At 38.5% G+C, this 57,671-nt stretch carries 46 protein-coding genes, 1 tRNA gene and 1 pseudogene (1 of these 48 running past the window's edge); 15 read left to right on the top strand and 33 right to left on the bottom strand.

Translation table 11 applies throughout. From position 1 onward, the window contains the following. From sdhA to rimM, 6 genes are all read right to left on the bottom strand, one after another. On the bottom strand, window positions 1-329 hold the beginning of the coding sequence (gene sdhA, locus ACFILT_RS04345; protein ID WP_375678667.1) for a succinate dehydrogenase flavoprotein subunit. Its footprint begins 1,516 nt before the window's first position; the window shows 329 of its 1,845 coding nt (coding positions 1-329); it begins with the start codon at window positions 327-329; its stop codon lies off the left edge, out of view. Window positions 330-335: 6 nt separating this feature from the next. Continuing rightward, a complete protein-coding gene (gene sdhD / locus ACFILT_RS04340; RefSeq protein WP_375612246.1) occupies window positions 336-722 on the bottom strand; it encodes a succinate dehydrogenase, hydrophobic membrane anchor protein in 387 nt (128 codons plus the stop codon). Between the two features lie 18 nt (window positions 723-740). Next, complete coding sequence (sdhC, locus tag ACFILT_RS04335) at window positions 741-1,142, bottom strand: succinate dehydrogenase, cytochrome b556 subunit (protein ID WP_375678668.1); 402 nt, start codon at window positions 1,140-1,142, stop codon at window positions 741-743. 470 nt (window positions 1,143-1,612) lie between these two features. Beyond that, window positions 1,613-2,053 carry a 50S ribosomal protein L19 gene (rplS, locus tag ACFILT_RS04330; RefSeq protein ID WP_375612245.1) on the bottom strand — a complete coding sequence of 147 codons (441 nt, stop codon included), beginning with the start codon at window positions 2,051-2,053 and terminating at the stop codon, window positions 1,613-1,615. A gap of 209 nt (window positions 2,054-2,262) precedes the next feature. Beyond that, the gene (gene trmD, locus ACFILT_RS04325; RefSeq protein ID WP_375612244.1) at window positions 2,263-2,961 is read right to left on the bottom strand and encodes a tRNA (guanosine(37)-N1)-methyltransferase TrmD; all 699 of its coding nucleotides are present in this window, start codon (window positions 2,959-2,961) and stop codon (window positions 2,263-2,265) included. A 284-nt stretch (window positions 2,962-3,245) separates the two neighbouring features. Beyond that, window positions 3,246-3,803 (bottom strand): ribosome maturation factor RimM, encoded by a 558-nt coding sequence (rimM, locus tag ACFILT_RS04320; protein ID WP_375618306.1) that lies wholly within the window; start codon window positions 3,801-3,803, stop codon window positions 3,246-3,248. A gap of 132 nt (window positions 3,804-3,935) precedes the next feature. Here rimM and ACFILT_RS04315 point away from each other — a divergent pair, with 132 nt between their 5' ends. Then, window positions 3,936-4,757, top strand: coding sequence for a SapC family protein (locus ACFILT_RS04315; protein ID WP_375678669.1), 822 nt, complete (start codon window positions 3,936-3,938; stop codon window positions 4,755-4,757). Between the two features lie 3 nt (window positions 4,758-4,760). After that, window positions 4,761-5,729, top strand: coding sequence for a tyrosine recombinase XerC (locus ACFILT_RS04310; RefSeq protein WP_375678670.1), 969 nt, complete (start codon window positions 4,761-4,763; stop codon window positions 5,727-5,729). Window positions 5,730-5,747: 18 nt separating this feature from the next. Here the strand turns inward: ACFILT_RS04310 and ACFILT_RS04305 are convergent, their stop codons facing one another. After that, entirely contained in the window at window positions 5,748-6,020 is a 273-nt protein-coding gene (locus ACFILT_RS04305) for a BolA family protein (RefSeq protein ID WP_375612716.1), read from the bottom strand. Window positions 6,021-6,143: 123 nt separating this feature from the next. Between ACFILT_RS04305 and ACFILT_RS04300 the strand changes: the two genes are divergently transcribed. From ACFILT_RS04300 to cobT, 3 genes are all read left to right on the top strand, one after another. After that, window positions 6,144-6,764, top strand: coding sequence for a J domain-containing protein (locus ACFILT_RS04300; protein WP_375612239.1), 621 nt, complete (start codon window positions 6,144-6,146; stop codon window positions 6,762-6,764). A 202-nt stretch (window positions 6,765-6,966) separates the two neighbouring features. Continuing rightward, complete coding sequence (gene cobS / locus ACFILT_RS04295) at window positions 6,967-7,947, top strand: cobaltochelatase subunit CobS (RefSeq protein WP_375612717.1); 981 nt, start codon at window positions 6,967-6,969, stop codon at window positions 7,945-7,947. 14 nt (window positions 7,948-7,961) lie between these two features. Continuing rightward, window positions 7,962-9,854: a cobaltochelatase subunit CobT gene (cobT, locus tag ACFILT_RS04290; protein ID WP_375678671.1), complete on the top strand. Its 1,893-nt coding sequence runs from the start codon at window positions 7,962-7,964 to the stop codon at window positions 9,852-9,854. Between the two features lie 48 nt (window positions 9,855-9,902). On the opposite strand, the pseudogene ACFILT_RS04285 reads toward cobT, so the two are convergent. The 3 genes and pseudogenes from ACFILT_RS04285 to rpmB form a co-directional block, all read right to left on the bottom strand. Further along, window positions 9,903-10,049 (bottom strand): annotated as a pseudogene (locus ACFILT_RS04285) (HaeIII family restriction endonuclease); the annotation flags it as partial. A 1,186-nt stretch (window positions 10,050-11,235) separates the two neighbouring features. Next, window positions 11,236-11,919, bottom strand: coding sequence for a VUT family protein (locus tag ACFILT_RS04280; RefSeq protein ID WP_375645287.1), 684 nt, complete (start codon window positions 11,917-11,919; stop codon window positions 11,236-11,238). 119 nt (window positions 11,920-12,038) lie between these two features. Next, window positions 12,039-12,356: a 50S ribosomal protein L28 gene (rpmB, locus tag ACFILT_RS04275; protein ID WP_375612235.1), complete on the bottom strand. Its 318-nt coding sequence runs from the start codon at window positions 12,354-12,356 to the stop codon at window positions 12,039-12,041. 296 nt (window positions 12,357-12,652) lie between these two features. Between rpmB and ACFILT_RS04270 the strand changes: the two genes are divergently transcribed. From ACFILT_RS04270 to ACFILT_RS04260, 3 genes are all read left to right on the top strand, one after another. Further along, window positions 12,653-13,435, top strand: a complete 783-nt coding sequence (locus ACFILT_RS04270; RefSeq protein ID WP_375679651.1) for an SURF1 family protein — start codon at window positions 12,653-12,655, stop codon at window positions 13,433-13,435. Between the two features lie 622 nt (window positions 13,436-14,057). Then, a complete protein-coding gene (gene purH, locus ACFILT_RS04265) occupies window positions 14,058-15,677 on the top strand; it encodes a bifunctional phosphoribosylaminoimidazolecarboxamide formyltransferase/IMP cyclohydrolase (protein ID WP_375678673.1) in 1,620 nt (539 codons plus the stop codon). A 345-nt stretch (window positions 15,678-16,022) separates the two neighbouring features. Further along, the gene (locus ACFILT_RS04260) at window positions 16,023-16,175 is read left to right on the top strand and encodes a DUF1127 domain-containing protein (RefSeq protein WP_273790070.1); all 153 of its coding nucleotides are present in this window, start codon (window positions 16,023-16,025) and stop codon (window positions 16,173-16,175) included. Between the two features lie 921 nt (window positions 16,176-17,096). Here ACFILT_RS04260 and ACFILT_RS04255 read toward each other — a convergent pair. From ACFILT_RS04255 to htpX, 3 genes are all read right to left on the bottom strand, one after another. Continuing rightward, window positions 17,097-18,842, bottom strand: coding sequence for a heparinase II/III family protein (locus ACFILT_RS04255; RefSeq protein WP_375679650.1), 1,746 nt, complete (start codon window positions 18,840-18,842; stop codon window positions 17,097-17,099). A 64-nt stretch (window positions 18,843-18,906) separates the two neighbouring features. Continuing rightward, window positions 18,907-20,271 carry an RsmB/NOP family class I SAM-dependent RNA methyltransferase gene (locus ACFILT_RS04250; RefSeq protein WP_375679649.1) on the bottom strand — a complete coding sequence of 455 codons (1,365 nt, stop codon included), beginning with the start codon at window positions 20,269-20,271 and terminating at the stop codon, window positions 18,907-18,909. Window positions 20,272-20,318: 47 nt separating this feature from the next. Further along, window positions 20,319-21,365, bottom strand: a complete 1,047-nt coding sequence (gene htpX, locus ACFILT_RS04245) for a zinc metalloprotease HtpX (RefSeq protein WP_375678676.1) — start codon at window positions 21,363-21,365, stop codon at window positions 20,319-20,321. Window positions 21,366-21,448: 83 nt separating this feature from the next. Between htpX and ACFILT_RS04240 the strand changes: the two genes are divergently transcribed. Next, window positions 21,449-21,664: a DUF1674 domain-containing protein gene (locus tag ACFILT_RS04240; RefSeq protein WP_375606032.1), complete on the top strand. Its 216-nt coding sequence runs from the start codon at window positions 21,449-21,451 to the stop codon at window positions 21,662-21,664. 135 nt (window positions 21,665-21,799) lie between these two features. On the opposite strand, the gene rpsP is transcribed toward ACFILT_RS04240, so the two are convergent. The 4 genes from rpsP to ACFILT_RS04220 form a co-directional block, all read right to left on the bottom strand. Then, window positions 21,800-22,174 (bottom strand): 30S ribosomal protein S16, encoded by a 375-nt coding sequence (gene rpsP / locus ACFILT_RS04235; protein WP_375612227.1) that lies wholly within the window; start codon window positions 22,172-22,174, stop codon window positions 21,800-21,802. A gap of 16 nt (window positions 22,175-22,190) precedes the next feature. Beyond that, complete coding sequence (locus ACFILT_RS04230) at window positions 22,191-22,520, bottom strand: chorismate mutase (RefSeq protein WP_375679648.1); 330 nt, start codon at window positions 22,518-22,520, stop codon at window positions 22,191-22,193. 24 nt (window positions 22,521-22,544) lie between these two features. Then, window positions 22,545-24,113 (bottom strand): signal recognition particle protein, encoded by a 1,569-nt coding sequence (ffh, locus tag ACFILT_RS04225; protein WP_375638445.1) that lies wholly within the window; start codon window positions 24,111-24,113, stop codon window positions 22,545-22,547. 230 nt (window positions 24,114-24,343) lie between these two features. Beyond that, window positions 24,344-25,000, bottom strand: a complete 657-nt coding sequence (locus tag ACFILT_RS04220) for a carbonic anhydrase (RefSeq protein WP_375612226.1) — start codon at window positions 24,998-25,000, stop codon at window positions 24,344-24,346. Between the two features lie 275 nt (window positions 25,001-25,275). Here ACFILT_RS04220 and ACFILT_RS04215 point away from each other — a divergent pair, with 275 nt between their 5' ends. Continuing rightward, window positions 25,276-29,985 (top strand): NAD-glutamate dehydrogenase, encoded by a 4,710-nt coding sequence (locus tag ACFILT_RS04215; RefSeq protein WP_375679647.1) that lies wholly within the window; start codon window positions 25,276-25,278, stop codon window positions 29,983-29,985. 1,315 nt (window positions 29,986-31,300) lie between these two features. Here the strand turns inward: ACFILT_RS04215 and ACFILT_RS04210 are convergent. The 4 genes from ACFILT_RS04210 to ACFILT_RS04195 all read right to left on the bottom strand — a co-directional run bounded on the left by ACFILT_RS04210 (window position 31,301) and on the right by ACFILT_RS04195 (window position 36,730). Beyond that, window positions 31,301-32,287: a DUF2125 domain-containing protein gene (locus ACFILT_RS04210; RefSeq protein ID WP_375678679.1), complete on the bottom strand. Its 987-nt coding sequence runs from the start codon at window positions 32,285-32,287 to the stop codon at window positions 31,301-31,303. Window positions 32,288-33,081: 794 nt separating this feature from the next. Beyond that, window positions 33,082-33,828 (bottom strand): glutamine amidotransferase, encoded by a 747-nt coding sequence (locus ACFILT_RS04205; protein ID WP_375606037.1) that lies wholly within the window; start codon window positions 33,826-33,828, stop codon window positions 33,082-33,084. Window positions 33,829-33,974: 146 nt separating this feature from the next. Continuing rightward, window positions 33,975-35,534 (bottom strand): heme biosynthesis protein HemY, encoded by a 1,560-nt coding sequence (locus ACFILT_RS04200; protein ID WP_375679646.1) that lies wholly within the window; start codon window positions 35,532-35,534, stop codon window positions 33,975-33,977. An 11-nt stretch (window positions 35,535-35,545) separates the two neighbouring features. Then, window positions 35,546-36,730 carry a COG4223 family protein gene (locus tag ACFILT_RS04195; protein WP_375678681.1) on the bottom strand — a complete coding sequence of 395 codons (1,185 nt, stop codon included), beginning with the start codon at window positions 36,728-36,730 and terminating at the stop codon, window positions 35,546-35,548. 307 nt (window positions 36,731-37,037) lie between these two features. On the opposite strand from ACFILT_RS04195, the gene tsaD reads away from it, so the two are divergent. From tsaD to ACFILT_RS04180, 3 genes are all read left to right on the top strand, one after another. Then, complete coding sequence (gene tsaD / locus ACFILT_RS04190; protein WP_375678682.1) at window positions 37,038-38,132, top strand: tRNA (adenosine(37)-N6)-threonylcarbamoyltransferase complex transferase subunit TsaD; 1,095 nt, start codon at window positions 37,038-37,040, stop codon at window positions 38,130-38,132. A gap of 596 nt (window positions 38,133-38,728) precedes the next feature. Beyond that, complete coding sequence (locus ACFILT_RS04185; protein WP_375678683.1) at window positions 38,729-39,163, top strand: EVE domain-containing protein; 435 nt, start codon at window positions 38,729-38,731, stop codon at window positions 39,161-39,163. A 906-nt stretch (window positions 39,164-40,069) separates the two neighbouring features. After that, on the top strand, window positions 40,070-40,750 hold the full coding sequence (locus ACFILT_RS04180) for a response regulator transcription factor (protein WP_375678684.1): 681 nt from the start codon (window positions 40,070-40,072) through the stop codon (window positions 40,748-40,750). A gap of 899 nt (window positions 40,751-41,649) precedes the next feature. Here the strand turns inward: ACFILT_RS04180 and ACFILT_RS04175 are convergent. From ACFILT_RS04175 to argH, 5 genes are all read right to left on the bottom strand, one after another. Continuing rightward, window positions 41,650-42,420, bottom strand: a complete 771-nt coding sequence (locus ACFILT_RS04175) for a class I SAM-dependent methyltransferase (RefSeq protein ID WP_375679645.1) — start codon at window positions 42,418-42,420, stop codon at window positions 41,650-41,652. A gap of 222 nt (window positions 42,421-42,642) precedes the next feature. Continuing rightward, window positions 42,643-45,072: a TIGR02302 family protein gene (locus tag ACFILT_RS04170; protein WP_375678686.1), complete on the bottom strand. Its 2,430-nt coding sequence runs from the start codon at window positions 45,070-45,072 to the stop codon at window positions 42,643-42,645. 126 nt (window positions 45,073-45,198) lie between these two features. Further along, entirely contained in the window at window positions 45,199-46,479 is a 1,281-nt protein-coding gene (lysA, locus tag ACFILT_RS04165) for a diaminopimelate decarboxylase (protein WP_375678687.1), read from the bottom strand. An 8-nt stretch (window positions 46,480-46,487) separates the two neighbouring features. Next, a complete protein-coding gene (locus ACFILT_RS04160; protein WP_375678688.1) occupies window positions 46,488-46,667 on the bottom strand; it encodes an LPS translocon maturation chaperone LptM in 180 nt (59 codons plus the stop codon). Window positions 46,668-46,718: 51 nt separating this feature from the next. Further along, window positions 46,719-48,119: an argininosuccinate lyase gene (argH, locus tag ACFILT_RS04155; protein WP_375679644.1), complete on the bottom strand. Its 1,401-nt coding sequence runs from the start codon at window positions 48,117-48,119 to the stop codon at window positions 46,719-46,721. A 32-nt stretch (window positions 48,120-48,151) separates the two neighbouring features. Between argH and ACFILT_RS04150 the strand changes: the two genes are divergently transcribed. Further along, complete coding sequence (locus tag ACFILT_RS04150; RefSeq protein WP_375678690.1) at window positions 48,152-48,847, top strand: TlpA disulfide reductase family protein; 696 nt, start codon at window positions 48,152-48,154, stop codon at window positions 48,845-48,847. Window positions 48,848-48,849: 2 nt separating this feature from the next. Here ACFILT_RS04150 and ACFILT_RS04145 read toward each other — a convergent pair whose 3' ends face one another. The 7 genes from ACFILT_RS04145 to ACFILT_RS04115 all read right to left on the bottom strand — a co-directional run bounded on the left by ACFILT_RS04145 (window position 48,850) and on the right by ACFILT_RS04115 (window position 57,277). After that, window positions 48,850-49,326, bottom strand: a complete 477-nt coding sequence (locus ACFILT_RS04145) for a YaiI/YqxD family protein (protein ID WP_375612882.1) — start codon at window positions 49,324-49,326, stop codon at window positions 48,850-48,852. 30 nt (window positions 49,327-49,356) lie between these two features. Then, entirely contained in the window at window positions 49,357-50,211 is an 855-nt protein-coding gene (locus tag ACFILT_RS04140) for a YihY/virulence factor BrkB family protein (RefSeq protein WP_375612736.1), read from the bottom strand. A gap of 410 nt (window positions 50,212-50,621) precedes the next feature. Continuing rightward, on the bottom strand, window positions 50,622-51,551 hold the full coding sequence (locus ACFILT_RS04135) for a prephenate/arogenate dehydrogenase family protein (protein ID WP_375678691.1): 930 nt from the start codon (window positions 51,549-51,551) through the stop codon (window positions 50,622-50,624). Between the two features lie 1,956 nt (window positions 51,552-53,507). Further along, complete coding sequence (gene holA / locus ACFILT_RS04130; protein WP_375678692.1) at window positions 53,508-54,548, bottom strand: DNA polymerase III subunit delta; 1,041 nt, start codon at window positions 54,546-54,548, stop codon at window positions 53,508-53,510. Window positions 54,549-54,552: 4 nt separating this feature from the next. After that, complete coding sequence (locus ACFILT_RS04125; RefSeq protein WP_375678693.1) at window positions 54,553-55,347, bottom strand: ABC transporter ATP-binding protein; 795 nt, start codon at window positions 55,345-55,347, stop codon at window positions 54,553-54,555. Beyond that, window positions 55,340-56,236, bottom strand: coding sequence for an ABC transporter permease (locus ACFILT_RS04120; RefSeq protein WP_375639923.1), 897 nt, complete (start codon window positions 56,234-56,236; stop codon window positions 55,340-55,342). The genes ACFILT_RS04125 and ACFILT_RS04120 overlap by 8 nt, the downstream gene beginning before the upstream one ends. 63 nt (window positions 56,237-56,299) lie before the next feature. Next, window positions 56,300-57,277, bottom strand: coding sequence for an ABC transporter substrate-binding protein (locus ACFILT_RS04115; RefSeq protein WP_375678694.1), 978 nt, complete (start codon window positions 57,275-57,277; stop codon window positions 56,300-56,302). Between the two features lie 186 nt (window positions 57,278-57,463). Here ACFILT_RS04115 and ACFILT_RS04110 point away from each other — a divergent pair. Further along, window positions 57,464-57,538: transfer RNA gene (locus tag ACFILT_RS04110), tRNA-Gly, on the top strand. Window positions 57,539-57,671: the final 133 nt, after the last annotated feature.

Below are 57,671 nucleotides of genomic sequence, written 5' to 3'. Positions count from 1 at the left end.
GCAGGAGCATTACGCACCAAATATTCCATTGCATCGGTATCGCCCAACCAATCAGAACCTTTCACGGTATCATATAAATGCCACTGCCAATTGTCAGGTCCCATATTTGAAAGCGATGCAGCAATTCCCCCTTGTGCTGCAACCGTATGTGAGCGCGTTGGAAAAACCTTCGTAATACAAGCTGTCTTTAATCCTTGTTCTGCCATACCCAGTGTCGCACGTAATCCTGCACCACCTGCCCCAACAACAACAACATCAAATTTATGATCTACAGTGCGATAAGGGGTGTTACCTGCTTTAGCACCCAGAGATGATCCTGTACCCGCCATACTTGTTTAACCCCCTAATGCAATTTTCAAAAGAGAAAAAATAATGATACCACCTATGAGAAAACAAAATAAAATATTTAACGTCAAAAAGAATATCCGAAAACCTTCACGTGGAATATAATCTTCAATCACCACCTGCATACCAAGTTTCATATGATAAAGGACCGAAAAAGTCATCAATCCCATCAAAATAGCAACAATAGGATGTGCAAGTCTTGCACGCACAATACTATAGTCCTTTCCCACAAGCGAAAGAATAAGAACAATAAAAAATATCAAAAGTGGTAGATTGATAAACCCCGTCAAACGTTCTAGCCAAAAATGCTCTGTTCCTTCATGAGCACTGCCACGCCCCCGTACTTTTCCAAGTTCCGTTCGAAAATCTTTTTTCATGTCTCTTTTCTCCCCCAGCTAAACAACGGTATATCCAATAATCCAAATCGCAAAAGTAACAATAAGAGAAATAAACACTGTCGCCCAAGCAGTGACTGTTGCCTTTTCTTTTGCCAAAAGGCAAGGCTTCAGATCCCAAACAATGTGGCGAACACCACCAACCATGTGATGAACCCCTGCCAAAGTATAAAGAAACAAAATACACAATCCAAACCAAGAACTATAAATTTCGTAAACTGTTCTAAATGTCTCCTCGCCACACGCAATAGCAATTAACCAAACAGCAAAAAAAACCGTTCCAACATAAAGCGCCATACCCGTAATGCGGTGTGCAATGGACATGGCCATAGTAATTGTCCAACGATAAATACTTATATGAGGGGAACGAGGGCGCTCTTTTATCCTAGTTGTCTCTATCATAAAATATCCTGACCTGGTTTTTGCAACCGCAATGAACGAGAAAGTTCGCGCAAAACGACTAAACATACTCTCTCGTTTTTACTTGTTTGGCATCTCAAGATACCGATATTACAGGTCGGTTGTCTCAAATAACGGATTAAAGGTCACGCATAAAAAAACCGATTACTCTCCGGATATGATCCGCAAAACTCGCCTTAATCTAATACACTTTTATCTTCACGTCAAAGGTCTAAAATCTTTTCCAAATATAAACAGACATTTTTTCAGATTAAACTTATCCTTTTGAGTATCCACGATATATGCAATGGTCTCTTAAATTGCACCCATGATTAAGAATAAAAAGAGGAAAAATTGATAGATTAAACATTTTTATGTCCCCTCCAAGCCTTTTAAAAGGCAAAACGAATCAAGAAAGACACAAATAAGCGGCATAAAAGCCGCTTTTGCATAAAGTTTAGCCGATATAATCTTTACTCAGAAACTTGCTTTTCAACATCTGTGCTGACAGATGCTGCTTCTACTTTCTCAACAACCTTTTCAGCTTTTTTCCGATAATCTCTCTTTTCAGCGATACGTGCAGCTTTACCTCTCAAGCCACGTAGATAATAGAGTTTTGCACGGCGCACTTTACCACGGCGCACCAGCTCAACACCTTCAATCAAAGGAGAATAAACAGGAAATACCCTCTCCACCCCTTCACCATAAGAAATCTTGCGTACTGTAAAGGTCTCATTCAACCCACCGCCTGAACGCGCAATACAGACACCTTCATAAGCCTGAACACGCGTCCGTGTACCTTCTGTCACACGCACCATAACACGGACTGTATCTCCTGGCTGAAATGCTGGAAATTGGCGCTTTTCTTCAATTTTTGCACATTGTTCAGCTTCAAGCTGTGCGATAATATTCATTTCTTTTATCCTTCATGTTCTTTATCGAACAGTCAGAGCGCTCAACTCTTACCAAAAAAGCCTTTATTAAGAATAAGGAGCTCTTTAGGCTATGTCTTACACAGGAGCGAATACACCATTCCTTCATTTTAATTTTGGAACTACAGAAAACCTTTTATAAAAAACTCTCTAAAAAGAGAGCCATGCAATACACCACCTTATCATATGAATCAAGTTTTCTGATGATTTTTATTATAACGCGCATAAAGATCAGGGCGACGTTGACGTGTTAACAATTCGGCTTGGCTTTGACGCCAATCTGCGATCGCTTTGTGATGACCTGAGAGCAATACAGGCGGAATACCCCGCCCTTCGAAAAGAGAAGGGCGGGTATATTGCGGATGTTCCAGCAAGTCATTTTCAAAACTTTCACACCTTGCAGAAGCTGCATTCCCCATCACTCCAGGCAGAAGACGTATAATAGCATCTAAGATAACCAATGCGGCTGTTTCACCCCCTGAAAGAATATAATCACCAATAGAGACTTCTTCTAGTTCTCGTGCCTCTATGACTCGCTCATCAACCCCTTCAAAACGTCCACAAACTAACGTTACACCCGTATCACGAGCCAAGCTATGCGCGTAAGCTTGGTCAAAAGGACGCCCACGTGGACTCATCAACAATCTTGGCGAATCCTGTGGACAGCAATCAAGAGCCGCCGCCAATACATCCGCCCGCATTACCATACCAGCTCCCCCACCAGCAGGTTTATCATCAACGCTATGGTGTTTGTCTAAAGCAAAATCCCTAATCTGTACCGTCTCCAGTGACCAAATTCCACGCTCTAAAGCTTGCCCTGCTAAAGAATACCCTAAAAAACCAGGAAACATTTCAGGATAAAGGGTTAAAACGCGCGCCTGAAATTTCATTTTATTTCTTATCCTTATTTTCTTAAACAGACTCTTAATAGCAAAAATAGCACAAACAAGACTTTTAACGCTATAGCGTTAATCTGAGTCTTCTTGATCTGCGCCATATTTAATACGATCCTTCTAAATACTTGCACTAAAAAAGACTCTAAAAATTCAGGACTATTTCGAGATAAAGTGCTTACAATATCTGCTCAAAAGAGCATTTTTAATATTTTCACACATTCCACTTTTTATTGACGAAATTCATCTGTTGTTTTTTACCTTCATCTTTATTTTTAGATTCAAGCTATTTCCTTTTTATCATTGTCTCCCCCATCAATTAAACCAGCGGCCATGGGATCAACAACAAGAAAACCAGAATCCATACAAATTTCTGGTACCGCCGCCTTACTAAAGGGAATAAGAACTCTTTTACCTGTATTCAAACGTATTTCAAGCAAATCACCAGCCCCGAAATTAAAAAAACCACACACTTCACCTAAGATTTTCCCCCCACAATCTTGGACACACAAGCCTATTAAATCGACTTGATAAAACTCATCCTCCATCAAATCATCAATTAATTGATCACGCGTCACATAAAGGCGAATACCTTTTAAAGACTCAGCCGCATTACGATTTTCTACCCCTTTAAAACGTACAATCGCCTTATTTTTTTGTATCCGAAGAGTTACAATTTCATAAGAACGCCCCATATCATCATAAAGAGTGCTGTAAAACTTGAAACGCTGTGGCTCAGCACTTAGAATTTTAACAAAAACATCTCCTTTTATACCATGAGGCATACCAATAATGGCAAGATAGACTTTATTTTTAAGCTTTTCTTTATTATACTTCATGCAAAAATATTATCTCTCAAAAATGAACCCTTCAATCTTATAGTTTTCTATTCAATCTTGTTGCCATATGAGACAATCTTCTAAAAGACCTTTCTTGGTAACAAAAAACAAATTAATAAAGGAGAAAGTCTTATGGCAAATATTATGCTATTTTACAAAGATATCACGCCAATCAACAAAGTTTCCCATAAAAATCTAAAATTTGCTCCTCCAAGTGATATGTCTTTTGCCAAGGATACTCACTGGGTTCCTTTAGCAAGTACTGAATATTTTCAAGCAGCACTAGACTATCCTATTTTATTTATGTGCGCCGAAGATGAACAAAAAAAACGGCACTACACATCCGCAGCTCTTGTCGGTCTTTCTAATGACGAAAATGACTATATCGCTTCTGATAAAAGTTGGAAAACCAATACTTATGTTCCTGCTTTTGTCCGTCGCTATCCTTTTGTTTTGGCACAAATTAGCAATGAAAAAGAACTTTCTGTTTGCTTTGATCAACAGTCCGGTATGTTTAATGAAGTTGCAGGAACAGAACTTTTTAATTCCGACGGCTCTATTTCTCCTTTTATGGAAGAACGTATTCGTTTTCTTGAAAGTTTTAAAATCGCTATGGAGAAAACCTCTGAGTTTATTGATGCTCTTGTAGAAATGGATCTTCTAAGCCAAAAATCCATCAATGTGAAAAACGATAAAGGTCTCTCAGCGCAATTGGAACATTTTTGGGTTGTTGATGAAGAAAAATTGAATAAATTATCAGCAAGCCAACTTGCCAAACTTCATAAAAATGGCTTTTTAGGATTAATTTTTGCGCATTTGATGTCAACACACAATCTTGTGAAAATACTCTCTCTCAAAGGTGAAAAGCAACTTATCAATCGTGAAGAGCAACCCCAAAACAAGAATGGTCATTCTAACGATGAAAAAGCTAAAAAGAAAGAAACTCTCAACTAGATAATGCCTATCAAAAACGACAAGAGAAAAGATGAAAATATTCCTCTCATTCCAGCAGACCATGCAATTTTAAACGCAAGGAAAAATTGGTTAGAGTGTCTTACCCAAACACGTCGTATGTCAGCACAAACAGTGCAAGCCTATGAACGTGATACGCGGCAATTTTTGTCTTTTCTCTGTCAGCACTTAAATCATACACCAACCCTTACAGATCTTTCTCATTTACGCATCAGTGACTTGCGTGCTTATCTTGCTTATCGGCGTACAAACAATGTAAGTGCGCGCTCTTTAAGCCGAGGGGTGGCAGGCATCCGTTCTTTTTTCAAATACTTATCACGTGAAGGAATCGTTAATGTTCCGGCGGCTCAACTTATCCGAAGCCCCAAACACCCCAAATTGCTCCCAAAACCTTTAGCGATAAAATCAGCACTTCACATAGTCAAACAAGAAAATCAACTGGAAAATGAACCTTGGATTAGCGCTCGTAATGCTGCTGTCCTCATGCTTCTTTATGGCTGTGGAATGCGAATATCAGAAGCCTTAAGCCTCACACCAGAACAATTTTCTGATCCTAAAAAAACAAGTTTATTTATAACAGGAAAAGGCGGCAAAACACGCCTTGTTCCTCTCATCAAAATTGTTTACGAAGCTGTACAAAATTATCTCAAATGTTGCCCATATCCTTTATTGGATAACCAACCCATATTTCGTGGGGCGCGAGGCGGTCCCCTACAGCCCGCCATTATTCAGAAAACTGTACGCAACTTACGAGCAAGCCTTGGTTTACCAGAAACTGCAACGCCTCATACACTGCGCCATTCTTTTGCCACCCATCTTTTATCACGGGGGGGAGATTTGCGCACGATTCAAGAACTTCTTGGGCACGCTAGTCTTTCCACCACACAAATCTATACCCACGTCGATACAGACCATTTGTTAAAAATCTATCAAAAGGCCCATCCCCGTTCCTAAAAACGTCTCATCAAAAAATTAGAGTGTTTCAACCTCAAGTGCCAAAGCATGAACACAAGTAGCTAACTCTTCTTGTAAAACTTTATAAATCGCTCGATGTATTTCTACGCGTGTCATATTAGAAAAAGAAGAAGATAAAATTTTCACTCGAAAATGTGTTTCTCCTTTACCATCAAAAGCATGTTCATTATGAGGATGCCCCTCATGAAGATGACTTTCGTTAATCACTTCAAGCTTTTGCGGATGAAAAGCATCCTGAAGCTTTCTCTGAATTATTGTTTCTATAAACATTTTTCATTCCTCAAACAAAATGAACGTGCAAAAATACACCTTTTCATAATAGAATAAGTGTGAAAACAAATTTTTCAAAAGTCAATTCTTGTAAAATTAATCAATTTTGCATAAACCAATAATATGACAATAACATCTAAATTATTCGATTCAATTCGCATAAGCTCAAATAAAAAACAAAAAGCTGAGCCAGAAGCACAACAGTGTCAGTGGGAAGGTTGTGAAAAAACAGGGTCCCATAAAGCACCAGCAGGTCGAAATCACGAAGGACAATATTTATATTTTTGTATTGAACACGTACGCGCCTATAATAAAAATTTTAATTACTTCTCTGGTCTTAGCAATAAAGATATCGCAAAATTTCAAAAGGATGCTCTCACAGGACATCGTCCGACATGGCCTACAGATCTGAGCAATGGTACATCGAAAAAAACAGCCGCGAATTATGCAAAGATTCGCTCTGGCACAGCTGCCTATCAAAATCGCATGCGCGATCCCTTCACGCTTTTTACTGGGCAGCATTCAAACAATAAGTTCTCACGAAAATTAAAGCCCTTAGAAGCAAAAGCTTTTGATACACTGGGACTACAGGCAAACGCTTCAGCAGAAGACATCAAAATGAAATATAAAGAGTTGGTAAAAAAGCACCATCCTGATTCCAATGGTGGTAATCGTGCTTCAGAAGAGCGCTTTCGTGATGTTTTACATGCTTACAATTTGCTAAAAAAGTCTGGTTTGTGCTGAAAACATGCGCTTATATGAGTCTATTTTCATTTAGACCATCATTATTTGCGCAAAATGTTACTTTTTTTGCAAAACATTATAGAATACGTAAAAAAATCTTTCTTCAATATCTAAGGCTCTCATTATAGAGCATTGCATAAATACTTTAACTCTTGTATCGTTTCTAATGAATAAATAGCGTCCTCTCCCTTCCAGAAACATAATGACAAATCTTACCGTTGAAAATTTGCCCGATATTACACTTTGTGCTCGCGATCTATTTCATATTGAAACAGATCTGAAAGTCCCTGCTTTTAGCACAAAAAGTCCCCATGTTCCTGATATCGATCCTGATTATCTTTTTGATCAGCAAACAACTTTAGCGATTCTCGCAGGTTTTACCTTTAACCGCCGTGTAATGGTTTCTGGCTATCACGGTACAGGGAAATCAACGCATATTGAACAAGTTGCTGCACGTCTTAACTGGCCTTGTCTTCGCATTAATCTTGATAGTCATGTAAGTCGTATCGATCTTGTAGGAAAAGATGCTATCGTTTTAAAAGATGGTTTACAAATCACTGAATTTAAAGAGGGCATTTTGCCATGGGCTTATCAAAATAATATTGCTCTTGTTTTCGACGAATATGATGCGGGGCGTCCCGATGTTATGTTTGTTATCCAACGCGTTCTTGAAACCTCTGGAAAACTAAGCTTACTTGATCAAAGCCGTGTCATCTCTCCCCATCCAGCATTTCGTCTTTTTGCAACGGCAAACACCATTGGTCTTGGTGATACAACCGGTCTCTATCATGGTACCCAACAGATCAATCAAGCTCAAATGGACCGCTGGTCTATTGTTACGATACTCAATTATTTACCCCATGATAAAGAGGTTAATATCATTTGTTCAAAGGTCAAATCTTTTCAAACGGCTGAGGGAAAAAAGACAATTTCACAAATGGTTCATGTTGCTGATATGGTACGCCAATCTTTTATCAATGGAGATCTTTCAACTGTCATGAGTCCACGTACCGTCATTACTTGGGCAGAAAATACAACAATTTTTCAAGATGTCGGCTTTGCCTTCCGATTAACCTTTCTCAATAAATGTGATGAACTCGAACGTGCCACTGTTGCAGAATTTTATCAACGCGCCTTTGGACAAGAGCTTCCCGAATCACTCATTCATGGTGTTTCGCCTTAAGGAATCTGTCACTCATGGCTACCGATATTGGCGACAACAAAAATCCGGCAAAAGATTCTTCCAACAACACTCTTAATGCTGAAGCTTTAAAAAAAGCACTTTCCACCTGTATGCGTGCGATTGCAGGCACAAACAACCTTGAAGTTTCCTTTAGTCATAACCGACCATCTTTAAGCGAAAGTTGCGCGCGTTTACCAGAATTACCTCAATACGCAACGAATAAAGACATCACTATTACCCGCGGACTAGGTGATTCCATGGCTCTGCGCAAAGCATGGCATGACAACCGCATTCACATGCAATTTTCTCCACCAGAATCAGAAGCACGTGCTATCTTTGATGCCCTCGAACAAACACGTGTTGAAGCAATTGGTACTTTAGCCATGGAGGGACTTGCAAAAAATCTTGATGTCATGCTCGCCGATAAATACAAAAGAGCCCATTATCATAAAATTAGCAACCAAAGTGAAGCCCCCATCCAAGAAGCGATTGCACTTTTATTGCGTGAAAAAATAACAAAGCGCGCAGCTCCAAGAGAAGCGGGTTCTGTCTTAGAATTGTGGCGTAAAGAACTCGAACAAAAAGCAGCAGAACTCAATGAACTCCCACATCATATTTACAACCAACAAGCTTTTGCACAGATTGTTCGCCAAATGCTTGTTACACTCAAAATGACAGTGCAACAAGCTGAAGCTTCTAACAGTGAAAACAATAAAAAGTTAAAAAATGCGTGTGAACCTCAAGACCAAAGAGAAGAAGAGAGTAAAAACAAAAAACACGCTCAAAGTGAAGAACAAACCAGCACTGAACAAGAAAGTGATGTGCAAGATGACGGAAAAACACAAGCGACACAATCAAACAACAATGATCAAGCTGACGGCGAGCAAAAAAATGGACCTTGGCAAGAAAAGCCGAGCAAACCCAAACACCTTTTTTCTGATTCGGAACAAATGGAAAGACTTGGCAATTATAAAATCTTCACCCGTCAATTTGATGAAATTTTGGAAGCAACAGATTTTTGTTCTGAAAACGAGTTAGATCACTTACGCCGTTATCTTGATAAGCAAATCAATCATCTCCAAAACATCGTTGGACGTTTAGCAAACCGTCTCCAGCGCCGCTTGATGGCGCAACAAAATCGCAACTGGAACTTTGACCTTGAAGAAGGATATCTTGATACAACACGGCTTCCACGTCTAATTATTGACCCCATGCAACCCCTTTCTTTTAAAATGGAAAGCAACACCCAATTTCGGGACACAGTTGTTTCACTCCTCATTGATAATTCTGGCTCAATGCGCGGACGCCCCATTAGCGTTGCTGCAAGTTGTGCTGATATTTTGGCACAAACTCTTGAGCGTTGTGGTGTCAAAGTTGAAATTTTAGGTTTTACCACCAAAACTTGGAAAGGGGGCAAATCGCGCGAACAATGGCTTACCCAAAACAAACTCCATAATCCTGGACGCCTCAATGATTTATGCCATATCATCTATAAAAGTGCTGATACCCCATGGCGTCGCGCACGACGCAATTTAGGTTTAATGATGCAAGAAGGATTATTAAAAGAAAATATCGACGGAGAAGCTTTGATTTGGGCTCATCAACGCCTTTTATCACGGCGTGAACAACGTCGCATCCTCATGGTCATTTCTGATGGTGCTCCTGTTGACGATTCGACACTATCGGTCAACTCCAGCAATTATTTAGAAAAACACTTACGCGCAGTGATTCAAGAAATCCAAACACACTCCCCTATCGAACTCATTGCCATTGGAATTGGTCATGACGTCACACGTTATTATCAACGTGCTGTAACAATTATGAATGCTGAAGAACTCGCCGACGCCATAACAAAACAATTAGAAATACTTTTTAGTGATAAAAGGACTCATATTCATAAGAAATAAACCTGCCTTGAATCAGCAACGATTACATTTTAAAAATTATCTCTATCATTAAACCATCGGAATTTGATGGCTAACAACCTGAGAAGATAATCCCACAAATTGAATATCGAACTTTAAAGAAGCTTCTACTTTACTGGATGCATTATGAATTCTAAAAGAAATGCTCCAACCATCTTCAAAAATTGTAATGAGTTTGTTTTTACTTTCTGGTTATATTGCGACTGATAAAACTTTTCTTGGAATTTTTCATTTACGTCCATATCCCAGAGTGCCCTTCAAATTAAAAGACTGAATAATTACCCGTTTTTGTCTCGATCTTGTGTTATTCATTATATTTAAATACACGTATATAGAAAAATATCTCCACTAGACATAGCTCTAAAGTGCTGATCTCACAGAAAATATAATGCCTAGACTTTCACCTTCAGTAACACAAAAAGATAAAAGCTGTATTTATTATACGCAAAAGAAGAATCATCCAAAGAGGATATTTTAAACACTAAGAATTATTTTATAAAAGAATCGGCATAAATGGATTCATAGCAATTTTTCGGCAAAAATCGCTAAAGCAAGCGAAAGCCAACCTGTTCCCTAACCTTCCCAAAACAGTACTCACCACGGGTGATCTATCAACATAAGCTCCCATCTCCTAGATAAAAGAAAAAATCTTTACTCACATAAAATATAAGAAAAACACGAAAAAAAGAATATTACTTCATTCACGAAAAAGAACATACCATTATATATCTTATCCGCACTCCTACTTTAAAGAAACATTCTTCCTTGCTTCCAAGCTTATTTCACGACAGCGCCCATATATGGCATAATGCACAATCCAGAATCATCCTTTACTTTACAAGCTACAAGCCAAAAGCAAAATCCTACTTTCAAGCTTCCAATGTTTTTAAGATAAATCAATATACTTCCAGCGCCTAATATTGCACTTCTATTACATTAAAGCTCTTCATAAGAGTATTGCTTTCTCAAATGACGTTGTCCGCACGCCAATTCCTCTTATAACATAGGCAAGCAAATGATTTTTATTAACTCAATATAAGAGTATTTAAAACGCGTAAAATTTTATGATATTGGGCTCTTTCACTCAAATGAAAAATATAAGTTATCATTTTAAATCAATCTATTAATAAACATCAGTTGCAATTTCTGTCACATTGAATCATTTGTAAAAAGCATATTTATCCCCTTCTCAAACAAATGACTTTATCTTTTCCTCACAAGAGAATTTTGAAATAAAAAAGCGTTTTGTGTTGGAGTTCTTACTTAAGTTGGTAAATGATAAAGTATCCATTATAACTAACGTGTCACACCAAGCATAGCGTACAATTTTCTTGGCTTCAGGAAAACAAAAAGACAAAAATCCTTATTTGTGACAAACAAAAGAGGAATCATCTTTTGAATGACATTGATAAAGAGGAAGCTTTACGATGTTAAGAATTGTCCCATAAGGAATCAACATCAACAGACTCATAATAATTTTTACCGAAAAATCACCAAAAGCAAGCGATAGCCAAACTGGCATGCCTATCCCTCCCAAAACAGTACTCTCCACCAGTGAACTATCTGCATACCCTGTTATCTTATCAAAAACAGCAAACGAGCTAGAAAAAGCAAGAGCAAAAAACAGCACTGTATCCAAAGCTGAACCAACCAACGCTGCTGCTAAAGGTGCTTTCCACCATGTTTTACGTCGCAAAGGAGTAAAAACCACAATATCAAGGAGTTGCCCAAATAAAAATGCAAAACTAGAAGCAAGTGCAAGCCGTGGTGTCGCCAATATCCAAGAAACAAAGACACCCGTAAAAAAACCAGCATAAACCACACGCCGCGCAGCAAATGGACCATAAAAACGATTGGTCAAATCATTGATTAGAAAAGCAAATGGATAGGTAAAAGCCCCGTAAGTCAACAGCTCATTCAAATCAAACCAATAGACAGGATATTGAACTAAAATATTAGAAGCCGTGACAGCAAGGCACATTGCAAAAATAGAAAAAACAACATACCTTTTCTTTTGCTGTTCTAATAAAAGACCGCTTGAAGACATTTTTTTAACCTGGGATATGGAACCAATAAAATGAACCGATCAACCTGCAAAAAACTTAACTTCTAGAACAGAAAACCGAAATCAAAGCGTTAATAAACCAAAAAGAATGGCGCTAACAATTATGCTGCCTGTTCAGCCTTTTGCTCACCTTCTTGCTCAGCTTTTTTCTTAATGATTTGGCGTTTTAGCAAACGCGCACGTTGCGACAACTCTTTATCGTCTGCTTTAATCAAAAAACCATCAAGACCACCGCGGTGCTCAACAGAACGCAATGCATTTGCTGAAATACGCAAGCGATAACTTTGCTGTAACACCTCTGAAATCAATGTCACATTGCAAAGATTTGGTAAAAAACGACGCCGAGTCTTATTATTCGCATGGCTAACATTATTACCATACAGAACCGTCTTCCCTGTCAATTCACATGCACGAGACATAAACTTCACCCTTAAACTCTAAGAAACTTTCAAATCCCCATACCCAAAGGACACAATGAACGCAAAACACGCGCAATGCAACCTTGAACGGGCATCATTGGGAAGTTTCTTTCTAATAGGGGGTCGACAACAAAAGGTCAAGTCTTTTATAAAACCTTTTTCATCTCTTGTTGGCTCATTTTTCATCTTTTTCCTCAATAAGGCGTGCAAATTCTGCCAAAAAGCGTACAAAATGTTTCTTTTAATATATACCATGTTAGAATAAAAGCCTATTGTCCCGAAAGGAAGCACAAATCATGAGCAAAAAAGACCCCCCCATGACAAAGCTTCAGGGAAATTCTTGCCGTTTTTCTTCTTTTTTATTTGGAACTTTATGTATTTGTTTTTTTCTTCTCTTCAGTGCATTAGGTATATGGCAAGTACAACGGTTAAACTGGAAAACAAATCTTATCACCAGTGCTAATCAGCGCATTCATTTGCCCCCCATAAAAGCCCCTCCAAAAAATCAATGGTCAGATGTTACTTTTGAAAAATATGAATATCAACCTGTTATTATCACAGGAAAATTTTTAACAGATAAAAATATTTTAGTCACTGCTGCCGCTCAAAATACTACAGGCTATTGGGTTTTGACTCCCTTACAAACTGCTGATAATACACTGATCTTTATCAACCGTGGCTTTATCCCCATGGATGAACGTAATAATTTTCAAAACACAGAGAAATCGCATACAAATGCCTCATCTCAGCAAAATTCTACCACGGACACAGAACAAACAATGATTATAGGTTTATTACGCATGAGTGAAAAAAATGGATTTTTCCCGCGTAAAAATAATCCTGACAAAAATTTATGGTATACGCGCGATCTCCCCGCTATGGCACAAAAACTTGGTTTATCCACTGTTGCTCCTTATTTCATTGATGCCAGAAAAACATCTCCACAAGCAAATCTTCCCGTCGTTGGTCTTACGATTATTCATTTTCGAAATAATCATCTCGTTTATGCAATCACGTGGTTTATTTTAGCTGCTGGTGTGTTAGGAGGTTTTCTTTTTCTGCTACGGCAAAAAAACTAAAAAAATACCTCTTCCATCTCAAGTAACAAAAATTTTTAGAATCTTGAAAACTGATAAAGAGAATAAAATCTACCAACTTGCGCCTTTGTTAAATTAAAGATCATAGGCATACAATAGATCTTTATACCATCCACAAAAGATTTACGCGACACTTTTCAAAAAATCGTCATAAACGCTTTTGAAAAACATAAAGCCAAATTTAAAAATAATAGGAAAGATGAGAACTCATTTTTGCCTTTATAATTTTATATTCTTGCTTCATTAGATTATTTCCCATTTCAGAGATTACTCCAATTGATATACGCAATACTTTCGCCTTCATCTAGTATAAAAGCTAATATAGCAGAGAATATACGGAAGCATTTTTTGTTTCACAACTGCTATGAAGATGAGATGTTGAGTTATAAGCAACAAAAAAAACATTTAATGTCTCAATGAGACTTTTATACCTATCACCACACCTCAAATGAGAGTTTTTTACAGGATAATAGAAAAAGGTGAATCATCCTATATTCTAAAAAGACAGTTTATCCTTTCAGTGTATTTTGCTAAAGGCTTATGCTATAAACGTATAAGCGTGTTTTACTAGAATTTTAACTCTTTCATTTTTAAGGCTGCTGTTATGGGTGTTGTTGCCAAAAATTTTCCCATACCTGATCTTCATCGGGTTCGTCGTGTTCTCTTTTCTGTGTCTGATAAAACGGGTGTGGTTGCTTTTGCACAAGCCCTTCATGCTACTTACAATGTTGAATTAATTTCAACAGGAGGAACAGCCAAAACCCTCATAGCGGCTGGTTTACCCGTAAAAGATGTTGCTGAAGTTACCGGATTTCCTGAAATAATGGATGGGCGTGTAAAAACACTCCATCCTTTGATTCATGGTGCTTTGTTAGGGGTAAGAGAAGATCCTAACCATAGGGAAGCTATGGAAAAGAACAGCATTCATGGAATTGATCTTTTGGTGGTGAATCTTTACCCTTTTGAAGAGACGATCCTATTGGGAGCCGATGGGCAAACGATTCTTGAAAATATTGATATCGGTGGACCGGCGATGATTCGCGCCGCGGCAAAAAATTATGCTTATACCGGTGTTGTAACAGCGATAAAAGATTATGATTCGATTCTAGCTGAATTAAAGCAGCATAATGGATGTTTAAGTTTATCTATGCGTCATCAGCTAGCAATGCGCGCTTATGCACACACCGCTGCTTATGATACGGCAATAGCATCGTGGTTTGCAAGGGATTTAGAAATTGAAACTCCATCGTGGCAGAGTTTTTCCGGTCATCTTGAAAGTGTTATGCGCTATGGAGAAAATCCACATCAACAGGCAGCATTTTATCGCAATAATGAAAAACGTTTTGGTATTGCAACAGCAAAACTTTTACAAGGCAAAGCGCTTTCTTATAACAATCTGAATGATACAGATGCAGCCTTTGAACTTGTGGCAGAATTTGATCCGCAAAAAACCGCTGCTGTCGCTCTTATTAAACATGCCAATCCTTGTGGTGTTGCGGAAGGAGAAAATTTGAAAGAAGCTTATTTGAAAGCTCTTATGTGTGATAATGTATCGGCATTTGGTGGAATAGTTGCTTTAAATCAAACCCTTGATGAGGAATGTGCTGAAGAGATTGTTAAAATTTTTACAGAAGTGATTATTGCTCCTGATACCACAATGGCGGCACGTGAAATTATTGCCAAGAAAAAAAATCTTCGTTTGCTCATTACAGGTGGAGTTCCTGATCCACGCTGTGGAGGACTTCTTGCGAAAACACTTGCGGGAGGCATTTTAGTGCAATCACGTGATAACGTGGTAGTCGATGATCTTAAATTGCAAGTAGTGACAAAGCGGGCACCAACTCAAGATGAAATGCGTGATCTTCAATTTGCTTTTCGTGTAGCAAAGCACGTTAAATCAAATGCTATTGTGTACGCGAAAAATAGCGCAACAGTTGGAATTGGAGCCGGACAAATGAGCCGCATCGATTCAGCAAAAATTGCTGCAAGTAAAGCAGCAGAAAGTGCGCAAAGAGCAGGCTTAACAGAAACCCTTACAAAAGGATCTGTTGTTGCATCAGATGCATTTTTTCCTTTTGCAGATGGTTTATTAGCAGCAGCTGAAGCAGGGGCAACAGCAATTATTCAACCAGGAGGCTCCATGCGTGATGAAGAAGTTATCGCCGCTGCTGATGCACAGGGTTTAGCAATGGTTTTTACAGGAACACGTCACTTCCGCCATTAATAATTTTGCTGATTCCCTCTTCGTATGAGACAAATGTTTCAAGGAATTTTTCATAATCATCGTATAACTATTGATAACTATTGAAATGGAAGCAGTTATTCAATCCAAAGAATCTACACGTGAAGAAGTTTATCACCGCAGAAAATGCACATAATTTAGCCATTGGTTAGGGATAAGATGTTCTTGCTGATATTTTTAATGGTTACCCTTTCGCATGAGAAAAATGTTAAAGGGACATTATCTTGTATTAGATGCATACCTGCTATGATATTATAACACAACTCTTTTTAGTAATATACTCTATTCTTAAACTAAAGAGTGTAATGAAAAGTTTGAGTAGAGGATATGAATATTCTACGTTTTTATAGTAATTGGCGCCGTTATCGTCGAACCGTTAATGCGTTAAGTCGTCTTTCAACATATGAACTCAGCGATCTTGGAATTTGTCGAGGTGATATTGATTCAATTGCACGACGTTATTCGCGTAAATCTTTATGAAAGTTGTTTGAAATATTTGAGAGAATGCTTTGCTATGAAAAAGCATGCATTTTGTGGTTTGTTATTATAACTTCATTTTTAGTATAATAACAAAGAGCAGAAGAGTTGTTTTTCTCGACCATTGTAATGTATTGTTTCTCAAATTTTCAGTGCTTCTGTGATATACAACATTTGATTTATAATGATAATTTAGCGTTATTCATATTGAATTAGAACTCCGAATACCGTAAAATTCTTCCATTTCAAATCTATGTATGTTGAATCAATCAAAACCACTCGCCTGCACGTTACACATGAGGAATCCTGTGTAGATAAAAACTATTAAGAAAAGGCTAAAAATGCCTCTTATGAACCATCTCTAGTGCCAAGAGTTGTTACATTAGACACTGATAAATAGTGTGATAGTGCCGAACTGCTCCTTCATAAGCATAAAGATGGGGGGTGCTTAATGGATTTACCGTTATACCCATCACGGGCATCGTCGCAAAATAAGCTTGGAAGCGTTAAGGGATTTTTCTTTAAAATAAGTCTGTGAATATACAATACAATAGCGCTCTGTTTTTCGTGAGGAGTGTAGCCCTATTAATGCAACTCTCTCAGAGAGAAATATTGATCCCAACATCACACTTAAAAACTTATCGAAGATAAGCAACGACTTAATTTTCTCTCCATATCTTTAAAGGATCAAAATCCTTAACTAGTACTCATCTGTCAACAATGGTCTTTCAAAAACCTTTTTTTCTGAAGCCAATCCCTTTAGCATCACCTCATGAGATTCTATGAGCAAACCTTGCCTAAAAACATCCAACCCATACTCTAACAAAACTCTTCATGTATAAAATTGATATGATCTTCAAATTTTGAGAATATTACCACAATAAACAATAATGTTTTGCGACACGCAAAATAAAACGCAATATACTATGGGTTGGAACAATGTTCTAATTTTTTATCAAACGCTTTACGGATAAAACGCCAACGAACTTTTTCCTGAAATGCAGGACGAAAATATAAAACAATCTGTTGTGTCCGTTGTGGACCTGTTAATTCTGCAAAATCAATCGAATCTTCAAGACAAATATCTGCGTCAGGCGATATAAAATACCATACTTGTTCGCTCTTCACGTTCTCGTTCTTTACGGCTAAACACACACGTTTGCCATCATAGTTAACTTCAACTTGTGGATGAAGATGAAACCGAACAGCAACATAATTTTGTTCATTTTGCACACTCTTGTGTCTCTTTCTCCCTTTATTTGGCATAAAAAAGCGATCAAAACCTTCGATCGTATCTCCATTTGTCGCCAAAATAAGACCACGCTCATGAATAAGATTAAAGGGTCGCACATAACCATTATGACTCGCAATAAAACCTGTCTTCTCTGAATCCTCTATACGGCACACTTGAACATCTGTTGGTCCATCAAACAAAAATGGCGCGCCATTTTTCTTTTTATGATAAAAAGCACCCACTGAACAATCATTAAGCGTAGCTGTTGAATGAGCTGCAGTAACACGCCCTAAATGTCGATACTCTTCCCGCCCATCAGGATTAACACCGGTATTGATAATAAAACGGTGCCCTTGTGAAGACATTTCAAAAGACAAACACCCCGAACAAGCCTGCTGTGCTACAGAGCGGGGTGGAAACTTTCCTGTATCTGCAAGCACTGTTGTTTGATTGGCTTTTAAGCGCTGAAATCCTGAATAACGGGCATAACTAAAAGGATGTCCTCCTGTTTCATCAAGCTCCAAAAGTGATGATAATCGTTCCGACACAAGGGGACCAACCCCATTAAAATGGGCCAACGTTTGATCCTCATGGATAAAGAATCGTAAAGCTGGCAACATACGCTCAACAGAATCAATCAAAATACGGGGTGCTGTTTCATTGCTACGCATAAAAAGATGCCGTAACGACAATAAATCCGATAACAAATTCAGCAAAATAACAGGACTACGGGAAATATGCCCACCATCAACTAGGATTTGACGAGAAAGCTCCTCTATAAGTGTGGTTTGTACCTTTTTTTTCACTGCCGCAGAAACAGGCAAAGCAAGAGATGCGAATGTCAAAGCTACTGCTGCTTGTAAACGTTGATCATTGTGCTCCATACTACAAATTGTTACGCGCAAATAACGAAATTGCAAACCAAGTGCACGCAAAAAGCGTTTTTCAAACCGCTCACTTGCCCCTTCTAACAACATTTTCGAATGACAAATCCATGAAATCAAGCGCCGCGCCACAACAGGATCACTCCAAGCAAGCCCTTTTACCTTCTTGCCAGCATGGTCAAACCAATCTTCTAAAAGAGAGCGTGCATGTGCAGAAGCTAAATCACTTCCTGCTGCCTCCATATGGCGCAACCAATGAAAATCATGTAGAGCCGCTTCCCATTCTAGCGTTGGTGGAACCAATGAAAACGGCGAAATAGCACCAGAATGAACAATATGACCAGCAAAAGCAAAACGACCATGATAAAATTCATGCGCCATCATCGGATCAGCTACATGCAAATCCATGGGATGCGCTAAAATTTTATGAGGACGAAACCCTGAAAATCGCCAACGAAACAATGGTCCAACCCATAAACGCCGCATAACATTCTGTATCGTATCGATACAGGCTGCCACTTTTACCTGAGGAGCTTTTACCGCAACCGCCAAAATTTCATCTCCATTTATGCTGAATCAAATACAATTTCGACCATTTTTGTAAATGAAGCGTTAATTAAGCAATTTTTCGTAAGCGCGCAGCAAAAAAACCATCCATTCCTAAAAATACGGTTTTCTCAGCATCAAAATTTTTATGACAAAAATCCGCAGGCGTTGTCCGTAACATCCCCCCACAAAGCAAATGTTCCAGTGCTCCCATTTCCTCTGGATAAATAGGGTCTAAAACAATGTCATTGCGTATCGATAAAATTTTCTCAATAAGATCTTCACCTTCTTCTCTTGCCAATGAACAATTGGAAAAAACAATCCGCCCCCCTACCTTCACCAAAGAAATTGCTGCGACAAGCAAATCATATTGCAACGCCGCTAACTTGACGATATCTTCCCTCGATTTCGTCCATAAAATATCTGGATGACGACGGATTGTTCCTGTAGAAGAACAAGGAGCATCAAGAAGAACCGCATCAAAAAGCTGTGTGGGATAGAAATTTCTCACATCGCCCTGCCAAATGTGAACTGAAAAATGAAGCCGTTCCATATTTTCTTTTAAACGCTTTATGCGGTTAGCAGAAAGCTCAATTGCAGTCACCTCAGCCCCTTGCAAAGCCAATTGTGCTGTTTTTCCCCCAGGGCTCGCACAAAGATCAGCAACGCGTTTACCCTCAATACTCCCAAGTAAACAAGCAGGCAAAGCTGCTGCAAAATCTTGAACCCACCAAGACCCTTCACGATAGCCTGGTAAATCAGAAACAGAACACTCCAGACGCTTCAATCGAACAGAACCATTGGGCAATACCACACCGCCAAGCCTTTCAGCCCATCCACCACTATCAGATTTCACTGTCAAATCGAAAGGAGGTTCCACACTTTGAATTGCGATAATCTTATGTGCCTTTTCTGTTCCATAAGCTGATATTAAAAGCTGTCCAAACCACGCTGGCACACCTTCAATGGTAGGAACTTGTTGACGTAAAGGCTCTGCCTCACGTGCAACATTGCGCAAAAGAGCATTCACCACCCCTGAAAAACGGCGCATTCGAGGATCAAGTTTCGCCACACGCACAGCTAAATCAATAGCCGCATGATCGGGAATATCAAGATAAAGAATTTGTGCAACACTGATATGCAAAAGATGCTGAAGTGAAAGTGCTTGTGAAGGCAAAGGACGCGCCAAAAAGCGTGAGAGAGCCGCCATAATCTGCCCTCGATGACGCAATGAAGCTGTTAAAATAGCCCGACATAATAAACGATCTCGTTGTGAAAGCTTCAAATATTGTGGATGTCCGTGTTCATTATCCGTCAAACCAGACAGAGACGTGTACTTATCAACTACCGCCCCCAAAAGACGCACACACACCTGTCGAACAGCTAATCCTGGAACATTTTTTTCAGACACATGCCCCGCTTTTTTGTGTTTCAAACCACCACCTTTATATCACAGTTTTCTCAAGAGCTCCCTCAATAACTCTATGAACGAGATCTTTTTGAATTTTCATAACGAAGCCAAGAAGGACGTTTTGTAACGCGCTGAAAAGAACTATTTTCTTTCTCACCTAATACATGAGCCTGACCACTATGAAAATCTCCATAGTTCATCCCGCTGCTTTTTTCATGTATAGCGTCTTCTTTATTCCATCCCACACTTTTGGCAAGAGCCCCTTTCATCTCTTCTGCTTGCCGATAAAGAGCAGCGATACGATTTGCAGTTGCTGGATGTGTCGAAAAAAGACTATCCGCTCCCTCACCGCTCAAAGGATTAATAATAAACAGATGCGCGGTTGCTGGATTATGCTCTGCTTCTTCATTATATACCCCACGTCCCCCATCAGCAATCTTACGCAATGCCGAAGCCAACCATAAAGGATTACCACATATTTCAGCCCCTCTACGATCCGCAGCATATTCCCGTGTACGGCTAATCGCCATTTGCACCAGCATCGCTGCAAAAGGCGCCACGAGCAATGCAATAAATCCTCCAATTGCCCCAGCGCCATGAGAATCTTCTGAAGAATTACGCTGTCCTCCCATAAAGAAAGCAAAATTACCAAGCATTGAAATTGCCCCTGCAATCGTTGCGGTTAGAGTCATTGTTAACGTATCACGATGCTCAATATGTGCGAGCTCATGCGCCATAACGCCGGCAATTTCCTCAGCGCTTAACCGCTCTAACAACCCAGTACTTGCAGCAACAGCTGCATTTTGCGGATTACGTCCCGTTGCAAAAGCATTTGGCTGTGCATTCTCAATAACATAAATTTTTGGTTGAGGAAGAGAAGCTTTTTTAGCTAAATCGCTTACAATCTTATAATAAACTGGTGCTGAATGCTGATCAACTTCACGCGCCCCGTACATGCGTAAAACGATTTTATCTGAATTCCAATAAGAAAAAAAGTTTAAACCACTTGCCATTAAAAGAGCAATGACCATGCCACCACCCCCTCCAACAAGATAACCAACTCCCATAAAGAGAGCAGTTAAAAAAGCCAAAAGCATAGCTGTACGCATTATATTCATTACTCAAAAAACTCCATGATAAAAGTCAATCAATACTATATGATGGTGTTTTCTTTCTGCTTCTTCAATGGAATAGGTGTAAAATGAATAAAAAAGATGAGAAAACAAGCAAAAAAAATGCAACTGTCATTAAACAGCAATCTCTTTCTCCCGCAGCACAACGCGCCCTTAAAGAAGCTGAAGAAAGACGAAAACGCGCAACAAAAAAAGAACAACCTTTAGAAAACGGCGGACGCGGCGGCAAAGACCCTTCCCGCTATGGAGACTGGGAAATTAAAGGCCGCGCCATTGATTTTTAAAACCATTGATTTAAAAAAACCAGCGCGATTTAAACAAGCAGCTTTTTAAAGAAAATCCGTTTTTGATAGACAAAAACGGATAATATTTATTTTTCTAAAGCTTTTAAAAACACGTTGATTAAACAACCATGCTTCTTATGCTGTAGCAGATTCTGCTTCAGCCGCTGCCGCTGCTTCTTCTGCCGCTTGCTTTGCTGCTGCTATACGTTCTTGTGCTTTTTTACCCGGTTCACCTTTATGTGGATTATTACGAGTTGGACGCTTTTTCAAGCCAGCTGCATCTAAAAAACGTAAAACGCGATCTGTTGGTTGAGCCCCTTGCCCAAGCCAATATTGGATACGCTCTTCATTAAGTTTCACCCTCGGTCCATCTTTAGGCAACATTGGATCCCATGCACCAACACGTTCAAGAAACCGCCCATCGCGCGGACTACGAACATCTGCAACGACGATATGATAGTAAGGACGTTTTTTTGAACCTCCACGGGACAAACGAATTTTCAATGCCATATTTTATCTCCTATTGTCATCTCTGGCTTTCGTTTAAATTGACTTTTTTTGTTTTTTGCTCTTCAGCAATAACTTCATGATGACTCACAACTTCTTTAATAATAAATTTTAAAAATCTTTCAGCAAAATCAGGATCAAGATGACTATCAATAGCCAATTGCCGCAAACGCGCTACCTGATATTGCTCACGCAGAGGATCTACTTTAGGCAAATCATAACGGGCTTTTAAGCGCCCAACAGCTTTCGTACAACGAAATCGCTCTGCTAAGATATGAATCAAGGTTGCATCAAAATTATCAATGGATGCTCGTAAATGTGCCAATTCGTTTAATACTGTTTCCTGCATTATATTCCTTTCCCTCTTTACATCTTATTTTTTCTTAGGATGCTGAGGAAAATTTCCCCCATCGACAATGCCATTGGAAAGACCAGGAAATGTAGGTCCACGCTTAGGAAGTCCGGGCAAGAGCTTCCCTCCATTACCATTTTCAATTTGCTTTTGAAGCATTGAGAATTGCTTTGGATCCAATCCCGACAAATCCGGCATAGCTGGAGAATCCCCTCCCAAGTTTCCCATACCACCCAAACCCATTTTGGAACCAAGGCCTCCCAACATTTTTCCCATAAAACCACTTTTTCCTTTACCACCCATGGCTTTCATCATATCAGCCATTTGGCGATACATCTTCAAAAGTTTATTAATATCAGCCGCTGTCGTACCAGACCCCTTAGCAATTCGTTGTTTGCGGCTATGTTTTAAAAGCTCTGGATTCGCCCGCTCTTTGGGTGTCATAGATGAAATAATGGCCAATTGACGATCAAACAAACGATCATCAAACCCCGCAGCCGCAATCTGCTCTTTGACCTTCCCCATTCCTGGCAACATGCCCATAATACCGCCCATTCCACCCAGTTTTTTCATTTTCTGCAACTGTTCTGCAAGATCATTCAGATCAAATTTTCCAGCTTGCATTTTTTTTGCAAAAGCAGCAGCTTTCTCGTGATCCATTGTTTCAGCAGCTTTTTCAACCAAAGAAACAATATCCCCCATTCCGAGAATACGATCAGCAATACGACTGGGATGGAATTCTTCTAAAGCATCTATTTTTTCACCAGTTCCAATTGCTTTAATTGGTTTACCTGTAACAGCACGCATGGAAAGAGCAGCACCACCACGCCCATCACTATCCATCCGTGTTAAAATAATCCCCGTAATCCCTACACGCTCATCAAAAGAACGAGCAAGATGAACGGCATCTTGCCCCGTCAAACTATCAGCCACCAACATAATCTCATGAGGAAGGGAACATGCTTTAATTTCAGCCAATTCGAGCATCAAAGCTTCATCAATATGATTACGTCCTGCTGTGTCAAGAAGAAGCACGTCATAACCACCCAATTTAGCAGCCTGCACAGCACGTGATGCAATATCAACGGGCAGCTGACCCGCAATAATAGGCAAGCTTGCAAGTTTTGCCTGTTCTCCCAATTGGCGCAATTGCTCCTGTGCAGCGGGACGGCGTGTATCTAATGACGCCATGAGAACTTTTTTATTGTGCTTATCAGTAAAACGTTTTGCAAGCTTTGCTGTTGTGGTTGTTTTTCCCGAACCTTGCAAACCAGTCATCATGATAACAACAGGAGCTGGTGCATTTAAATCACTCAGAACGCTTTCATTTCCAAGAATATGAACCAATTCATCATGAACAATTTTAACCACCATTTGGCCTGGTTTAATTGATTTAACGATTTCGGCCCCAACAGCTTTTTCCCGAACTCTATCGGTAAAAGAGCGCACAACATCAAGAGCAACATCAGCTTCCAATAAAGCGCGACGAATTTCACGCAGCGCCTCTACAACATCCTGATCCGATAAAGCGCCACGTCCCGTCAAATGAGACAGGATAGAACCAAGTCGCTCTTGCAAGGATTCAAACATCATTTACCTCATTGTTGCATAACAAACAAACCAAAATAGCATCCGAGAACGCATCGCGCCGTCGGATGTTGACCTCTGAGATCTCTTTATACCCTTAAACTGGGGTCTCAGTCGGTGGCTCCAAGTTAATTTTGTCACTGAAAGCTTGCTCCTTCAAACAATAAAACCCCAGCTTTGTCAAGTTTTATCATAAAATATCTTTTTATACGAAGAAATAAAAACAACAAATACTATACTTCAAAGCTTTCAACTTCAACACGCATAAAACAACCTGTTTCCTGTTCCATGCTCCATAATTTTCCGCTAGAGATATCAAACCAAACACCATGCAATGTCAAAAAACCTTGATCTTTGCGAAGCTTTATCCACGGAAACGTCTCTAAATTTCTCAACGAATGGCGAATAGAAAGCTGCTCTAATGCCGTCTGTTTTTCTGGCCAAGACAGCGACTTATTATTCAAAACGATTTCTGCTGCTGGTGCTAAAAGACTGATCCATTGACCGATAAAATCATTTGATAATAAAGATTTATATGTCTCATTAAGAGCAGTACGAATGCCTCCACAATGGGCATGACCAAAAACGACAATATGTCTCACCTCAAGCAATTGCACAGCATATTCAAGAGCTGCTGATGTTGCGTGATATTGGTCATCAGGAGAAAAAGGAGGAACCACATTCGCCACGTTGCGCAGAGTGAAAATTTCCCCTGGCTTAGCATCAAAGATCATTTCTGGTACTGCACGCGAATCACAACAAGCAATGACCAAAACTTCAGGTTTCTGCCCCTCAATCGCCAATTGCTGATAATCTGCTATTTTATATAAAAAATGATTGTTTATAAAGTTTTGGTAACCACTTAAAAGTCTTTCTGGTAAATGCGCCATTCTCTCTTTACTTTTGCTTCTTTTTTTACTTTCATTTTGTATATTTTAAAAAACAAACTATTAACATACAAAAATACTAAAAGCGCCCTTTCCTTGAAGCAAAATATTTCTTTAAAGTACAAAATATTACTAAAAAATAGCAAAAACAAACTCATTCTTTCCAAATAAAGAGCTATTTTCTTTAGAAAGAAGGTGTTACAGTATATAAAAAATATAATGGTCTGCTTTTAAAAAGAGAAGAAAAGACCCCTTAAGAGCAAAAAGGGAGAGTGAATGTGTTGCAACAAAAAAAAACAGAAACAAAAAACACCCAAGATAAAATAGAACAAATCCTTTTTGCCCAAACCGATCAAGAAGATATTGCTTATTACGAAAATGAAGAACTTCAAAAAGCCACAGCCATCGCGGTAAAAGCTTTTAATCTCCATCAGACGGGAAAAAATACCATCTGCTTTGAGCAAAATTTAACCCGTAGTAACAGACCTATAACCGTTATCACGCTTGTCAATGATAACAAACCCTTCCTTCTCGATTCTATTTTAAATGTTTTTAATCAACACAAAAACCATATCTATTTGATTGCACACCCCATTATTGATTGTGTTTCTGGAAAACGCATCAGTCTGATGCAAATTCACATCGAGTCATTAAACAAACAGCAAATACAAAAACTTGAAAATGAACTCACCTTAGTTCTTGAACAGGTTAATGCTGCTGTACAAGACTGGAAACCTATGCTTGAAGAAGTTGAAAAGCAGATTCATGCCTACCAAATAAGTCTTCCCCCACACTACAAACAAGAAGGCGAAAAAGCCATTGAGTTTCTTCACTGGCTAATGGACGATAATTTTATTTTCCTTGGTATGCGCACTTACAACTTCATCAAAGACCAAAAACCCCTAAAATCCTTTACAGCGAGTAATATTGAACTTGGTATACTCACGGATGCTTCTATTCATATTGTTGACGATAAAAGTATGAAAGAACCTCCTCAAGAAGTTTTATCCTTCATGGAAAGCGATAATCTGTTTATCGTGACAAAAGCGAACAGCCGCTCCAAAATTCACCGTTCTGTTTGGCTCGATTATATTGGTCTTAAAATCTTTGATAAAGAAAACCAACTCTGTGGAGAATTACGCATTGTAGGGCTTTTTACCTCCTCAGCTTATACACGTTCTATTTTGCAAATTCCTTTCTTAAAAGAAAAAGCCCGAACTATTATTCAACGTCTTGGACACAATCACGCCGATTATTCAGGAAAAGCACTCATCAGTGCTTTAGAAACCTATCCAAGAGATGAAATGTTTCGCTCTGATGTTGATACATTGACAGAAAACACTAAGCTTATTCTACAATTAGATGAGCGCCCACGTTTACGGGTTCTTGCCCACACTGATTCTTTTGGACGCTTTGTTTCTATCCTTGTCTACGTACCGCGTGACCAATATAGCAGCAGCCTGCGTGAAAAAGTTGGCGAACATTTTGTTGAGCTTTATAAAGGTGACTTTTTTGAATCTTATCCGCTATTTTTGGAAAGCACCCTTATACGTGTCTATTATATCATCCATCGCAAAGGAAACGAAACTGTCCCCCTTCACGAGCGCTCCACACTTGAACAACATGTACGTTCGATTGCACGAAGTTGGGAAGACAGGGTTCAAGCCATCGCTCTTAACAAGAAAATAACAGAGCAACAAACACGTCTAGCCAGTGAATTCCCCAACAGCTATCGTGATTTATTTTCAGCTGAAGACGCTATTAACGATGCCGGACATATTCTAAGTCTTCATGATGAAAAGCCCCTTTTCGTGATCTTTTATCACGCACAAAACAAAGAAAAACAGTGCATTTCTCTTCGGCTTTTTCACCGCCATGAAGCACTTGCCCTTTCCAAACGTGTACCACTCCTTGAAAATATGGGGTTTCGCGTTATTGCTGAACAAACCCTTGAATTACCAGATGGCAATGGGCGCTCTGTGTATCTTCATGATATGCAGCTAGAAAGTACTTTCCAACGCTGTATCGATTTTGAAAAAGACGGTCAAAAACACGCCGAAACCTTTGAAGCCATTTGGGCACAAAATGCTGATAATGACGGCTTTAATGCTCTCACCCAAACAGCTGAGCTTGATTGGCATGAAATTGTTATTTTGCGCCATTATGGGCGCTATCTCCAACAAGCTGGAATTCCTTATTCGCAAGATCGCGTTGCCCAAACTTTAAATGCTTATCCTAACATTACCCAAGATCTTTATGCTTTATTTCATTTAAAATTTCATCAAAGCCATACAGAAAAAGAACGAGAAAAAAACCAACAAGTCATTCAAAAGCGCATTGAAGAAAAATTACGGAAAGTCTCTGGTTTAGATGATGATCTCATTTTACGCCGTTATTGTAACCTTATCGAGGCGAGTTTACGAACGAATGCCTTTACGCCTCTTCCTGATGGAAGTCCACGGCGTATTTTAGCCACCAAATTAAATCCGCGCCAGATTGAAGGTTTGCCTGAACCGCGCCCTTACCGAGAAATTTTTGTTTATGGACCAGAAGTTGAAGGGGTCCATTTGCGTTTTGGACCTATCGCTCGTGGCGGAATTCGTTGGTCTGACCGTGCATTAGATTATCGCACCGAAGTGCTTAGCTTAGTCAAAGCCCAACAAGTTAAAAATGCGGTTATCGTTCCTGCAGGTGCAAAAGGTGGATTCTATCCCCATCGGCTTCCCCAAACAAATGACCGTGCTGTCATCATAGAAGCAGCACGACAAGCTTATACAGACTTTATCACAGCTTTGCTCTCCATTACAGACAATCTGATTAACGGCAAAATAAGTTCTCCCCACAATGTCATCTGTCATGATGACCCTGACCCCTATTTTGTTGTTGCGGCGGACAAAGGAACAGCAACTTTTTCTGATACAGCCAACGCCATCAGCCAAGCAAACCACTTTTGGCTTGATGATGCTTTTGCCTCTGGAGGTTCAGCAGGTTACGACCACAAAGACATTGGTATTACAGCTAAAGGTGCATGGGAAGCCGTCAAAAGACATTTTAGAGAATCATTTAATCACGATATTCAAACAACGCCCTTCACCTGTGTCGGTGTTGGCGATATGTCTGGTGATGTCTTTGGCAATGGAATGCTGCTTTCCAAACAAACAAAATTGATTGCCGCTTTTGATCACCGCGATATCTTTATTGATCCAGATCCGAACATAGACGAAAGCTATGTAGAGCGTACGCGTCTCTTCAGACTACCTCGCTCAAGCTGGCAGGATTACGATAAAACCAAATTATCAAAGGGCGGTGGTATCTTCTCACGAAAAGAAAAAACCATTACTCTCTCACCTGAAGCAGCACAAGCCATTGGTTTCGAAAAACAAACAGGAACACCCTTTGAAATTATCTCTGCTCTTCTCAAAGCCCCTGTTGATCTTTTATGGTTCGGTGGCATTGGTACTTATATCCGTGCTGCAACAGAAAATGATGCCCAAGTAGGTGATCGCGCAAATGATGCAATACGCATTACCGGAGAACAAGTGCGTGCAAAAATTATTGGTGAAGGAGCTAATCTTGGTGTTACACAACGTGGACGGATTGAATATGTCTTAAATGGTGGTCGATGCAACACGGATGCCATTGACAATTCTGCTGGTGTGAATTGTTCTGATATTGAGGTCAATCTCAAAATTGTTCTTGCATCAGCACTACGTGCCAAAACGTTAACCCGCGAAGATCGCAATAAGCTCTTGAAAAAAATGACGCCTCAAGTCGAGCAACTCGTCTTGCGCAACAATTATCTACAACCCCTTGCGCTTTCTTTGGCGGAAAACCAAAGCACTACTGATTTGCCCTATCAAATACGCTTTATGCACGATTTGGAACAAAAAAAGCTTCTAGATCGCAGAGTTGAAATACTCCCTGATGAGCAAATTTTACGACAAAGAACAACCCAAGGCAAAGGTCTTCTCCGTCCAGAACTCGCCGTTATTTTTGCCTATGCTAAATTGACCTTAAAAGAAGAAATTGCTAATAGCCCCATTGTTGATGATCACTATTTCAATACAGCCCTGCTGAACTATTTTCCAACCCAAATTCAAGAAAATTTTAAGAAGGAAGTTATTAACCATCAATTGCGTCGTAATATTATCGCAACGCTGATTGCCAACGATATTGTAAATCGTGGAGGCCCCACTTTTGTTAATAGACTACACGATGCAACAGAACAAAAGACTGAAAATATTATTCGCGTTTTTATTGCCATCCGCGATGGTTTCGAAATTCCTCAATTGTCTGAGCAAATTGATAAGCTTGATAATAAAATACCCGGTCTTGTCCAAAATAAATTCTACGCAACAATGACCCCAATGCTCTTTGAAACAACCAATTGGGGTTTGCACAACATAGATCTCTCACGTCCATTAGAAGAAATTGTAAAAACAATAAAGCAAGCCCGTAGCGTTATTGAAAAAGAGCTTATGCATTCTCACGACAACGATATTAAGCAAAAGATTGAAGAAAAAGCATTACACTACAGCGAAGAGGGAGCACCAAAAGCATTAGCGAAACAATTAGCCCTCTTGGAAGCTGCTTCAACAATCTGTGATATTTCTTTAATTGCAAAAAAAAGCAACAGTGATCTTATTAAAACTGCAGAGATCTACTTTTCACTTGCGCAAATCATTCGTATAAACCGCATTAACGAAGCAAGTCGTATAATCCCTGTAGTAGATTATTATGATAGTATGGCTTTAAGCCAAGCCAAAGAAAATGTTTCTGAAAGTTTTCGGCAAATCGTTATGAAAATCCTCAAAAATTATGGAAAGAAAAAAGATCCTTTTGACACTTGGAAAAAAACAGAAGAAGATCATATTCACAACATTACAAACCGCATTAGCGCCCTTATTGAAAATGATCTCAATATTTCTCGTTTTACTTTTGCAGCAGGATTGATTTCTCAACTTCAAAATATTGGCTTTCAAACCTAAAGCAAATACAAAACGACCCACTCAATCTCCCGTTCTATCCCACCACCACAACAAACCAACAAAAATAGAGAGCGGGAGTTTGCATTTTAAACATAACACCAAAAATAAAAATCTCGCTATTTATCACAATAGAATTGTTTGCAACAATGTCAAAAAAACAGCAGGATTGATTTTTCACCCTAAAAACATAAACTTTCAGACTTAAAAGCAGTACAAAACAGCTAAGCTTTTGCCCCGTTCTATCCATCCATGACGAAGCAGCAAGGAAAGAACGGAGGCGCTATCCCGCATTTTTAGACAGAGCACTAAAAATAAACTCAAATTTTACTGTCAAATATCCTTCATCATAAAAATATAATATATTGATTTACAATCATAATTTTATCATTTTTATGATAACTGATAATCCGATATTCTAAATTTGTCTCATTTAAAATCTATTTATATTCAATTAATTAACCCCATTTCCCCTTGTATATTGCAAATGGGAAAGCCGAATAGATAAAAACAGTAAAGAAAGGACTAAAAATGCCCCTCATAAACCGCCTCAAGTGCCAAAAGCTGCAGTAACATTGGGAGTTAGCAAATATAAGCAAATATAATATGATGATGTTTTCCCCTAGCTTGTTACTCCGTAACCGAAAAGATGATGGTGCTTAATGGCTTTATCCTTATACCATTCATAGGCGACATCGTGAAATAAGAAGCACTGAGAAATATTGTTTTAATAAATACGTAAATATGCAATACAAATATATTCTGTTTTACGTGGAAGACATATGGCTTCATTAAAAAATATCAGAAATAAAAGGATAAGCTTAATCCATTATTTAAAAGATATAACTATAACTGCTTTTGAAATGCGTAAAATCGAATAAAAAATGACAGTAAAGATGGATGTTGATTTTCCCCTTTACAACTTCATATCTTCCTCCAACTAGGCTATTTACTTGTTTTAAGAGGTTACACCCAAACAGATATATGCAATATGCTCATTCCATATATAAAGAAAAAGGTTCCTAACAAGTACCACACCACCTGTATAAAAAGGCAATTCAGCATACTTTAAAATGCCACTTTTTCTATAGAAACACTGTTGCTATATGTAGTTTGACATAAGATTTTGTACTAAGTGAAAAGAGGTTGGACGAGTTAGGAGTAAGTGGTAATTTTTTATTTTTATAGCTATTTTTTTACCATTAAATACGCATTTTGTTAAAATAAATGTTTAACACTCTAAAATTGCAAAAAAGTGTGAAAATCAGAAAAAGTCGAAATTTGATAGTAAAGATGAAAAAAGGCTTTGGTACAACACCTAAAGTGGAGCAAGACGACCAAGTTTTAAAAATCCCAGTTTTACCCACCCATTGTTAATGAGCAAAGAAAGAACGGGAGCGCCGTCCGCATTTTTAGGCAAAGCACTCAAAATAAAAAATAACGCTTGAAGATTATTGGCTTGCGCGGGAAATAAGCGCTGCAGAGTGTCAAGAAGCTTCATGGACTGAATAAGGACAAGTTCAAATTTTGCTGTCAAATATCCTTCATCATCAAAAGAAAAAGGTCCACTAATACGCACTACACCACCTGTATGAAAAGTCAATTCACCTTGCTTTAAAAGTCCACTTTTTCCATACAGTCGCTGTTTCCAATTTTTTTCTTCATCTTCAGACAAAAAAGAAATGTCATTTAAAATCCATTTCAAATTGCCATCAATTTTAGGAATATCAACAAAAGAAGATTTTAAAAAGGGAGAAGCATCAAAACCGTCAAAAGTTATATGTCCCGACAAATCATTCTTTTCATGTTTTAGATCAAAACGCAAAAATTCTGCCGTTATTTTTGGGGAAGCTTCTTTTGGCTCTAACGGCTGAATAATTACGTTATGCGTATTTTGCAAAGATGCCGGATCTTCAATATTTTCTTGTGTCGTTTTTTTATCTATCGTTTGTGCTCTTAATGCTTCTTGAAGCTTTTGATCTTCAGGGGAAAAGGAAAAAGATGAAATCTCAAGCCCTTCAGCTATAAACTTCAATGTTTTACCCGTTTTCCAATAAGGCTCTGTTTCAATCACCAAATTGCGCCAATGCGATACTATGGGAGTTTTTCCGGAAAAAACAATTAATGCAGGAGAATGAACATTAAACTCGACCAAATGAGGTGCGTAAATTGGTGCACCAGCTGTCAAACGCCCCGTCGATAAAGAAAACCCATGTAAAGGCCAAGAAAATTGAAACTTGTCACAAACAACACCGACACGTAAAGGATAACCATCCTTGTGCACATTCTCACATACCGCCGCCATATTATGGGAAGATACTTTTGTGAATATATCAGAAACATAGTCTTCTATTTTACGTGAAAAAAAAACCAGAGTGCGCTATAAATAAATATCAGAGCAAGACAAAAGAGCCCACAAATTAAATAACTCAAAGAAAAACTTTTTTGTGATGATGGTATTTGAAAGGATTTAGACAATATTCAAACTTTCTTTATCTCTTAACTTCCTCCCCACCCTAAAAAGGGTAAAGATTCCCAACCACGTTCAGTTTATACACAATCCAACTTCTTAATCGACCGGATTTTATCTACTGATCACTTCAAGAAGTCCCTATACATCGTTCTAAAGTACTGTATCTCATAAGCTTAACAAGATTTTCTTAAAAAAAAACCCATTACACCCTTTAACAAAAAACACCTCATGTGTAAAGTTTTACATAGATTTTCTACCTCTGCCTTAAACCATACTGTTTTACAGCACAACAAAAATGATAATGAATAGTGTTTCTTAACGATAAAGCCATTGAGCCCCCCATCTTTACGCTTATGGAGACCCCAAAGCCAGCACCATCATTATATTTGGCTAGCCCCCAAATGTTGCGACAGCCCTTGGCACTTAAGACAGTTCATAAGAAGCATTTTTAGTCTTTTCTTATACAGTTTTGCCCACACGCCAGCCCTACTTGTGACATGCAAACAAGAGGTTTTTATTGAGTCAAAATACACAGGTTTGGAATGAAAAAACCTTACTATATTCGGGGTTCTCATTCAATATACAAAACCGTGAATTACCTATATAAATCAATTCGTTGTCAACAATCACACAAGTACGGGCGGTGTACAAAAAATCTGGTGTAATGCGCTTTCAAACCATTGGCTCAAAGCTCGATCATAGATTAAACGACCTTTCAAGTGTGCACAAGCAGGTTGAGCACCTTTTTCAGTCAATTTATGTGCCGAACGCACGACCAAACGCCGCATCATAGCGCGTGTAAATTCAGCATGAAACTGCAAGCCCCATGCATTGTTTCCATAACGAAAAGCTTGTGTAGGATATGTATTCCCTGTTGCCAAAAGCATTGCCTCTTTCGGTAAATCATAAATACCTTCATCATGGAAATGGTAGACCATCTCTGGCCAATTCATCAATTCCTTCCCTTGTGGGGTTGCTTCTAGTGGATACCAGCCGACTTCAACAGTCCCATCACTTCTTGTACCAACGCGCCCCCCTAGATTTCGCGCTAACATTTGTGCTCCAAGACAAATACCCAAAAAAGGCTTATTTTCCTTTAGTGATAACGAAATCCAATCAATTTCCTCACCAATATAGGCTTCGCTGTCATTCACACTCATCGGTCCCCCTAAAATAACAACGCCGGCATAATGCTCTAATGTATCAGGGAGTTTTTGTCCAAAAATAGGACGATAAATATCAAGAACAAAACCATTTTGTTGTAAAAATTTTCCCAACCGACCAGTATAGGTAGAGCGCCGATGAATAACGACAGCAATCCTTGGTTTGTTATTTTTTTGTTTTTTATCAAGACATCTCTGATTTAAAAACATTTTTTAACCAATCACCTCTGCTATCAAGCAAAACTTTATTTTTAAAGCATAAGAGAATAATTTTATTGGACAAGACTAACGATATTTTTTCTTCTAGGTCAATTGTTTCTTCTGAGAAAACATTCGTATTATCACATTGGTGCAATTTAAAATAAACGAAATTTTTTCCTCGATAAAGATGTTTCTTCTTCTGTTTTAACCCCTGGATCATCAACATTTAAGTGAGTTTGACTGAACATTTTTACATCTTTTTCTTTTATATCTTGTTTCTCCACCTGCACATTATGCAAAAGAGAATCATCTATAGGTGTTAATTTTTCAAGCTTCTTATCTCCAACATCATCACTTTTTCCCATAACATACTCTTTGTCTTGCTTTTTCGACACAATATTGTCCGCCTCTAATGTGAGAGAAGGCATACAAGGAGGCGCCTTCCATTCAAAACAGCCCAAACGTCCACTGATTGGAGAAACCGCTGACCAAGAAGAAAAAATGGCCCCATCACACATCCACACTGGATCACGTTCAGCACGAAGTGCTAAAGAAAGCCATTGACGCACAGCACCTTGATTGTTTCCCTGTGCCTCTTCAATATCTGCCAACAATAAATAAACACTTTCCCGTGGATGACATCGTAATGCTTTTTGTGCCTTCTCTCTTGCTAATGCTGTTTCACCAGCATCCAAAGCTGCTTTAGCAATAAGGAAAGCCGACTCAAATGCATCTTTATTATAAGAAGCAAGTGTCTTAGCCCTTTTCAATCGCCCAATGGCTCCTTCTTCTCTTTCAAGATAAAGCGCTCCCAAGTCAGGATGAGGCTCCTTTTGCCAAGCCGCTATAATCATTTTATCCGCTTTACGCGTTTCGTTTAATTTATAAAGAATATCAGCAGCAATAACTATTATTGGAACAAAATCAGGCGCCAATTTATGGGCTTTCAAAATAGCTTCACGTGCTTGTACAGGATGTGTATCAAACAAAGAAAGTGCCTGCCCACTTAGTAGTAAAACCTGTATATGCTGCCGCTCTGGAGTCGCGCGAATAGAACGCGGGAGAGCTTTTTGCGTTCTTTCAAAAATAGTAAGTGCCTTATCCCATTTACCCTCAGTACTTAACCGATCAAGCACCGCCTTATGCGCCCATAAAAGTGCTGGCGATAAAGTCAGTGCCTCTTCGGCATATTGTTGCGCTGCCTCATAAGCTTTACTCTTCATTGCTTCACGAAACAAACCATAAAGTCCAACCAGTTTTGTCGGATCTTCCTTTCTCATCTCCTCATAAAGACCGATGGCGCGAACAGAGTCATTTTGTAAAGACAAGGTTTGCGCTTGTAAGAGTTTTACCAATGGCTCTTGTTTTCCTGCAAGATATTTAGCAACCCGTGCTTCCATTTTTTGCGCAACCATACTATCACCAGCAAAAGTTGCAAGAATCCCCTTTGAAAGAGCTTCGTAACCACGCTTTTGATGGCGTTTATAAAAATAATTGCAAAGAGCATTCGGTATGGAAAAAAAGAAAGACAATAACCACCATAAAAGCACCAGCGTTACAAAAAACAAAATAAGCACACTTAACACTGTAAGAAATGAAGCAGAAAATCTGAAATGCAAAAATGTGAGAACAAAAATACCATTGTGATTAGCAACCCACGTGAAAGCTAAACCGAGGATACAAACAACAAAAATATAAATAAAAACACGTATCATCTTGGGCCTATTTACATCTTTGTTGCTTTAAAAGATCCTTGTTGCACAGACAATAACAATTGCTGCAACAACTGTTGAATAGCAATATGTCTTTCAAGCTGCTTAACAAAATCCATTGAAACATCTTTTGCACTTTGAGGCAATGATTGCCATTCGCTCAAAGCCTTTTCGTAATCACCAGCTTGAATGGCAACTTCCATGCGTGCCGCAATAGCCCCCAGCGTTGTCCCTTCAACATTTCCAATCGGTCGCGAAACAATGAGCCCTTTTATCCACGCTAAAATTCGGTCAAAAAAACCAGCATCTGACGCAACAAGATTTTGCGTACCAACAATTGCATCGGCAACATGAGCAAAATCAACTGAAAGTTGTGCTGAACTTGGAAGACCCACAGTAGCTGTTTTTTGCAACACATCAAGTCCATTAATCGAAGGCGATAATTGTTGTAACAGCTTTAATTCATTATTATAAGATCCACCACGCTCTACAGCATTTTTTAATGAACTAATTGCAGTAAAGAGCGCGGTATCTATTTCTTTTTTCTCACTATTTTTAACAGCAGTTTCTTCCTGTAGTGCTTCTAACTGTTGTTTTAACGCAGCAAGATCATTTGCATTGCTCTGCCCAACAGACAAAGCCGTCTCTATATCTTTCGACTTTCTAACAAAAGTTTGTACAGTTTCTTCAAGAGCTTTTACTTTTTCCTCTAAAATCGCAAAAGCTTTTTTGCTTTCTTCTTTCGATAGTTCATCATTTTTCGTTGTTTTAAACTGTTGTGATGAAAAAGAAGAAAACTCTGTTTTTAACGTATCAATTTCTTGAAAGACCCGCCTCAATTGTTCCTTTGTGTCTTCACCTTGACTTTTTGCGGCTTCAGCAATCTGCAAAGCTTTTTCTCCTCCAGCAGAATTTTCCACAAAAGGAGAAGGAAAAAAACCAGCCCATTGAAGCCCCATAAAAATTCCCAAAGCAATGAATCCTCCCAAAATCCCAGAAAGGGACAAGAAAAGCCAAGTTGTACTAGAGATACTTTTATCCTGACCTTGCATATTCTGTTCTTCTCGCGCATGAGATTCTACAGAATTATGGATTTTTTCCTCTGAATCATGGGGAACAGCTTCATGTTCAATAACTGGTTTCTTACGGCGCGTACCAGCATAATGTGGTTTAACTTTTGGTTTTGAAGAATCGACCATCTCTGTCACTTTTCGTGCACACTTTTTTTAATGATAAAATAATAAAATGAAAAAAGTTTTAAAAACGCAGCTTTTCTCAATAATATTTACAAGTATCGCCTTTAATAGACAAGTTTTTAAAAAACATTTGCATTTTATACTCGAAAATACAGCTTTATTTTTTAATCAACGATATCATAAAATTCAAAGAAAATGCCAAAACACATATTTTTCATAGAAAAAACAATTCTAAGAGAAATACTTTGCATCTTTTTCTGTTCATGGTACGCACGCAGGAAAGAAGCTTCAATATAAGGTTTTGTTTAAAATGCGTCTGCTGGGAATAGAAACAAGTTGTGATGAAACGGCAGCGGCTGTCATTGAATATAACAACGAATCAAACAGCCGAATTCTTTCCAATGTTGTTTGGAGTCAAATTGATCACCATGCACCTTACGGCGGTGTTGTTCCTGAAATTGCTGCTCGTGCCCATGTTGAAGTTCTTGATCATTTAATTCTGCAAGCACTAACAGAAGCAAACACAAAATTAAAAGATATTGATGGCATTGCAGCCACCAGTGGGCCTGGTTTGATAGGAGGATTGTTGGTAGGCGTTATGAGCGCAAAAGCACTCTCTCTTGCCACTGGCAAACCATTTATTGCGGTAAATCACTTAGAGGGACATGCTTTAACAGCCGTGTTAACGCACAACGTCAGCTTTCCTTATTTATTACTTTTAGTTTCAGGAGGTCATACACAAACAATTATTGTTCATGGAGTAGGCAACTATCAACGTTTAGGAACCACTATTGATGATGCATTAGGAGAAGCCTTTGATAAAACAGCAAAACTTTTAGGTCTTCCCTATCCTGGTGGACCAGCACTTGAAAAAGCAGCTTTATTTGGTGATAAAAATCGCATCCCTCTTCCACGACCTTTAAAAGGTGAAAAACGGTTAGACTTTTCTTTTTCAGGACTCAAAACTGCTGTTCGACAAGCCGCAACAGCCATAGCTCCTCTTACAGAAAATGATATTGCTGACATTGCCGCAAGTTTTCAAGCCGCCGTGACTGATACGGTACGTGATCGTGTTCACCTAGCTTTACAACACTTTGCCCACCAATATCCTCTCTCTCATGATCAAGAAAAGCATTCTCCTGCTTTAGTTGTTGCGGGCGGTGTTGCCGCAAACCAAGCCATTCGCTCTACGTTGCAAGAACTTGCCCGTCAACATGGTTTTGAATTTATAGCCCCTCCTCTTTCCTTGTGTACCGATAATGCTGCAATGATTGCTTTTGCCGGTGCACAAAAACTCGTACGAGGAGAAACAAGCTCTCTTGACATTGCACCCCGCTCACGCTGGCCATTAGATGAAAAAGCCCCGCCCTTGATCGGGATGGGACGCCGTGGAACAAAAGCATAATAAAATTGACGTCCCACACACATCTTAAAGAACGAAGATTTCTACTCAATCCGGTCTATAGATAGTCCGAATTCTCTATCGAGCAGATTCCACCTGCTTCCCACTCACACAATTCACTTAACCCAAAGATCGACACGTAAACCTAAATATTCACCACACATTCTTAAAAACTTCATGTTTCAAAAAACTGCCTTATATCATTACACTTCAAATGACAGTATTTTACAGCATAATAAGACGCACTCTATCCCACAAAGCATAGATATGAATGCCATTCGTTGACCTCATCATCTTTGATCATTTATTCGTTTCATTGTCATTGTAATCTTAAAGCTTTTTAGAACCAATTTTCTTAATTTTTTCCAACAAACTCTTATAGTAACCGCATTTCAAACCATAGCTGAAAAGATAAGCAAAGAGCAAAATACTTTTACACAACATGAAATATCAATGGAGCGCGTCTCTCTACTACACATTATTTTGAAACAAGAAAAAATAGATAATAGCCGTTCTTTACCCCATTTTAAAAATCATCGTTGATGGTATTACAAAGATGCTTATAAAAATGCATAACAGTCTATGAAAAAGGAGAACTCATGGCTTATTGGCTTTTTAAATCTGAACCCCATAAATGGTCATGGGAGATGCAAAAGAAAAAAGGAGTTAATGGCGAACAATGGGATGGTATACGCAATTATCAAGCCCGTAACAATATGCGCGCTATGAAATATGGTGATAAAGGTTTTTTTTATCACTCAAATAAAGGTTTAGAAATTGTAGGAATTGTAGAAATATGTGCTGAAGCACACCCTGATTCTACAAGTTCTGATCCACGCTGGGAATGTGTGGATATCCGCGCACTTTGTGACATGCCAACACCTGTTTCATTAAAACAAATCAAAGCCAATCCCAAACTAGCAAATATGGTGCTGGTCAAAGCCAGCCGCTTATCAGTGCAACCCGTAACAGAAGATGAATGGAAAGAAGTCTGTTTAATAGGCAACCTTAAGGAGGAAATGCTTTTATCTTAAAACAATAATTTTTATTCATTAACTCATATAAAAAGATGCTTCATAGCGCAGAAGAATAAGCTCAACACATCCTTCTGTTGAGGTATTCTCATGCTAAATGCATAAATATGATATTTTTCTTTGTCATTTTTTATCCTGCACTCTTTCTCAATACAGTCTCCTTCCAAATTACACAAAAAACCTCTTTATGATGCATCTTTTCGGCATTGCTAAAGGCAAAGCTTGCTCAACGATTATAATAAGCAACACCACGAACATAACACACAATCCCCTTCGCACACAAATGCAACAAAAAAACAAACCTGAACGTGGATAAAAACAATAAAAACGATCGTGAAGTTCTCCTAAACAGTGCATATGTGCTAAGTGTTGCACAATTCTCTTCACGCTTAAAAAACGCATCATATTGCGTGTTCATTGTTTTGCATGTTGGACGAGTGCGCCTCATACCGCAGGATTCTCTCATTTCCAACCTGTTTTATATTGAATCAATCAAAAGCTATTGGCTTGCACATTCTAAGCGGAGAAAGTCCCATATAGATAAAAAACGTGAAAGAAAGCACTAAAAATTCCTCCTATGAATCGTCTCAAGTGCCAAGGACTGTCCGCAACACCCACGAACTGGCAAAGTGAATGATAGTGCTAGCTTGTTTCTCCATAAGCGTAAAGATGATGACACTCAATAGCTAAAACACGTTCTAGAACATAAAAAACGCTTCCAACCAATACGTAAAATACTCTGCAGACGGAATACCTTCTTTTCAGCAAGCAACCATTAGAAATTATAAAAGTTTATTTTTTAGAAGCGCTCTTTTTTAATTTTCCTCTTTTAATTTTTCTTGCATGAAATCTCATTTTTCATGAAACTATATCAATCAGTGCATCAACATACCTATAAGGAAAAACATGAACCACTATACTCTTTTAATCGTTGAAGACGATGATCTACGCCCCATTTTAGTAGAACAATTGCAAATGCATCAAGAGTTTAAAATTTTCCAAGCAAAAACAGCAGAAGCGGGAATGAAAATAATCCAAGAAGAAAATATTGATCTCACTATTTTGGGATTTCAACTTCCTGATCTTGATGGCTACAAAGCCGTTAAACAATTACGCACCCAAGGATTTCGTGCCCCCATTATCATGATAATAAATTATGATACAGACTGTGATAATATTTTAGATCTTGAAACAGGCGCCAATGATTATGTAACAAAACCCTTTCGCTTTGCGGTGTTATTAGCGAGAATTCGAGCACAGTTGCGCCAATATGAACAAAATGAAGACGCAACCTTTCATATTGGTCCCTATACTTTTAAACTAAGACAAAAACTTCTTCTTGATCAATGCAACAATAAAATCTGTCTCACAGAAAAAGAAGCAGCGATCCTTAAATGTCTCTATCATGCCAATGATAAAATTGTCAGCCGTGAAACATTGTTAGAACAAGTTTGGGGATATAATGAAAATATTATCACCCATACTTTAGAAACCCATATCTATCGTTTGCGACAAAAAATCGAAAACGATCCCTCCAATGCGCAAATTCTCATAACAGATCAAAATGGTTACCGTTTAAATCTTTAATTCGAGATTTTCTGTTTCAAAAATAATTTTAATATTCTAAATGAAAACAGAAACGAGATGAAAAAACCTTCGCATATAATTCGAATGCTATTACATAGAACTTATTCTTATGACAAAATATATAACATTATGAATAAAAAACGAAATATTCCAACATGAGAACCAGCAACAAAAATGCTTTCAACCCTCACGATATACTTTGTAACTTCTGTTTCACATACTTTTGTTCTTTCTAAAGTTTTTAATATGTTTCGCATATAAATAATCGTGATATCTTTTAGCAACATTCTTGATCATAACTATCATCTTTAGATGAGTGCTATTTATGATTATTTTTTTCAGAAAAACCGCTCCACGCACTGCTTTATCTCACATTCACTAGCCTAAATTGAGAGATGTTTTTTATCTTTATAGTTTTCCTCCATTCTTTATGATTTTATCTCCTCTTAAGAGGTTGTATAATTAATGATATAACGCTAAATGTTTATCCTAACGATAAAGCCATTGAGCACCACCATCTTTACCCTTATAAAAGAACAAACCGGCACCATCACACACTTATGTTAGATCTCGATGTTGCAGAGGAGCCCTTGACACTTGAGATGGTTCATAAGAAGCATTTTAATCCTTCCTTGTACAGTTTTAACCACCATGAACCATATTATGCAAGATCCCTCGGACTCTGCTATTTTTATGCTTACGAAGATACCAGCATTTTTTCTCTTAAAATGTTTCCACTATTCATGAAATATGGTTCGGTATATAGATACTTGAGATTTTTTATTCACATGCCAATTCCACATATAATGTACAAAAGAATATTTTTTAATTGTAAATGCAAAAAATTGAAATAAGAGAATCCTTCTATATTTGCGGTTCTTATGCCAATGGCAAAATGATTAATTATCTTTATAAATTAAAATATTCCGCACTTGTGGTGATAAAGCAGGAATAAAAATACGTCGCGACTGACGACGCTGTACGAGCAAACCCTGATAAACACGTTTTTGTGCCTGACACATTAAGAGTCCACCAAAATAAGGCAAAAGATAGCGTGCAAATGGCTCATAAAAAAATGAGAACAACCGCGAAACATAACCCGTAGAGGGCATATAATGTACAATTTCTTGTATTGGCCCAGAAACAAAATTTGTTTTTTCGAACAAACGAGTAATTTGTTGCCGACTATAGGGTTCGCCATAACCAAAGGGCGTAGTAATATTGCGCGCCCAAAAGCCAGAGCGATTAGGTACAATAACGATCAAGTGGCCATTGGGTGCTAAAACACGCCATATTTCATTCAACGTTTCAAACGAATTTTCTGTATATTCTAATGCATGTACCAATAAAATACAGTCAACTGACGCATCAGGAAGTGGCAAATCTTCTTCAAAAACAAGCGCTGTAGCAACTTGCTCAGAACAAGGCCAAGGCGAAACACCCTGAGCAGCAGGCATAAAAGCAAAACATTGTTGGGCACGTTCACGCAATGTAGAAAGATAAGGAAGTGCATAACCCAATCCCATAATCCGTTTATCCGTAAGATCAGGCCACCATAAATTCAATTGGTCACACAGCGTCTTTTGCACACGCAGTCCAAGTGCAGAAGCATAAAAATCTTTCAGCGTAACGATATCCAACTCAACATACCATGTAGAAACAAATTTCAAACATTACAGATTTTCATATACCAAACCTATATGGACTTCTGCTTTTTTTCCGCAATAGCGAACATTTCAATATTGCATATCTTAAACTTAAATGATTAAAAAATCAGTACAACAGGATGATTATTGCCTTACAAGCACTTTAATCATTTTTTTGGAGATAAACCCCATAGAGGTTCTTCATACACTGTTTTCGACATCAATTAAGAAAAAAGCCAACACTGGTTAATTAAAATGAAGCAATCTTTCAAGATAGTTTTTTTCTTCTTCTGAAAGATGCTCTTTACCAAGACGTTTGCGAATTTCATCCAAAATCTGCCGCGTACGCATTTGATCACTTTCTTGTGGTAGAGCCTCGCCTTCTTGTTCTTCATCTGTTTTTGAAGAAAGTGGACGTCCTAACGGATCTTTAGGACCAGAATCAGCATTTTGATCATCTCCCGTTTCTTTAAGTGTTTCGCGCATTTTTTTCAAAACATTTTGTGCACCTTGCCTCAAAGATTCCAAAGCATCAGACTGATTTTGTATAGATACCTGATGATTTCCATTATCAAGCGCATTTTCCGCAGAATTCATTTTTTCTTCTGCCCTTTTCAACGCTCCCCCTGTTTCAAATCCTTGTTCTGATAATTCTTTTTCTAATGTTGATAATTCAGATTGCAATTCAGCTTGACGTTTTTTTAAAGATTTTTTTTGTGTTTCCGGTACATTTTCTCCGCGTTTTTGTTCCATCTCTAACTGATGTGTTTCATTGAGAATTTCTTGCTGACGACGCATTAAATCTCCAAGCTGGTCCATCTTTTCTTTCATTTGTGCAGATTGGCTTTTTTCTCCCTCATTTTGATTGCCTTTTTGCACATGCAAATGATCAAGCGTCTGTTCAACTTCTGCCAAGAGTTGTTCAGCTGCTAAAGAAGAGCCTGTTTTAGCCATTTCCTCAATTAAATTTAGCTTTTCTTGTAATGTAGCTTCAGAAAGATTAGGACTTTTTGAGCTTTTAGAATTTTTAGAAACTTGACTATCCGGTGCTTTTTCAGCCAAAGCACGAATATACTCATCCATAGCTTGACGTAAATCTGCCATAAGCCGTTCAATTTCTGCCGCTGAAGCACCGTAACGCAATGCATCACGTAAAGCAGCTTGTGCTTGTTTTAACTTTTTTTGCACGGATTCAAGTTGATTGCCTTCAATACCCAAAGCAATTTGCCATAAATAATCCACCACATCGCGCAAATCCTCGTCTGTTTGTGCTAAAGAAAGTCTTGTCCACGCACTTTGTAGAACAATAAAATGCGATGCATTTTGCAACCCCTTTTCTGGACGCACAAGCAAAGCAGAAAGCATATCCAATACACGCTCTTTCACAGAAGCATCAAGCGCTAATAAACGACGCAGTTCAACCACTGCGCGTGCAACAGGATTCGAAAAAACACGCTGTGGTAATATCATAACAAAAGTTTTGCTACGCCCTTTCTGCCCCGCACCATCTTCTGCCACCAAAGTAATTTTGACTTGCGAACCCGCCCATGGATGCGCTGATATATCCTGTACCATTCGCATTTTCCCCTTTCCACCACGCGGAAGAAGAAGCTCTATTTCCGGAGCATTATAAAGAGAAGAAGCACTTTTATTCTGAGGAAGAAAAGGCTCTATTTCAACAAAAGCCTTTGTCACACCATAATCATCATCCACCACATATCGTAACTCCAATGATCCCGTTAAAATCCTCCCTGGTTTTTCCAACCAATGAATTGTTGGAAGCGTGTCCTTAATTATCTGCAAATGCCATTGCTGTTTTTTACGACGTGATGATACAAATAAATTTATTGGATGCTTTAAATGTATTTCAAAATGAACAATTGGATCATTCAAAGCTGTTTGTTCCGTTTTCTCTGAAAACGAAACTTCCCTCCCATCTTCTACAGACTTTGCTTTTACTGTAATGCCAGCCCCATTGACAACACGCACAACAACATTACTCCCTTCAGGGATTTCTAGTTGTGTTTTCTCATCTTTTGTCAAATAAATCGGTGCCACACCGGTATAAGCAGGTGGTGTTACCCAAGCATCAATCCGCATGAGTTTTTCATCAACGATAGGACGAAAATCAAAGGCATCAGCCAAACGCCCCCCTTGTGAACCAAAAGAAAAACTAAAAGCGCACACAAAAAGAAGAGCACACAAAGCCCTCAAAGCTAAAGGATCATAATCCGCACTATTAAGAGAGATAAATCCAGTTTTTAAATGGTATAATTGCTTTGCCATTCGGCGTTGATGTTCACGCCAAATAACAGCACTAAAATCTTCATCATTTTCAGAACATAAACGATCTGTCTGAATATTCAAAGGCTGGTGTCTAAGATCATTGACGCGTTCAAGGCGGCAATTTACTTCCCGCATTGTGGGAAACCGAAAACGAATAAGAAAAAATAAACTCGCCCCAGCACAAATAAGTATAACCCCAAGTAAGAGCAAATGTGACCAATAGCCCAAAATACCAAAAAGTCCCAACCAGCTAAACGAACAAAAGAGACTAAGAACGAGGAAAAATGGCAACAACCGTACCCACATCCGTTCAAATGAAAGGATCCCCCACATCAAAATGCGCACACACAAAAGCTTCATTGCAAAACCTTTGATGTTTTTATTTTTCATAAACAAGCATTTATCCCCTTTTATCGTGGTGCATTAAGATCATAAACCCCATACAAAACAATTTCTAGAAAATAAATTGTTTCATCAAAGTTTAGTAAAAATAAGACCCAAAATATTTAATAATGCTCAATCTAATTTGGGCTCAATCCAATCTGGAATATGATCACAGCCTATCAATTGTGCATAATCAAGGCGTGGACGAATGACTGCATAACGCGTATCCTGAACCAGAACTTCCGGCACCAAAAGTCGACTATTATAAGTGCTTGCCATCACTGCGCCATAAGCCCCTGCTCCTGTTAACATCAAAACATCACCCGCTTTCAACACTGGTAAAGAACGTTCCAAACCTAAATAATCACCAGTTTCACAAATAGGACCGACAATATCAGCATTAATCAGAGGGGCATCTATTGGTGTTTTTTTCACTGGCATTACATTTTGCCACGCATCATAAAGCGTTGGACGCATGAAATCATTCATCGCCGCATCAACAATAACAAAATTTCGTCCTTCCCCCTTTTTTAAATACACAACCGATGTCACCAACACACCGGCTTCACCAACAATACTACGCCCAGGTTCTAGGATAATATTGATCCCTAAAGGCGCAATATGTTTCTTTACCAGTGCTGCATACTCAAAAGGAGAAGGTACTGGATGCTGCTCATAACCATAAGGAATACCAAGCCCGCCCCCAATATCGATATGGGTTATCGCATAACCATTATTCCATAATTGACGCACAAAATCTGCAACAATAACAAATGCATCCTCAAACGGTTTTAAATCACAAATTTGACTGCCAATATGGAGATCAACACCACACACATGAAGACCGGGCAATTGAGCTGCTTTTTTATATGCATCACCCGCCAAAGACAGTGGAATACCAAATTTATTCTCAGACTTACCTGTTGTAATTTTCTTGTGAGTCTTAGCATCCACATCAGGATTAAGGCGTAAAGAAATACGAGCTGTTTTTGAAAGCGCAGCAGCCCGCGCCGATAATTGTTCAAGTTCTGGCTCTGATTCAACGTTAAAACAATAAATATCTTGTGCAAGAGCAAAATCTATTTCTCTCACTGTTTTACCAACACCAGAATAAACAATATTCTGCGCAGGAATACCAACAGCAAGTGCACGCCGTAATTCCCCTTCTGAGACCACATCAGCTCCCGCTCCATTGTTAGCTAAAAGTTGTAAAACTGCTTGATTGGAATTCGCTTTAACCGCATAAGCAATTAAACTCGGCATATCATGAAATGCATTCTGATAATCTTTAAAATGTGCAACGATTGCGCTAGCTGAATAACAATAAAAAGGTGTTCCAACTTCCCGCGCAAGTTCCAAAAGAGAAAGACCTTCAGCGTGAAGCACACCCTGATGATAAGAAAAAAAACGCATAAAAATTCCTATTGTATTAACCGATCAAGAATAAAAGGTTTATCTGTTTTGCCTTGAGAAACAAAAGTTCTTTGTGAAGAATTCACTCCTGTTGAAGGAGGTAACTCTAATGACCCTTTACGCCCACACCCAACAATACCCAAGCCCCCCAAAAGGACAATCACCAACCCCTTTAATATAATTTTCATTTGTCCTCTTTCCTCATCTCGATTTCTTTTTTACCTTTAAAATACAATCACTCAAGCGCTCACGAGACGCTTTTTCCAATACGCAATTTGCCGAAGAACCTCTGAAGGCGCTGTTCCCCCAAAGCTTTTACGACTTTCAACAGATTTTTCAACGGTCAAAACATCAAAAAGTGTCGCATTGATATCAGGACAAATTGCTTGAAGTTCATCTAATGATAAATCATGAAGGCGACACTGTTTTTTTTCTGCCAATGCCACAGCACACCCTGTGATGTGATGTGCTTTGCGAAAAGGAATCCCTAAATTGCGTACAAGCCAATCAGCAAAATCTGTAGCTGTTGCATACCCTAAATCCGCTGCTTGTTTCATGGCTTTTTTATTCACTTTCAAATCAGCAATCATCCCTGTCATTGCTGCTAGTGATAATTCCAAACTCAAAGCCCCATCAAACACATATTCCTTATCTTCTTGCATATCCTTTGAATAAGCAAGCGGTAATCCTTTCATCACCGTTAACAATCCCATAAGCGCACCATTCAATCGACCTGCTTTCGCTCGTACTAACTCTGCCGCATCAGGATTTCTCTTTTGTGGCATAATAGAAGACCCTGTTGAAAAAGCATCTGATAAATGAATAAAACAAAACTGTGCACTTGACCAAAGGACAATTTCTTCCGCCAATCGCGAAAGATGTGTTGCACAAAGAGCGCCAGCGCTTAAAAATTCCAATGCAAAGTCACGATCTGAAACACTATCAATTGAATTGCGTGTAGGTTCGCGAAAGCCTAGCGATTTTGCTGTCATAAAACGGTCAATTGGAAAGCCTGTCCCCGCTAAAGCAGCCGCCCCTAAAGGCGATTCATTCATTCGCTCAAGAGCATCACGCATCCGCGATAAATCTCGACCAAACATTTCAACATAAGCCATCATATAATGACCCAATGTTACGGGTTGAGCCAATTGTAAATGCGTAAAGCCTGGCATAAAGGTATCAACATGTTGTTCTGCGCGAATAAGTAATTGCTCTATCAATCCTTTTAAAGCTTTTGCTATTTTTTGCGTTGCTTCACGTACCCACAAGCGAAAATCAACAGCAACTTGATCATTGCGTGAACGCGCCGTATGCAAACGCCCTGCTACAGAACCTATCAATTCGCTCAACCGCGCTTCAATATTCATATGAATATCTTCAAGCTTTCGTGAAAAAACAAATTTACCGTCTTCAATTTCTTGGCGAATAAGTTTCAAACCATGAACAATTTTTTCATAATCTGATTGTGAAATGATTTTCGTTTGCGCTAACATAGCCACATGAGAAAGAGAACCTTCAATATCTTGTCGATAAAGTTTTTGATCAAAATCAATAGAGGTATTAATTTCTTCCATAATTGCAGCAGGACCTGCCGCAAACCGACCACCCCACATTTGGTTCTTTAACTTCTCATCTGTCATATTCTGAAAACACCCATCCAAAGGACAAAATTATGATTTTTCAAATTTTCATCAGCGAAAAAAACAATAAAAAAAGGCAACTCTCCCTTGCATTCTTTATCATTGCACTGAGTTTATACGCAACCATAAACTACGATACCAAAAGAGAGTTTTTTCTTTTCAATTTCATTTCAGCAGCACAAGCACAAGAAATAAACATTAATAAAGCACGAGCAGAAAAAATGATGGCAATACGAAAAGCAGCAAAAGGCTTTTTTAGCCACATACGATTTGCTGATACGCTCTCAGATATGAATAAACTCTCTTTCAAGGATATTCAAGGAAAAGAGCGCACACTCAGCGAATTTACCGGAAAACCAATGCTGGTCAATCTATGGGCTATTTGGTGTGCACCTTGCCGCACAGAAATGCCTGAACTTGCGCAATTAAAACGTGAATTAGGTGGAGAAAACTTTGATGTCATAGCTATAAATATCGATAAAACTGCTTCTCCTGAAAAAATTCAGCAATTTTTACAGAATATTCATTCAGATAATTTGCTTTACTATCGCGATGAAACAATGGATATTTTCAACAATGTTAGAAAACAGGGGCTCGCTTTAGGACTCCCCATTACATTGCTCATTGATAAAGAGGGATATCTCATTGCTTCCTTCAATGGTGCAGCTCCATGGGCCAATGACGATGCCAAAGCACTTATAAAAGCAGTCATTAAAGAAGCCCTATAACTTTAATAACCGCGTCTTTTTAAACGTTGTATAACAAGATCCAGTGCTGACAAAAAAGCAGAACGGTCTTTACGAGAAAAAGGACGGGGACCACCTATTATACTACCCTGTCCACGCAAATCTTCCATCAAATTGCGCATCGCCAAAGCCTGACCAATTGAATTTACATCAAAAATACGCCCCGTTGGCGAAAGACAAAAACCCCCAGCTTGCACAACCCGCGCTGCTAAAGGAATATCACTGGTAATAACGATACTTGCCTCATGCACATGTTCTACGATCCAATCATCAGCACCATTGAATTCACCAGCAACGACCACTCTTTCAATGAGTGCTTCATCTGGAAGGGACAAAGAACGATTTGCCACAACAAATGTCTTAAGCTGATAACGATTCATCACACGATAAACTTCATCTTTTACAGGACAAGCATCTGCATCAATCAACAAAGTGATAGCAGGCTTTATTGGGATAATCATACCTTGGCTTTCAAGCAATAATAAGCTCTTTCATTTATCTGAATGTTGCAAATCCTTGCGATAAAACATTATCGCCGCGTTTATTTCTCCTCCCAAAATAAAAATTGCACTCAATATGTACAGAAAAATAATAGCAACCATAATAGATGCCAACCCTGCATAGGTAGAAATATAATCAAACATCGTTAAATATTGCGCAAAAGCGATAGAAGCCATAAACCATATAAACATTGTCACCACTATTCCTGGTAAAATATCTATAATTTTCCGCCGCCCTGCTGGAAGCCATTTATGAACAATCAAAAGACTGATAAACAAAATAACGATTGCAACTGTATAACGCCATACACGAATAACAGCAATATATTCAGTCATAAAAAAAGAATGATTTTGCATAATTTTGATCAACAAAGGCGCCAGAATCAATAAAAAACTAATCACAACAAGACCAACAGCTCCAAGGATTACAAAAAACAGACTTTGAAAACGACAAAATAACAAACTCCGTCGATCAGTAACACGGTAAGCTTTATTTAAAGCCGTACGCAAAGCCTCTATCCCATTAGAAGCAAAATAAGCCGCTCCAATGACAGAAAGCGTCAACACACCTCCTCGATGAATGGTTAAAACATTAACAATTTCCTGAGATAAAGGCTCTGCAATAACATCAGGCAATAACTGCACCAGTGCTTTAATTTTTTGCGGTGTATAAGTAAAAGCACCTAGAAAACGAGCAAAAGATGTTCCAAAAATAAAAAAAGGGAAAAATGCTAAAAGCCCTGATAGCGCAACATGGCTTGCAAAAGCACTCCCATTATCACGCCAATAATGACTTACTGCGTCACACAAAATACGATAGCTATACCAAAAGATATTTTTTAACAAAACTCAATACTTTCTGGTAAAACTCTTCCTCAGTCTATTTCAAGTTTTATAAAAATCATCAAAACTCTGCAAATAAACATTTTGCAATGTTGCAATATAACGGTCAATAATCAATACGGTCAAGCCCGACTTTATACCAAAACAAAAACAATAACCCACTCTATGAAGTTCTACAACGACCTCATTTTTTTGTTACTTCTACAGATCAGTAACCTCTTCTGTACATCATATGCCCTATAGAGAACTAAGCAAGATGATCGTGCACACATAAAACCTTTTGAAGTCATGGTTATCTATATCGGAGCAATCGCCACTCTTTTTTATTGCAATCTATGACTGAGTAGAGAAAAAACTTCTTATCGGTTTTTAGAAAAAACCAACGAAATTCAACAAAAACCTCTTGTTTTTACTCACCCTTTTTTAGAAACATTCTGACGCCCAAAATCAGGAGCATCAATTTCCTGTCCAGCATCAATAATATTGCGGCGTACAGCACGCGTACGTGTAAAAAAGTTAAACAGTGTCTCACCATCTCCTAAATGAATTGCCCGTTCTAAAAAAGCAAGCCCCTCACTAAAACGGCTCAACATTTCTAAAATAGCATCCTTATTATGCAAACAAATATCTCGCCACATAACGGGATCAGAAGATGCTAAACGCGTAAAATCACGAAAACCGGAAGCGGAATAAGCAATCACTTCCGAATTTGTTACTTTTTCTAAATCACTCGCTGTCCCAACAGTATTATACGCAATCAAATGGGGTAAATGTGAAACAATAGCCAAAACAAGATCATGATGCTTAGGTTCCATCTTTTCGACACGCGCACCACAAGCTTCCCAAAACGCTGTTAATTGTGCGACAGCAGCAGCATCGCTATCCGCAAAAGGCGTTAAAATACACCAACGATTCATAAATAAATCAGCAAAACCAGCATCCGGTCCTGAATATTCCGTTCCAGCAATTGGATGCCCTGGAATAAAATGAACCGTTTTTGGCAATAAAGGTGCCATTTCCGCAATAACCAACGCTTTCGTAGAACCAACATCACTCACAATCGCTCCAAGTTTTAAATGATCACGAATGGTTTTTGTCACTTCTGCACTAGCCCCAACAGGAACAGAAAGAATAACCAAATCTGCTCCTTCAACAGCTTTTGCATTATCTGTCGTATAAAAGTCCCCAAGCTCCAATTCACGCGCTCTTTTCAGGGTTTCTGGACGACGTGTTGCAATAGAAATCTGAGCCGCAAGATTTTTCTTTTTAATCACTCTTGCTAAAGAAGACCCAATCAGACCGATCCCAATGAGTGCTATTTTTTCAAACTGAATATAGAGCATCTTTCACCTTCAAAGATTCTTTGCAAATGGCAATAAAGACTAATTGTAAAATCACAATTTTCTTGTTTGTTTGTTCAAGAGTTATGCGTAAAACATTAAAAAATGACAACTAGGGAATAAAGAATAACGCAGTTTACCAATTATCACCTGCGCAAGCTGACAACAGATCACTTTACCTAGAAAACACATAAAAAATAAATGACGAGAAATTTAACATCACGCTCTAAAATTCCCTCTTAATTACTGATCAAAGCGCATCACCGAAACAAAATAAAATGCACTCTCAATTAGGATAACAACGACTCTACATAAAATCCCATCAGTTTACTTTATCTTACTAATTTACTCACAAAAAAACACATCAAAAGCGTAAGCAGACACTAACTCTTCTCCAATTATCCCGATACGTTCATTAATTTGTACATTAGACCTATATAAAACGTATTGCGCCTCCACCTACAACATCAACATAAGTTTCGCGAATATTGAAAACACCGTAAAACAACGCATACCAAAAGATACCATTAAAAACATTTTCCTCTCCCGATTCCGGATACCGTAAATCAAATAAATATGAGAAAAACACGCCCTCTCAATAAAGAAAAAGTTTGATAACAAAAACACCGAATATCCCTTTAATGGAATCACACCCCTCACGTAAAACAGAACGCCCTCAACAGAATAAATTTGGATTACAAATTCATGGGTTTGTTTTAAAAGACATCTCGCTCCCTAGCCTATCTCACGACAGTGTTCGTAAATGTTATAACTATAAATCTATTAAGCACGACCCTCTTCACACTTAATAAAACACTATCATTATATTTTCCTACCCCCAATGTTGCAAAAAACCTTGGAATTTGAGAGCATTCATAAGAGGCATTTTTAGTGCTTTCTTGTACAGTTTTTATCCACACGCCCCCCCACTTATGACGTGCAAAAGACATTGTTCTGATTGATTTAATATGAAAAATAATAAATTATTAATAATAAACAATGGCTAGCTCTGTTTATGAGACACATTCATTGCTAAGATAATCATCTCTGTATCAAACATAAAAGTTTCCCCATAGGTGCTGTGGTTTTCATCATAATCTATTTTGACTTTCTTCTCATCCCATGAAGATTCTTAATTCACACCGATCTGCAAACAATTCATTTTCTTGTCTAAAAGATTCCTCTGGCTCACAATTTTAAGTGATTCAATTAATCTATAATACATTGATTTATAAAAATAATACTTTTTTTCAATTTGAATCATAACTTCGAATACTGTAAAATTCTTCCATCACAAACCCTCTTATCAATTAAAATCTCTTGGCTACACGTCACAAGAAGACATGTGAGAAAAAATGATGAAAAACGCTCTCTAATGCTAAAAACTGTAGTAACATTAGAGGCTAGCAAAGTACATAATGAGTGTCGACTTGCGCTTTTATTAAGCATAAAGATAGAGTTGCTCTATGGGTTTTATATTCTTCACAAGGAACTTTACTTCTACACCATTCATAAACACCGCCGCGAAATAGATATGACGCGCATTGAAAAATATTTCTAAGAAAGCGTATGAATCTACCATACAAGTGTCTTCTGTTGTTTGAGATACTCTGTTTTACATGGGGGTGTTACTCCATTAAGACTCTATGAACCAACCTAATATTCACTAAATACCCACACAAAAAAACATCGAACACATAAAATTTGATATGGGCCTCGTATCACTACCCTAAAAACAGTATTTTACGACACAACAAAATAATAAAACTGTTTCAAAATGGCCTTTTGAAAATAAACTATTTCTTTTGAAGAAAAATTTCTATCAAGCTTTCAAGCTCCTAAAATGCATCCTCAAAAATACAAGTTCCATCAACCTCTACTTGATAGCATAACAGTTTTAATTACTGAAAATACCTCTGTGGTATACCAAAAATAAAAAATCATTATATTTCTAGGCTGTTAAGCTGCCATCTGGCGTCGTGCAATAATTGTAAGCCCTAACAAAACTTGACGAATGATAGCTTCGCCCAAAAGTGGATTTTTACGACTGTCTAAAACAGCACTCTGAATTCTTTCCATTGCATAAGAAATTTGTTCTAACTTCCAATATTTTAAAGCTTGTTCAACGATCTTTTTCCGTTGAAAAAAAATGGGAGGGCGTGCCTGAGAAACCACCGTAAAAGGTGAATTTCCTTCAACCTCTACCTGATAACGCAATAGCTGTAATTGCTGAAAATGCCTTTGAGCTGTACTCAAAATTAAAAAAAGTGCCCCTTGCACTGCTGCATGTCGGTTAAAATGCGCTTCAAAGCCTGATATATCGCCCAATAAAAGAGCATCAATGACTTCATCTTGAGAAAGAGCACTGACATCGCTTACAACAGCTTTCACATCTTCAAGAGTAATATGAACATTTGCAGCGTAAAGACAAAGCTTTTCTAATTCACTGCGTGATACAAGGCGATCCGCCCCTAAACATTCATGCAACCATCTACGTGCATCTAAAGAAAGAGCCTTCTTAAACTGTCCTAAAACCTCATCAATCAAACCGTCAAGAGACCGCATATCATCGGCAAAACAGGGCAAAGCCATCGCTTTTGATGCTGTTTCAATAGCATTGCGCAACCCTGTTCCTTTTTTTAAATCCCCTGCCTCAATGAGAATAAAACAAGCTTCTGGTGGTTTCTCAATTAAAAGCTTTAAGGCAGCAAGAAAACCTTTTTGGTTAGCAGCATTAGAGATCCATATCAAACGATCTCCCCCAAAAAGCGATAACGTACGCGCTTCATTTTCTAAACGTGCAGGATCTTTATCAATTTCAGCAGCATCCAAACGAATTGTCGAAAATGGATCTTCTATTGCTACCCGTGTAAGTTTTGCAAAACATTGTGCACGCTCACAAATAAGACCACGATCTGGCCCATAAATGAGAACAATAGGAAAAGCACGTGAAAAACGCATTAGAAACTGATCAACTTCATGTGCTTTTTTCTGAGCCACACTATTAATCCATTAACAGTTCATCATCATCAAGAACTTCCCCGCGAACTTTCTGAAACATGCCAATTAAATCATTTACATCCAAGCCCTTACGCTCTTCATGACAGACATCCAAAATCACTTTTCCACCATGCAACATCAAGGTACGATCGCCATAATCAAGAGCCTGACGCATAGAATGAGTCACCATGATAGTCGTTAATTTTTTCTCTTCAACGATTTTTTCAGTCAACCGCATCACAAAATCAGCCATTCCAGGATCAAGCGCTGAGGTATGTTCATCAAGCAATAAAACATCCGCATGTGCGAATGTTGCCATCACAAGACAAACTGCTTGGCGTTGCCCACCTGACAAACTATCCATAGGATTATGAATATATGCTTCAAGACCAATGCCTAATTGAGCAATTTTCTCTCGAAAAAATTGCCGTTTCTCATGATTTAAAGCCGCACGCAAACCACGACGACTTCCTCGAAGAGCAGCAAGAGCCAAATTTTCTTCAATTGTTAAAGAACCACAACTTCCCTCTAACGAATCTTGAAAAACACAAGCAATCTTTCCAGCGCGTTCACTGACTGATTGCCTAGAAACATTTTGTCCATTGATAACCACTTTCCCCGTTGAGGGAAGCGTTGCACCCGCTAAAACACTGAGCAACGTTGATTTACCAGCACCATTTGAACCAATAACCGTAACAAAACTACCCTGATCAATTTTCAGGTTAATATCAATTAAAGCCTGTTTTTCCAGAGGTGTTTGCGGTTTAAATGTGACCCCAACATGAAAAAACTCAATCACGTTTATGCCTCCTCCAATAGCGTGGCACAATAAGGGTTAAAACAACCAACAGCGAAGTAATCAACTGAAGATCTGTCGACGTATCAATGCCAATGCCATTTGCTTCAAATGCAAATTGCACCGCCACACGATAAAGCACAGACCCTACAATACAGCTGATTATAATCCAAAAAATATTGCGCGTACGAAAGAGAGTTTCACCGATAATCACGGCTGCCAACCCAAAAACAATTGTTCCAATTCCACCGGTAATATCTGTTGCAATCGCAGTTTGAATATAAAGAGAACCACCAAGTGCCACACACGCATTGGAAAGCCCCATTCCAAAATATATCAATGCTGATGTATGGACACCTTGCGCCGTCGCCATGCGTGGATTAGCGCCCATTGCACGCATAGCAAGACCAATTTCACTTTCCAAAAAGCGCCAAATCAAAAACGCCATAACGAGCAACACAATACCAACGAAAAGAGGACGCACAAAAATATCAGACAAACCAAACAGATTATAAAAGGGCGTTAACGCCGTATCAGCAAGAGCTAAATTAACATTAGACCCTCCCATAATTCCCATAATACGTAGATTAACCGTATAGAGTGCTGACATTGTTAAAATAGAAGCTAAAAGATTCAAAATGCCAAAACGCAAATTCAATAGAGCTGTTAATAAACCAGCCACCATACCTGCACAAAAAGCGCATGCCATAGCTGTCCATGCATTGAAACCCAAGAGAATCAAAACACCACAGACACAGGAACCAAGAAGAAACGATCCATCAACTGTTAAATCAGGAAAATCTAAAACCCGAAATGAAAGATAAACCCCTATAGCAACAAACGCATAAATAAGGCCTAATTCCACAGCACCAGAAAACGCAAATATATTCATGTAAAGACAATCCCCATGAAAACTTAACGTATTTTTATTGTATCAACACTCTATCAATAAAAGTTATTGAATCACTTTTGTTGCACGGTCAATAACTGCCTGCGGAATAACAATCCCTGCTTTTTGGGCTGCTTTCAAATCAATTCGAATGTCATTATTAGCCGCCTGCACAACATCAATATCACCAGGCTTTTCACCCTTTAGAATACGCACAACCAATTTCCCAGCATCAACCCCTACATCATAGAAATTCACACCTTGCGTCATAAAAGGCCCACGCCCGATAGTATTAGCATCAACAGTAAATACAGGCATATTGGCTTCCTCTGAGACCTTTATTGCACCTTCTAAAACAGATAAAATCGTATTATCAGCAGGAACAAAAATAATATCGACCTTACCGATTAAAGCGCGTGTTGCTGCCTGAACATCTGAAGGCTTTGGTGCCGATGAGGGAATAATTTCAATTCCAGCTTTTTTTGCTACATCCTTTAACGTTTTAAGTGTCGAAACAGAATTTGCCTCAGAAGCATTATAAAGATAACCAATTTTTTTCAAATCTGGTTTTACTTCTTGTAAAAGTCTAACACTTTCTGCAACATCTATACGATCAGAACTCCCCGTCATATTACCGCCAGGTTTGGTAAGTGAAGAAACGATTTTAGCTCCGATAGGATCAGAAATTGCTGCAAAGACGATAGGAATTGTTTTTGTTGCCGCAAGCATCGTTTGTGCTGAAGGCGTGGTAATTGCTACAATAACATCGGGTTTATCACCAACAAATTTACGCGCAATTTGCGTTGCTGTTGAAATATTACCCTGCGCTGATAAAAAGGTAAGTTGAAAATTTTCACCTTGCTTATAACCATTTGCTGCAAGCACATCTTCCACACCTTTACGAACAGCATCCGCAGCAGGATGGACCATAATTTGCGTTATTGCAACTTTAACGTGTTTAACTTGGTCATCGGCCTTTGCAACACTGTTCATCATAAAAACAGTTGCAATGATAACCCCTAATATATTTATTCTCTTCAACATTATATTCCACCCCTCTCCATGCAAAAATTAAAAAAGGAATAATTTATTACTGAAGAATTTTCTAAAATCAATCTTTATTTCATTTTATTTAAACATGGACAAAATAAATCAAACTAAAATGATATTTTTTTGTTGCAATTCGTAGAAGCCTACGCCATACAGACAAGACATATATCGAATCGGTAAGCGGGTGTAGCTCAGGGGTAGAGCACAACCTTGCCAAGGTTGGGGTCGTGGGTTCGAATCCCATCGCCCGCTCCATTGAATTTTGTATTTATTCGTTCTTGTATGGAGTTGTATTGTTGTAGCTTGCCAGTGTAGCTTGCCAGCGGGTTTTGTATATTTTGCCACTAGGTTTTGTACCAATTTATTTTTTTTCAAAGAGTTTTTAAGG

Origin of the sequence: Bartonella sp. AP7XZML, from assembly GCF_042195745.1 — a bacterium.
GTDB lineage: Bacteria > Pseudomonadota > Alphaproteobacteria > Rhizobiales > Rhizobiaceae > Bartonella.
This window is presented reverse-complemented; position numbering and strand designations above follow the sequence as displayed.

Coding starts and splice junctions, on each gene's coding strand:
- sdhD (WP_375612246.1), bottom strand. CDS start 722: ATGAAAAAAGATTTTCGAACGGAACTTGGAAAAGTACGGGGGCGTGGC.
- sdhC (WP_375678668.1), bottom strand. CDS start 1,142: ATGATAGAGACAACTAGGATAAAAGAGCGCCCTCGTTCCCCTCATATA.
- rplS (WP_375612245.1), bottom strand. CDS start 2,053: ATGAATATTATCGCACAGCTTGAAGCTGAACAATGTGCAAAAATTGAA.
- trmD (WP_375612244.1), bottom strand. CDS start 2,961: ATGAAATTTCAGGCGCGCGTTTTAACCCTTTATCCTGAAATGTTTCCT.
- rimM (WP_375618306.1), bottom strand. CDS start 3,803: ATGAAGTATAATAAAGAAAAGCTTAAAAATAAAGTCTATCTTGCCATT.
- ACFILT_RS04315 (WP_375678669.1), top strand. CDS start 3,936: ATGGCAAATATTATGCTATTTTACAAAGATATCACGCCAATCAACAAA.
- ACFILT_RS04310 (WP_375678670.1), top strand. CDS start 4,761: ATGCCTATCAAAAACGACAAGAGAAAAGATGAAAATATTCCTCTCATT.
- ACFILT_RS04305 (WP_375612716.1), bottom strand. CDS start 6,020: ATGTTTATAGAAACAATAATTCAGAGAAAGCTTCAGGATGCTTTTCAT.
- ACFILT_RS04300 (WP_375612239.1), top strand. CDS start 6,144: ATGACAATAACATCTAAATTATTCGATTCAATTCGCATAAGCTCAAAT.
- cobS (WP_375612717.1), top strand. CDS start 6,967: ATGACAAATCTTACCGTTGAAAATTTGCCCGATATTACACTTTGTGCT.
- cobT (WP_375678671.1), top strand. CDS start 7,962: ATGGCTACCGATATTGGCGACAACAAAAATCCGGCAAAAGATTCTTCC.
- ACFILT_RS04280 (WP_375645287.1), bottom strand. CDS start 11,919: ATGTCTTCAAGCGGTCTTTTATTAGAACAGCAAAAGAAAAGGTATGTT.
- rpmB (WP_375612235.1), bottom strand. CDS start 12,356: ATGTCTCGTGCATGTGAATTGACAGGGAAGACGGTTCTGTATGGTAAT.
- ACFILT_RS04270 (WP_375679651.1), top strand. CDS start 12,653: ATGAGCAAAAAAGACCCCCCCATGACAAAGCTTCAGGGAAATTCTTGC.
- purH (WP_375678673.1), top strand. CDS start 14,058: ATGGGTGTTGTTGCCAAAAATTTTCCCATACCTGATCTTCATCGGGTT.
- ACFILT_RS04260 (WP_273790070.1), top strand. CDS start 16,023: ATGAATATTCTACGTTTTTATAGTAATTGGCGCCGTTATCGTCGAACC.
- htpX (WP_375678676.1), bottom strand. CDS start 21,365: ATGAATATAATGCGTACAGCTATGCTTTTGGCTTTTTTAACTGCTCTC.
- ACFILT_RS04240 (WP_375606032.1), top strand. CDS start 21,449: ATGAATAAAAAAGATGAGAAAACAAGCAAAAAAAATGCAACTGTCATT.
- rpsP (WP_375612227.1), bottom strand. CDS start 22,174: ATGGCATTGAAAATTCGTTTGTCCCGTGGAGGTTCAAAAAAACGTCCT.
- ACFILT_RS04230 (WP_375679648.1), bottom strand. CDS start 22,520: ATGCAGGAAACAGTATTAAACGAATTGGCACATTTACGAGCATCCATT.
- ffh (WP_375638445.1), bottom strand. CDS start 24,113: ATGTTTGAATCCTTGCAAGAGCGACTTGGTTCTATCCTGTCTCATTTG.
- ACFILT_RS04220 (WP_375612226.1), bottom strand. CDS start 25,000: ATGGCGCATTTACCAGAAAGACTTTTAAGTGGTTACCAAAACTTTATA.
- ACFILT_RS04210 (WP_375678679.1), bottom strand. CDS start 32,287: ATGGCGGCGGTATGTGAGAATGTGCACAAGGATGGTTATCCTTTACGT.
- ACFILT_RS04205 (WP_375606037.1), bottom strand. CDS start 33,828: ATGTTTTTAAATCAGAGATGTCTTGATAAAAAACAAAAAAATAACAAA.
- ACFILT_RS04200 (WP_375679646.1), bottom strand. CDS start 35,534: ATGATACGTGTTTTTATTTATATTTTTGTTGTTTGTATCCTCGGTTTA.
- ACFILT_RS04195 (WP_375678681.1), bottom strand. CDS start 36,730: ATGGTCGATTCTTCAAAACCAAAAGTTAAACCACATTATGCTGGTACG.
- tsaD (WP_375678682.1), top strand. CDS start 37,038: ATGCGTCTGCTGGGAATAGAAACAAGTTGTGATGAAACGGCAGCGGCT.
- ACFILT_RS04185 (WP_375678683.1), top strand. CDS start 38,729: ATGGCTTATTGGCTTTTTAAATCTGAACCCCATAAATGGTCATGGGAG.
- ACFILT_RS04180 (WP_375678684.1), top strand. CDS start 40,070: ATGAACCACTATACTCTTTTAATCGTTGAAGACGATGATCTACGCCCC.
- ACFILT_RS04170 (WP_375678686.1), bottom strand. CDS start 45,072: ATGAAAAATAAAAACATCAAAGGTTTTGCAATGAAGCTTTTGTGTGTG.
- lysA (WP_375678687.1), bottom strand. CDS start 46,479: ATGCGTTTTTTTTCTTATCATCAGGGTGTGCTTCACGCTGAAGGTCTT.
- ACFILT_RS04160 (WP_375678688.1), bottom strand. CDS start 46,667: ATGAAAATTATATTAAAGGGGTTGGTGATTGTCCTTTTGGGGGGCTTG.
- argH (WP_375679644.1), bottom strand. CDS start 48,119: ATGACAGATGAGAAGTTAAAGAACCAAATGTGGGGTGGTCGGTTTGCG.
- ACFILT_RS04150 (WP_375678690.1), top strand. CDS start 48,152: ATGATTTTTCAAATTTTCATCAGCGAAAAAAACAATAAAAAAAGGCAA.
- ACFILT_RS04145 (WP_375612882.1), bottom strand. CDS start 49,326: ATGATTATCCCAATAAAGCCTGCTATCACTTTGTTGATTGATGCAGAT.
- ACFILT_RS04135 (WP_375678691.1), bottom strand. CDS start 51,551: ATGCTCTATATTCAGTTTGAAAAAATAGCACTCATTGGGATCGGTCTG.
- ACFILT_RS04120 (WP_375639923.1), bottom strand. CDS start 56,236: ATGAATATATTTGCGTTTTCTGGTGCTGTGGAATTAGGCCTTATTTAT.
- ACFILT_RS04115 (WP_375678694.1), bottom strand. CDS start 57,277: ATGTTGAAGAGAATAAATATATTAGGGGTTATCATTGCAACTGTTTTT.